This is a genomic window from Belnapia sp. (assembly GCF_059504005.1).
In genome coordinates this window covers 1-53,629 of record NZ_JCACHU010000159.1, presented here as the reverse complement: position 1 = coordinate 53,629, position 53,629 = coordinate 1, and the positions used below count along the sequence as shown (strand labels likewise).

Below are 53,629 nucleotides of genomic sequence, written 5' to 3'. Positions count from 1 at the left end.
GTAGCCGGCATCCCTGAGGTCGCCGATGCGGCGCTTCAGCTCCGCCTCGGTCGCGGTGAAGCTGCTGATGCGGATCATCTCCGCGGTGACGAAGGGCCGCTCCTCGGGCTTGATGAACATTAGGTGCCCCCGGTGGTTCTGCAGCCAGGGCGCGTCTTTCGGCTCGAAACTCCGGGCGAGCGCCACATAGCCCTCGACGGCCGCGCGGCAGCTCTCCGGGACCGGGGTGATGTTGGGCAGGCCGGAGAGCACCTCATCCGCCGCCCGGTGCAGCAGCACGGCGGCACGCGGCCCGGCCTGGACCACGGCGCGGGCGCTGTCGGCTGGCTCGCCCTCCGCCAACACGCAGCCGAGGACGAAGGCCGTCGCCTGCAGGTCGCCCCCGGCCTGGCCAGCCGCCGCCCAGGCCTGCTGCATTTCTCCCAGCATGGCGACGGCGGCCGGGACGTCGGAGAAGAAGTTGATCCACCCCGCCCCGAGCCGCGCCGTCAGCGCCCGGGCGCGTGGCCCGGCGGCGGCGAGGTGGAGGCGCATCGGCGTCCTGGTGTCGATCAGGCCGAGATCGGGGTTGAGCAGCCGGATCTTCCGCCGCTGCCCCTCGATCTCCGCCTCCACCGTCTCCTCGGCGAGGAGGGCGAGCATCACCCGGACATACTCCTCGAACTCCTTGAGCCTCATCGCGCCGAGCCCCATCGCCCGCCGCCCGGTGAAGCCCGTGCCGAGGCCCATGTCGACCCGCCCAGGCGCCAGCTTGTTCAGCGAGGCGAAGGCATTGGCCGTGACCGGCGCGATGCGGTTGGAGGGGATCAGCACCCCGGTGCCGAGCCGGATGCGGCTGGTCTTCACCGCCGCCGCGCCCATGGCGACGAAGGGGTCGGCGCTCAGCATCTGCGTGTCGTAGAACCAGGCGGAGCGGAAGCCGAGCTCCTCCGCCCGCTGCGCCAGCAGCCAGCTTTCGGCGTCCGTCGCCATGGCGATGCCGAATTCCATGCGCCCGCTCCCCCCGCTGTTTCGGGCAGGGAAGCGCGGCGGCCGGGCGGGGGCAAGCTTCCCAGGCCTGCCGCTGCCGCTATGGTGGCGGCGTGATCGCCTTCCTCGCCCTCTGCCTGCCGATCTTCGCCGTCATCGGGGTCGGGTGGGCGGCGGCGTGGCGCGGGACGATCTCGCCCGCCATGGTCGATGCGGTCGGCCATTTCTCCTTCCACTTCGCCCTGCCGGCGCTGCTGCTGCGGCTGATGGCGGCCCAGCCGCTCGGCCGCAGCTTCGACCCGGGCTTCTTCCTCGGCTATCTCGGTGCCTGCCTGGCCGTCTTCGCCCTGGTGATGGCGGCCGCCCTGCCCTTCCGCCGCCGCGCCCCCGCGGCGGCGATCGGCGCGGCGGCGGCCATGGGCAATGTCGGCTATCTCGGCCCGCCGCTCTTGCTGCCGCTGCTCGGCGAGCGCGGGGCGGGGCCGATCGCCATGTCGATCATGTCCGAGGTGGCGGTGGTGCTGGCGCTCGGCTCGGTGCTGATGGCGCCGGGCGCGGGCTTCCGCACCCTCGGGCGCGTCGGGCGCATCCTCATCCGTAACCCGGTGCTGCTGGCGATCGGTGGCGGGGCGCTGCTCGGCGCGGCGGCCATCCCGCTGCCGGGCGCGGTGGAGCGCTTCCTCGGCTTCCTCGGCGGGGCGGCGGGGCCGACGGCGCTCTTCGCCCTCGGCGGCACCCTCGCCCGGCTGCGCATCGACCGGCGGCTGCTGGCGGTGGCGAGCGGGGCAGTGGCGGCGAAGCTGCTGCTCTACCCGCTGCTGGTCTGGCTGGTGCTGGGCCAGGCGCTGGGCCTCGCCCCGATCTGGGTGCAGTCCGGCGTGCTGCTCGCGGCGATGCCGACCGCGACCAACGCCTTCGTCCTCGCCCAGCGCAACCAGGCGGCGACGGAGGAGGTCTCGGCCGTCGTGCTCTTCTCGACGGTGATCGCCACCCTCGCCTTCCCGGCGACCGCTTGGCTGATGGCGCCGCCAGTGCCCGGGCCCTGACTACCGGATCGGCGGCGCGTACATCAGCCCGCCGCGGGTCCAGAGGTCGTTCAGCCCGCGCCGCAACCCGATCGGGCTGCCCATGCCGAGGTTGCGCTCGAAGATCTCGCCGTAATTCCCTGCCGCCTTGATCGCCCAGTAGGCCCAGCGCCGGTCCAGCCCCATCAGCGGCCCATGGTCGCCGACGAGGCCGAGCAGGCGGCGCACCTCCGGATTCTGGCTGTCGAGGAAACGGTCGATATTGGCCTGGGTGATGCCGAGCTCCTCCGCCGTCAGCAGGGCGAAGAAGGTCCAGCGGACGATGTCGAACCACTGGTCGTCGCCATGGCGAACCACCGGTGAATGCGGCTCCTTGCTGATGATCTCGGGGAGGATTACGTGCTCCTCCGGGTTCGGGAATGAGGCGCGCAGCCCGGCGAGCTGGCTCGCATCCGTGCTGTAGGCGTCGCACCGCCCGGCGAGGTAGCTGCGCCGCGCCTCGTCATTCTGCTCGAAGACGACGGGGCGGTAGTCGATCCGGTTGGTGCGCGCCCAGTCGGTGAGGTTGAGCTCGTTGGTGCTGCCGGCGACGACGCAGATGGAGGCGCCGCCCAGCTCCAGCGCCGATTTCAGCCCGAGCGAGGTCCGCAGCAGGAAGCCCTGGCCGTCAAAGAAGCTGACGCCGGTGAAGTTCAGCCCGTTCGCCGTGTCGCGCGACTGGGTCCAGGTGACGGTGCGGATCAGCACGTCGACCTGGCCCGATTGCAGCGCCGGCAGCCGCGCCGTGGTGGTCAGCGGCACCCAACGGATCTTGGCGGCATCGCCGAGCACCGCCCCGGCCAGCGCCCGGCAGAGGTCGTTGTCGAGGCCGCGATACTCGCCGCGGCTGTCGGGCAGGGAGAAGCCGGCGGCGCCCGTCGAGGTGCCGCAGACCAGGAGGTCCCGCTGCCGCACCGCGGACAGCGTCGGCCCGGCGCTCTGAGGCTGCGCCTCGGCGAGGAGAGGGGCAAGGCCGGCCAGCAGGGCGGCGGCGCGCAGCAGGGCTTTCATCCATCATCTCCCGGTGATGGCGGGCATGATGGGCAACGAATGGGCCCAAGGCTAGGCTTGGGCCCATAGCCATGCACCGACGCCATCTTCTTCTCGCCGCCGCCCTGCCCTTCCAGGTCACGGAGGGCGAGCACCTGCATCTCAGCGGCCGCGTCCTCGGCTGGACCATCCTGCGCGACCGCGCCCCCAGCCGCGAGGCGCCGGAGACGGGGATGGTGCTGATCCGCGTGCAGCGCCCGGTGCCGCCGGCGCGCCGCCCCGGCCATCTGGCAGCGATGCTGCGCGCCTTCCGCCCCTTCCACTTCGGCGCCCTCCCGGCGGAGGAGCGCGTGCAGCTTGCCGGCCTGCCCGGCGCCGCCATCGAGACCGAGGCCATGGGCATCGGCAGCCGGCAGGCGGTGATGGTCCGCGCCGTCTGCCTCTACGGGCAGGAGCGGAGCTTCCTGCTGATCGCCTCGGCGCCCGTGGCGGAATGGGCCGCGCTCCGGCCCGACATGCTGCGGGTGATGGAGGGTTTCCGCCCCGGCTGAGGGGGGCCCATTGCGTCTCCCGCCGGCAGGCGCAAGGCTGTCGGCCAAGGATCGGGAGAGAAACGCGGCGATGCTCAACACAAGGCGGGAATTCCTGGCGGCCTGCGGCGTGCTGGCCGGGGCCGGTGCGGCCCGGGCGCAGTCGGGGCCGGTGCTGCGGCTCGGCATCCTCGGTGATTTGTCCGGGCCCTATCGCGACCTCTCCGGCCTCGGCACAATGGCCTGCGTGCGCCAGGCGATCGCGGATGCCGGCCTGCCGGTCTCCGTCGAGGTGCTGCATGCCGACCACCAGCACAAGCCCGATGTCGGCGCCGCCATCGCCCGGCAGTGGTACGACCGCGACGGGGTGGATGCGATCCTTGAGGTGAACAACTCGGCCATCGCCCTCGCCGTCGCCGACCTGGCGCGGGAGAAGGACAAGGTCTTCCTCGCCACCGGCCCGGCGACCGCCGACCTGCACGGCCCGCGCTGCAGCCCGAACCACGTCCATTGGACCTACGACACCTGGATGCTGGCCCATGGCGCCGGCACCGCGGCGGTCCGCGCCGGGGGCGACAGCTGGTTCTTCCTCACCGCCGATTACGCCTTCGGCCACGCGCTGCAGCGCGACACGGCACGCGCCGTCGAGGCGGCCGGGGGCCGCGTGCTCGGCCAGTCGCGCTATCCCTTTCCGCAGACAGCCGACTACTCCTCCTTCCTCCTGCAGGCCCAGGCCTCGCGCGCCAAGGTGCTCGGCCTCGCCAATGCCGGGACGGACACCGTCAATTGCGTGAAGCAGGCGCATGAATTCGGCCTGACGCGACGGATGAAGCTGGTCGGTCTGCTCTGCCTGCTTGGCGATGTCCGCGCCATGGGGGCCGAGGCGGCGCAGGGCCTGCTGCTGACCGAGCCCTTCTATTGGGACCTCAACGACCGTACCCGCGCCTTCACCCGGCGAGTGCTGCCGAAGATGCCGACGAACATCTACCCGAGCACCAACCATGCCGGCGCCTATTCGGCCGTCATCCACTACCTGAAGGCCGCTGCCGACATGGGCCTAAAGGAGGCCAAGGCCTCCGGCCGTGCCGCCATCGAGCGCATGAAGGCGATGCCGACCGACGACGACTGCCTCGGCCCCGGCCGGGTGCGGGAGGACGGCCGCAAGATCCACCCTGTCTATCTCTTCGAGGTGAAGGCGCCCGCCGAGGTGCGGACCGAATGGGACCTCTACCGCCTCGCCGGCACCATCGAGGCGGAGCAGGCGATGCGGCCGCTCGCCGATGGCGGCTGCCCGCTGGTCCGCAGTTAGATGCCGGTGGCGGGGAGCACCGGGTCGATCCTCGGCCTCGACCATGTGGCGGTGGCGGTGCCCCGGCTCGATGCCGCGATCGCCACCTACGAGGTGCTGTTCGAGCAACCCGCCGCCACGCGTGGCGAGGGCTGGGCGCGCTTCGAGCTGGCCAATGCGGCGCTGGTGCTGACCGAGGGGCGGACGGGCCTTGCCTTCGCCGTGGCGGAGCCGGAGGGCGCCCTCCGCCTGCTTGAGCGCCGCGGCCTGCCCGCCATGCCGGAACGGCAAGAGGCGCCGATCCCGCTCGATCCCGCCGCCGCCCGTGGCCTGCACCTCATGCTGGCCGCGGCGCGGGCGGGCGGAGGCCTGGCCTCCGCCATCCGGCTCGACCACGCCGTCATCCGCAGCACCGACCCGGAGCGGACGCTCGCCCTGTTCGGCGGCCGGCTGGGGCTCGAGCTCCGGCTCGACCGCAGCAATCCGGATTGGGGAATGCGGCTGCTCTTCTTCCGCTGCGGCGAGCTGGTGATCGAGGTCTCGCACGCGCTGGCGGATGGGATCGGCGAGGGGCCGGACAGTCTCTGGGGCCTCACCTGGCGCGTGCCGGACGTCGGCGCATGCCATGCGCGGCTGGAGGCGGCGGGCCTCCCCGTCTCGCCGCTGCGGACGGGGCGGAAGCCGGGCACGCGCATCTTCACCCTCCGCGGCGATGCGGCGGGGCTGGCGACCGCCTTCATCGGGGCCTGAGGCCCGGGGGATTCCATCCCATCCGGCTTTGCCCTAGCCTCCGTCGCCTCACCGCGAGCATGAGGAAACGTCACATGGACCGCAGGGCCATCCTGGGCGGCATCGCCGTCGCGACGGCAGTCGGCGCCACGCAAGAGGCCGCCGCCCAGGATGGCGGCAAGACCTATGTGCTGGTGCATGGCGCCTATGGCGGCGGCTGGATCTGGCGCGATGTTGCCAACGGGCTGCGCCGCATGGGCCATGCCGTCATCACCCCGACCCAGACCGGCCTCGGCGACCGCAGCCACCTGATGGCACGGCAGATCACCGTGGAGACGCATATCCAGGACGTCGCCAATGCCATCGAGACGGAGGAGCTGCGCGACATCATCCTCGTCGGCCATTCCTACGGCGGCATGGCGGTGACCGGCGTCGCCGACCGCATGACGGACCGCATCCGCCACGTCGTCTATCTCGATGCGCTGATCCCGGAGGATGGCGACACCGCCTTCACCATCCTGCCCACCGGCATGGCGGACCAGCGCCGGCAGGTGGCGCGCGAGCAGGGCGGCGGCGTCTCGCTCCCCGTGCCGGGGCCCGACGCCTTCCCGATCCCGGCCGGGCCGGGCAAGGACTGGTTCCTGCGCCGGTTGCGGCCGCACCCGATCGGCACCTATGAGAGCCCGGTGGAGCTCATGAAGCCCGCCGGCGCCGGCCTGCCGGTGACCTATGTGGCCTATACCAACCCCGCCCTCGCCTCGATCGAGCCGAGCCGGCAGCGGGCGCGGGCCAAGCCGGGCTGGACCTACCGCGAGCTGCCCGTGCCGCACGACGTCGAGATCCCGACGCCTGAGAAGGTCGTCGAGCTGCTCGCCGGCATCGGCTAGGGCCCTAGACGCCCTCGGGCTCGAACCAGATGGTCGGGCTCACGAATTCCTCCTGCGCCGCGACGGTGAGCAGCTCGCGCGAGCCGGCTTCCATCGTCCGCCGCAGCAGCCCGTGGATGGAGGAGGCGGCGGCGGCCATCGCGCCCGCCGCCTCGCCGCGCAGCCGGTGGAAGAGGAAGAGCGCCGCGATCGCATCCCCGGCCCCGTTGAAGGCCTGGGCGAGCCGCGGGGTCCTGAGCCGCCAGAACCGCCCGCCCTCGCCCACCAGCAGGTCGACGGCATCCGCCGGCGTCTCCTCGGTGCGGAGGCTCGTCACCATGACGCAGCGCGGCCCGCGGGCCTGCAGCGCCGTGACTGCCGCCTTCGCCGCTGCCAGCGTGCGGACCGCGCCGCCGGTGAGCCATTCCAGCTCGAACTGGTTCGGCGTGGCGAGGTCGGCGAGCGGCAGGGCGCGGTCGCGCAGCAGCTCGGCGATGCCCGGGCGGACATAGACGCGGCCATCGTCGCCGATCACCGGGTCGCAGCAATAGAGTGCCGCCGGATTGGCCGCCTTCACCCGGCCGACCGCATCGAGCACCGCCTCCCCCGTCTCCGCATCGCCGATATAGCCGGAGAGCACGGCATCGCAGGCGGGGAGGACGCCGCGCTCCTCGATGCCCTGGACGCAGTCGCGGATCAGGCTCGCCGGGAAGACCGAGCCGCGGAACGCGCCATGCCCCGGATGGTTCGAGAACTGCACCGTGTTGATCGCCCAGACCTCCGCCCCCAGCCGCTGCAGCGGAAAGGCGGCGCTGGCATTGCCGACATGGCCATAGGCCACCCAGGACTGGATCGAAAGGATGTTCACACGAGGATGCTAGGCCATCCCCGGCAGCGCGGAAACCGCCCGCCGCCCCCTTCCCTCCCGCGCCGCGGCCCGGCATGCTCGCGCATCGAACCCGGGACACACCGGGCGTCCCTGGGAGAGGATCCGTCCGCCATGACCGAGGCCGTCACCCGCCGCACCGCCATGCTCGGCGCCGGCGCCACCGCCGGAAGCCTGCTCTTCGCTGGCCGCGGCGCGAAGGCGCAAGGCAAGCCGAGCGAGCTGCGGATCGGCATCACGACCTTCCTTTCCGGCTCGGCCAGCGTCTTCGGCGTGCCGGCGAAGCAGGCGGGGGAGCTGCTCTTCGAGGAGCTGAATAAGGCAGGCGGCATCGGCGGCGTGCCCGTGCGGCCGATCTTCGTCGACGAGGCGCCGGGGACGGACCACCTCGTCGGTGAATACCGCCGCCTCATCCAGAACGAGGGCGTGCAGCTCATCTTTGCCTCCATCTCCTCCGGCTCCTGCCTCGCCTGCACGCCGCTCTCGGACGAGATGAAGAAGACGACGATCCTCTGGGATTGCGGTACCCAGCGCATCTTCGAGGAAGGTCCGCACCCCTATGCCTTCCGCACCCAGGGCTACGGCACGCCGGAGGTGCTGGCGCCGCTGCTCTATCTCCTGAAGCACAAGCCGGACTTCCGGACGCTGGCGGTGATCAACCAGGATTACGCCTGGGGCCGCGACAGCTGGGAGCTGTGGAAGACGGCGATGGACGTCCTCAAGCCCGGCGTCCGGGTGGTGGCGGAGATGTTCCCCCGCTTCGGCGCCACCGACTACAGCACGGAGGTGACGCGGCTGCTCGCGGCGCGGCCCGACGTGATCCTCTCGACCAGTTGGGGCGGTGACCTCGTCACCCTCGTCCGGCAAGCCGCCGAGCGGCGGCTCTTCGACCGCTCGACCTTCGTGCTGCCGGTCAGCGAACCCTCCCTGCCAACCCTCGGCCGCACCATGCCGGCCGGGCATATCATCGGCACCCGCGGCGACCACTGGAACAACCACCCTTCGCCCAAGGACCCGGCGCGGCTGAAGCGCTTCGTCGATGCCTACCGGGCGAAGTACAACGAGTACCCGATCTATCCCTGCCACCACATGGCGCAGGCCATCTCGGCCACGCAGGCGGCCTATGCCAAGGCCATCGCGGCCAAGGGCGGCGGCTGGCCGAATGACCAGGAGCTGGCGGCGGCCTTCCGTGGCCTCACCTTCGACACGCCGACCTCCAGCATAGCGTTGCGCGAGGACGGCCAGGGGCTGGAGGACCAGATCGTCGGCCTCAGCAGCTTCAACCAGACCTATCCCTTCGCGGTGCCGAAGGACATGATCCTCTTCCCCGCCGCCATGGTCTCGACGCCGGTCGGGCAGAAGAGCGTCGACTGGCTGAAGACGCTGACGCCCGAATTCCTCGCCAAGATCCCGGCGCCGATCGCCGGGTGATGGGGGACTGGCTCGCCGAGAACAGCCTGCTCCTCGGCCTCGCGCTGCTGGATGGCCTCGCCAATGCGGCGCTGGTCTTCATGGTGGCCGTCGGACTGAACCTCGTCTTCGGCGTGCTGCGCATCGTCAACGTCGCCCATGGCAGCCTCTTCGCCATCGGCGCCTATACGGCGGCCTCGATCGGCCTGTTCTTCGCGGCGCAGGGCCTGCCCGCCTGGGCGGGCTATGCGGCGCTCGTGCTGGCGGCGGTTGCGGTCGGCGCCGTGCTCGGCCCGCTGATCGAGCGGCTGCTGCTGCGCCGCATCTACGGGCATGAAGATGTGCTGCAGCTCCTCGTCACCTTCGCCCTCTTCATGATCCTCGAGGATGTGCAGAAGCTGGTCTGGGGCGTGCAGCCGGTCTCGCAGGATGCGCCGCTGAAATTCCTCGGCACCGTCGACATCCCCTTCGGCGAGGATGTCATCCCCTTCACCGCCTACCAGCTCTTCGTCATCCCCGGGATCGCGCTGGCGACGCTGATCGGCCTCGCCTGGTTCCTGCGGCGGACGCTGACCGGCCGCGTCATCGTCGCGGTGACGACGGACAAGGAGGCGGCGACGGCCATGGGCATCGACGCCGCGCGGATCACCCTGCTGACCTTCAGCTTCGGCGCGGGGCTGGCGGCGCTCGGCGGGGCGCTCGCCTCGCCGACCACGGCGCTGGTGCCGGGCATCGGGGCGCAGACCATCGTGCTGTCCTTCGCCGTGGTGGCGACGGCCGGGCTCGGCCAGATCGAGGGCGCGGCGCTGACCGCGCTGCTGATCGGCCTCGGCCGCAGCATCGCCGTCTACTTCGCTCCGGAATTCGAGGTGGTGGTGCCCTATCTCATCATGGTGGCGGTGCTGCTGGTCCGGCCGCAGGGGCTTTTCGGCGTGATCGAGACAAGGCGGGTATGAGGCGCGAGAGCCTGCTCGCCGCGCTCGGCGCCGCTGGCCTCGTCGCCTGCGCCTGGGCGGTGCCCTGGCTGAAATTCGTCCTCACCATCGCGCTCGCCAAGGGCATCGCCGTGCTCGGCATCCTGCTGCTGCTGCGGGCGGGGCAGGTGAGCTTCGGCCATTCGATGTTCCTGGCGCTCGGGGCCTATGCCGTCGCCTTCCTCGCTCCCTCGGAGAACGAGGTGCTGCTGCTGCTGCCGGCGGCGGCGCTGATCGCAACCGTGGTCGGCCTCGTCATCGGCCTCTTCCTGGTGCGCTACCGCGACATCTTCTTCGGCATGCTGAACCTGGCCTTCGCCATGGTGCTCTACTCGCTGCTGGAGAAGCTCTATGCCCTCACCAAGGGGACGGACGGCATCCGCGTCGCCGCCCTCAGCTTCGCCGGCACGGAGCCGGAGCGCGGCACGCAGGAATGGATCGTCTTCGGCATCGCGCTCGGGCTTGCCATCCTCTTCGGGCTGCTGGTCCGGTCCTACCTCGCCTCGCCGATGGGGCGGGCGCTCGCGGGCATCAAGACGCGGGAGACGCGGCTGGAATTCATGGGCGTGCCGGCGCGCCGCGTCCTGCTCTTCGCCTATGTGCTCTCGGCCTTGATGGGCGGCGTGGGCGGCGCGCTCATCGCCATGACGACGCGCCACGTCACGCCGCAGATCGCCTACTGGACCTCCTCGGGCGAGCTGGTCTTCATCGCCATCCTCGGCGGGGCGGGGAGCGCGCTCGGCCCTTTCCTCGGCTCGGTGGCCTTCGAGCTGGTCCGGGTCTACGCCGCGGCGGCCGTCGCCGAGGCCTGGCAGATGATCCTCGGCGCGGTGCTGCTGCTCGTCATCCTCTTCGCCCCGGGCGGCGTCTGGGGCCTGCTGTCGCGGCGGTGGCGGACATGAGCGAGGTGCTTCTTTCCGCGAAGGGCCTCCGCCTCGCCTTCGGCGGCGTCAAGGCGGCGGACGGCATCGACCTCGATGTCCGGCATGGCGAGTTCCTTGCCATCATCGGGCCGAACGGCGCCGGCAAGACCACCTTCATCAACATGACGACCGGCTATCTCCGCCCCCAGGCCGGGCGGATCGAGTTCGACGGCAGGCCGATCCTCGGCCTCTCGCCGCGTGCCATCGTCAAGCGCGGCGTCGGCCGCAGCTTCCAGCTGCCCCAGCTCTTCTCCGAGCATACGGTGCTCGAGAATGCTGCACTCGCCATCGCCGCGCGGCGGGGGATCTGGTCCCCCCTCACTCCTCTGCTCCGCCCGCGCTGGCGCGACGAGGCGATGGACCTGCTGGACCGCTTCGGCCTCCGCGCCGTGGCCTCGTCCCGGGCCGATGCGCTGAACGAGGGCGCCCGCAAGCTGGCCGACATCGCCATGGCCGTCGCGCTCGAGCCGAGCCTGCTGCTGATGGACGAGCCCACCAGTGGCGTCGCCGCGGCCGAGAAGATGGCGATCGTCGAGACGCTGGTCCGGGTGCTGCGCAGCACCGGCGTCACCGCCGTCTTCGTCGAGCACGACATGGACGTGGTCGCCCGCTTCGCCGACCGCGTGGCGGTGTGGAGCCAGGGCCGCATCGCCGCCCTCGGCCCGCCCGGCGAGGTGCTGGCGGACCCGAAGGTGCGGCGCGAGGTGATCGGGATCGCGGCCGATGCTTGAGCTTTCCGGCGTCTCCGCCGACATCGCCGGCATCCCCGTCCTGCGCGGCGTCTCGCTGGCGGTCCCGCCCGGCGGCCGCGTGGCGCTGATCGGCCGCAACGGTGCCGGCAAGACGACGACCCTTCGCACCCTGATGGGCCTGGTGCCCGCCCGCGCAGGCCGCATCGCCATCGATGGGCAGGAGGTGACCGCGGTGCCGGCCCATCACCGCGCCCGCCTCGGCATCGGCTATGCGCCGGAGGAGCGGCGGCTCTTCGGCAGTTTCTCGGTGCGGGAGAACATGCTGCTGCCGGCCCAGGTGCTCCGCCTGCCCGCGGCCGAGACGGCGCGGCGGCTGGAGGCGGTCTTCACCCTCCTGCCGGAACTGCGCGACCTCGCGCCGCGCCGCGCCGCGGGCCTCTCGGGCGGCCAGGGGAAGATGGTGGCGCTCGGCCGGGCGCTGATGGTCGGCACCCGGGCGGTGCTGCTGGACGAGCCCTTCCAGGGCCTCGCCCCGGCGCTTGCCCTCCGCTACGCCGAGGCGCTGGCCCGGCTGCGCCAGGCCCTGCCCGATGTCGCCATCCTCATCACCGAGAGCAATCCGGAGCTGCTGCGGTCCCTCGTACAGGCGACCTTTGTGATCGAGCGCGGGGAAATGGCGCCGGCATGAGGCCCTCCCCATATACTGCCCCATGGTCCTGAAACACGCGGCCCTGGCGCTGTCGCTGCTGGTCGGCCTGGCGGGATGCGCCAGCCGGAGCACCACCTCCCTGCCCAATCCCGAGGTCGTTGCCGCGCATGAATGGGAGCACGGGCCGCCCTGGGGCCCGGAGCAGCTTCCCTGGGTGTCGCCGCCGGAGACCTATGCCTATTACGACCCCTATCCCTGGGCCTGGGGTGGCCCCGCGGTCGGCCTTGGGATCGGCATCCGCCGCGGCTACTGGTGGGGCGGCCATCGGGGCCACTACCGCGGGGGGCATTTCGGCCGTGGCGGCTTCCACCGGGGTTTCCCTGGAGGCTTCCATGGCGGCGGACATTTCCGCGGCGGGCGGCATGGGCGGCGATGAGGTTGCGCCGTCCCTCGCCTTCCCTTATACGCCCCGCTTCCCGCGGCCGGTCGGTATCGGCTGCGCCCCCTTCCGCGAGCGCGCCATGAAGCCCGATATCCATCCCGACTACCACGACATCACCATCGTCATGACCGATGGGACCACCTATACGACGCGGTCCTGCTACGGGAAGGAAGGCGATACCATCCGCCTCGACATCGATCCGAAGTCGCACCCGGCCTGGACCGGCGTGCAGCGCGTGATGGATACCGGCGGCCAAGTCGCCAAGTTCAACAAGAAATTCGCCGGCATCGGCGCCCGCAAGAAGTAGTCCGCGCCGCTTCGGGACCTGCGCTTTCCGGCAACGCTGCCCCCTTGAACGGGGGGGCGGCGTTTGCTAATTTCAGCGTTGTCAGGGGCGCCCGAATGGGGCTTCTGGCGCGGTTCACCGCCATCCGCGGCGCCCGGACGGGGCCGATGGGGGCAGGAGCCGCCGGCTCAACCAGGACCTTGCTTCCCTCAAGGAGGTTCCGCGTATGAACACCCTCGATTTCGCCCCGCTGCTCCGCACCGCCATCGGCTTCGACCGGCTGGCCCGCACGCTCGAGACCGCGCGTGCCTCGCAGGATCCGCAGGGCTATCCCCCGTACAACATCGAGAAGCTCGGTGAGGACAGCTACGTCCTGACCATGGCCGTCGCCGGCTTCGGCCCGGACGACCTCGAGATCGTGGCACGGGACAATGTGCTGACCGTCGCCGGCCGCGCCCCGCAGGCCGAGGAAGGCCGCAGCTACCTGCATCGCGGCATCGCCGGCCGCGCCTTCGAGCGCCGCTTCGCACTGGCCGACCATATCGTGGTCGATGGCGCGAATCTCGAGCATGGCCTGCTCCAGCTCTCGCTGAAGCGCGTGGTGCCCGAGGCGCTGAAGCCCCGCCGCATCCCGGTGCAGCCCGGCCGCCCGGTGATCACGAACGAGGGCAGCCAGGATCAGGCGCCGCAGGCCCAGGCTGCCTAACTCAGGCAGACAGGCTCTGACCGGCCGGCGGGGGCGACCCCGCCGGCTTTTTTGCTACTCAGGCTTCCTAAAGAAGGCATCCGCCGCGCTGCGATGCGCCTGCCGCGCCGCGATGGCGGCCTCCGCCCTGGCGATCTCGGCCTGCAATTCGGCGATGTAGCGTTGCAGCTCCGCCACATCCCAGCGGTCCAGCACCGCCGGGGCGAAGCGCCTGGCGGCGGGGCGGGGGGTTTCCTCCTCGATCATGCGGCACCTCATGTTACCGGCGGGCTTTGACCCCGCCCGATGCCGCCTCTATATGCCACGCCAAGCCGCAGTGAAGGGCCCCGCCCCGACGGCACTGCTCTGATAGGTTCGTTCCATGACCCAGCCGCTGATGCCGAAGGCCACCGCCGTGTGGCTGATCGACAAGACCTCCCTGACCTTCGAACAGGTCGCCGATTTCGTGGGCATGCATCCGCTGGAAGTTCAGGCGATCGCCGATGGCGAGGTCGCCCAGGGCATCATCGGCTACGACCCGGTGTTGAACGGCCAGCTCAGCCGCGAGGAGATTGCCCGTTGCGAGGCCGATCCCGCGCTCCGGCTTCAGATCCAGTCCTCCAGCCTCCCGGTGCCGAAGGCCCGCGGCAAGGGTGCCCGCTACACCCCGGTATCCAAGCGCAACGACCGGCCGGACGGCATCGCCTGGCTGATCCGGCATCATCCCCAGCTCTCCGATACCGCCATCGGCAAGCTGCTCGGCACCACCAAGGACACCATCGCCAAGGTGCGCGACCGGACGCATTGGAACAGCGCCAACATCAAGCCGCGGGACCCGGTGATCCTCGGCCTCTGCACCCAGTCGGACCTGAATGCCGCGCTGATCGCCGCCGGCGAGCGCCCGGGCGCAGTGCCGCCCCCGCTGGCGGACACCGCCGAGGATTCGGCGGCCTGAGGCGGCGCGGCCGGCGCGATCCGGCCGCGCCCAGGGCGGCCTAGTTGGTCCGTCGCAGCTTCTCGATCTCTTCCTTCAACCGCAGCTTCTCCCGCTTGAGCCGCGCCAGCTCCAGCTCATCCGGTCGGGGCCGGGCGCCCTGAGCGCCGATCTCCCGCTCCAGGATGGCATGCTTGTCTTCGAGGGACCGGAGCCGTGGCGAAGTCATCATGCGGACATCTCCTTTTCCGTCCTGTGCCGCGCCGGAGCGCAGCAGCGACGTATCGCCCGCTGTTGCGCCCGCGCCAGGGCATGGTAATGGCCTCCGCGCCCGGATTGCACCTTTTCCTTCACCGTCCAGCCACGAGCCTGCACGCCGATGCTCGATGACCGAGAGAGCCTGTTGCGACGCCTGCACGAGATGCGCAGCGAGCATCGCGACCTCGACACAGTCATCGCCCGGTTGTCGGACAGCCTGACGGACCAGCTCCAGGTCCAGCGCCTCAAGAAGCGCAAGCTGAAGCTGAAGGACGAGATCGCCTGGCTGGAAAGCCGGCTGCTGCCCGATATCAGCGCATGAGCGCCTCCCTTGGTCCCCTGGTCGGCGTCATCATGGGCAGCCGCTCCGATTGGGAGACGATGCGCCATGCCGCCGAGGTGCTGGAGAAGCTCGGCATCCCGCACGAGACGCGGGTCGTCTCCGCCCATCGCACGCCGGAGCGCCTGCACGGCTACGCCACCGAGGCGCGCGGGCGGGGGCTCAAGGTGATCATCGCCGGGGCCGGCGGGGCGGCGCACCTGCCGGGCATGGCAGCGGCGATGACGCCCCTGCCCGTGCTCGGCGTTCCGGTGGAAAGCCACAGTTTGAAGGGCATGGACAGCCTCCTCTCCATCGTCCAGATGCCGGGCGGCATCCCGGTCGGGACGCTCGCCATCGGCCGCGCGGGCGCCATCAATGCCGGTCTGATGGCCGCCGCCATCCTCGCCCTCTCCGACCCGGACCTCGCCGGCCGGCTCGATGCCTGGCGCGCGGCGCAGACCGAGGGCGTTCCGGAGGAGCCGGCATGAGCGCGCCGCTGTCCCCCGGCAGCACCATCGGCATCCTCGGCGGCGGCCAGCTCGGGCGGATGTCGGCCATGGCGGCCGCACGGCTCGGCTATCGCTGCCATGTCTATGCGCCCGAGGCGGAGAGCCCTGGGATGCAGGTGGCTGCCGCCGCCACGATCGCCCCCTATGAGGATGCGGCCGCCCTCGCGCGTTTCGCCGCCGCGGTCGATGTCGTCACCTTCGAGTTCGAGAACGTCCCGGCCGGGACCCTGGCCGCCCTCGCCCCCCTCGCCCCCTGCCGGCCCGGCGTCGAGGTCCTGCGCATCTGCCAGGACCGGCTCGCTGAGAAGGCCTTCCTCGAGCGCGCCGGCGTCCCCGTCGCGCCCTGGCGCGCGGTGGAGGACGAGGCGGGGCTCGCCGCCGCCATCGCCGGGATCGGCCTGCCCGCGGTGCTGAAGACCACCCGGCTGGGCTATGACGGCCGTGGCCAGGCGGTGATCCGCCGGCCGGAGGACGCCGCTGCCGCCTTCGCCCGGCTGGCGCCGAAGCCGCTGATCCTCGAGGCCTTCGTTCCCTTCGTCGCCGAGGTCTCGGCCATCGCCGCCCGCGGCGCGGATGGCGCGATGGCGGTCTATGACGCCGTCGAGAATCGGCACCGCGACCACATCCTCGACCTCAGCTTCGCTCCCGCCCGTCTTGCCATCGCCGACGCGGCGCGGGGCCATGCCCTGCGCGTGGCCGAGTCGCTCGGGCTGGTGGGGGTGCTGGCGCTGGAGCTGTTCGTGCTGCCGGACGGCCGCCTGCTCGGCAACGAGATCGCCCCGCGGCCGCATAATTCCGGGCACTGGACCATGGATGGCTGCGCCGCGAGCCAGTTCGAGCAGCATGTGCGGGCCGTTGCCGGCCTGCCGCTCGCATCGCCCGCACGGCATCACGATGTCGTCATGAAAAACCTGGTCGGCCCAGACGGCCTGGCACGCTGGCCCGGCCTGCTGCGGAATCCCGAGGTCGTGCCGCACTGGTACGGCAAGTCCGAGGCTCGTCCGGGCCGGAAATTGGGCCATGCCAACAGGTTGCTGCCACTCGGCAGCCTTTCCACCTTGGAGGATTCCACGGCTCTTCTGGGGCTGTGATGTATTTGCCATCCCCGGCTGTTGCGTCCCTGCCACATCGATCCGGAATTGGTCCGGGACCCGATGCAGGTTCGGGCTGGTGGTGCTAGGTTCCTCAAACGCAGCGCTGGCGCCGCCTCAACTCCGCGGTAGGCGTCGCGACGCAAGCGTTTTGTGAATCGAGGAGAGATTTCGATGACCCTCAGGAAGGCCCTCCTGGCCGCGACGGTGCTGGCGCTGCCGGTTGCCGCGCAGGCGCAGCCGGTTTCCGGGCTCTATATCGGGGCCGGCGGTGGTCTGAACTTCCACCAGGTGTCGGACAACAACGGCTTCAAGACGAAGTTCGACGATGTCGGCGCGGTTGGCCTCGTGGCCATCGGCTGGGGCTTCGGCAACGGCCTCCGTGCCGAGCTCGAAGGCAGCTACCGCAGCAACGACATCCGCCGCATCTCCGGCGGTGGGCTGGTCGGCACCAGCGGCTACCTGCGCAACTACGCCGCGATGGCGAACGTCGTCTATGACTTCAACCTCGGCCTGCCGGTGACGCCGTATCTCGGCGTGGGCGTCGGCTATGGCTGGGTGGATGTCGACAAGGCGAACCTCGCCGGCCCGGGCGGCAGCCGCTACCGGATCGAGGACACGGACGGCCGCTTCGCCTATCAGGGCATCGCCGGCGCCGCCTTCGCCCTGCCGGTTCCGGGCCTCGCCCTCACCGCCGAGTACCGCTTCTACGGCACGCTGGAGCCGTCGCTGAACGTCGACCGCACCACGGTCGTCGGCCCGGCCGTCGGCAACTACAAGCCGACCAACTACAACCACAGTGCGCTGATCGGCATCCGCTACGCCTTCAACGCGCCGGTTGCCCCGCCGCCGGTCGTGGCCGCCCCGCCGGTTGCCCCGGCGCCGACGGTCGCCCGCACCTACCTGGTCTTCTTCGACTGGGATCGTGCGGACCTGACCGACCGCGCCCGGCAGATCATTTCCGAGGCCGCCGGCGCCGCCCGCAGCGTGCAGTCCACCCGCATCGAAGTGGCCGGCCATGCCGACCGTTCGGGCACCCCGCAGTACAACCAGCGCCTGTCGCAGCGCCGCGCCGATGCGGTCGCGGCCGAGCTGGTTCGCCAGGGCGTGAGCCGCAACGAGATCATGGTCACCGCCTTCGGCGAGAGCCGCCCGCTGGTCCCGACCGCGGATGGCGTGCGCGAGCCGCAGAACCGCCGCGTCGAGATCGTGCTGCGCTAAGCGGCACCTTCTCCACCGGAGACAGGAAGGGGCGCCCTCGGGCGCCCCTTTTTCGTTCATCTTGATTGGATTGTACGCTAGCGCGCAAGACGACCTTGTTTCTGGTATCCGCGCGCAACCAGATTGTGCCTTCTGTGCCACATCTGTGCTGGTCGCGTTTTCGGCACTGAACCATCCCCCAAATATTTTCTTCAAGCGAGGGAACGCACCCCGCGTCCGAACCGATGGCCGGTCCCCGACGGGGTGTGTCTCTTGCGTGGAGCGCATACTGATGAGTCTAAAAAGGGCACTGCTGGCCACCGCCCTGGTATCGGCGCCCCTGCTGGCCTCGCTTGGCACGGCGAGCGCCCAGCCGGTGAGCGGCCTATACATTGGCGTCGGCGCCGGCGCTAACTGGGTAAGCAACCCTGAGCGCTTCGAACCAGCTTCCGAGGGCATTGTTCTCGGCGGCACGCGGAACACTGTTGGCAAGGCTAATTTCAACACCGGATGGGCCGGCGTCCTCAGCCTGGGTTGGGGTTTCGGCAACGGGTTTCGGGCCGAGATCGAAGGCAATTACCGCGAGAACGAGGTTGACAGCCTCCGCGGCTTCGGCCTCGCGCCCCTCGCTCGGACCGGCGGCTTCCAGCGCTCCTATGGCGTGATGGCGAACGTCTTCTACGACTTCGACTTCGCCAATTTTGGCCTCGGACAGAGCATCGTCCAGCCCTATATCGGTATCGGTGCCGGCTATGCCCTGACCGAGTACCACAACATCCGCGGAGTCAGCGCCGGAACTGGCCTGGTACTGCACGCGGACGATGCGCAGAGCATCGGGGATGGCAGCTTCGCCTTCCAGGGCATCTTCGGCCTTGCCACGCCCTTGACTTGGCTCGGCGTTACCGGCCTGACCCTGACCGCCGAGTACCGCTTCTTCGGCTTGTTGGAAAGCGAGGTGAAGGGCTCGATTCGGGACGGGGCGAACCGCATCCTGGCGAGCACCAGGCTGGAGACGGACAAGTACAATCACTCGGTCATGCTCGGCCTGCGCTACGCGCTGTTCCAGCCGCCGCCGGCCCCGCCGCCGGTCGTCTCCGCTCCGCCGCAGGCAGCGCAGGCCCCGGCCCCGGCGCGGACCTATCTGGTGTTCTTCGACTGGGATCGGGCGGACCTCACCACCCGCGCCCGCGAGATCATCAGCGAGGCGGCGCAGAACTCCCGCCGCGTGCAGGCGACGCGCATCGAGGTGGCCGGCCATGCCGACCGCTCCGGCACGCCGCAGTACAACCAGCGCCTGTCGCAGCGCCGCGCCGATGCGGTCGCGGCCGAGCTGGTTCGCCAGGGCGTGAGCCGCAACGAGATCATGGTCACCGCCTTCGGCGAGAGCCGCCCGCTGGTCCCGACCGCGGATGGCGTGCGCGAGCCGCAGAACCGCCGCGTCGAGATCGTGCTGCGCTGAGCGGCACCTTCCCTACCGGAGACAGGAAGGGGCGCCTTCGGGCGCCCCTTTTCTTTTTCGCCTAAAGGAAATCCTGCAGCATGGCGACGAGCGGCTTGTCCGCCGGCGGCATGGCATAGCCGCCCATCTTCTGCGGCTTCACCCAGGCCAGCGCCTGCCCCTCCACCGGCCGCACCGCCCCGCCCCACTTCCGGCAGAGGTAGAGCGGCATCATCAGGTGGAAGGCCTCGTAGCCATGCGAGGCGAAGGTGAAGGGCGCGAGGCAGCTCTCGCTGACATCGATGTCGAGCTCCTCCTTCAGCTCGCGGATCAGCGCGGCCTCGGGGCTCTCGCCCGGCTTCACCTTGCCGCCCGGGAATTCCCAAAGTCCGGCGAGCGGCTTGCCCTCCGGCCTCCGCGCCAGCAGCACCCGGCCATCCGGGTCGACAAGGGCAACGGCAGCGACGAGCAGCACCGGCTTCTCCGCCCGCGGCGGCTCCTCGGGCGGGGCCAGCAGCACCTCACGCTCCGCCCGGAAGAGCAGCACCGGCATCGGCCCACCGCGGGAGACGAAGGTCTGCATCGCCTCCCCAGCCGGCCGCAGCCCGACCCGCTGCAGGACGGCCGCCGAGCGCGGATTGTCCCTCAGCACGCTGGCATGGATGGATTGCAGCCCCTGCGTCCCCAGCGCCCAGCGGCAGAGCGCCGCGGCCGCCTCAGGTGCCACGCCATGCCCCCAGAATTTCCGCCCGACCCAGTAGCCGAGCTCCGCCCCCTTGCGGTCCGCATCAAGGGTGAGGGCGACGCAGCCGACTAGCCGCTCCACCTTGTCATCCTCTTCGCCGGTGATCGCCAGGTGCCAGGCCTCGCCGGCCTCGATCTGGGTCCAGGTGGAGCGGATCCACTCCTCGGCCCGCGCCAGCTCGTAGGGGTAGCGCACGCGGGCGAGGTTCTTCGCCACCTCCCAGTCATTGACCAGGCGGTGCAGCGCCGTCGCATCCTCGAGGCGAAGCGGGCGCAGGGTCAGCCGCTCCGTGCGCAGCGGCGGGAATGCGGGCGGCGATGTCACGATGGCAGCGGACCCCGGTGGCGGTTGCGGCGAAAGGCTTCGGCCAGGAGCGCCACGAAAGGGCGGGTGGTGGAGCTGAGCGGGATCGAACCGCTGACCTCGTCATTGCGAACGACGCGCTCTCCCAACTGAGCTACAGCCCCGAACCAGTCCCGCGGGCTTGGGGTCCCGCAGGGCGCGCTAGATGCCCCCGCACGGCCCTTGAGTCAAGCCCGCTTGTCCCAGGCTGGCCCCGTCATTAGGTTGCGGCCGCGTTCCTGCGGCTTCGCCCGAAATCAAGGTCATCGGCATGTTCCTGGATGTGGTGTTCTACCTGGCCGGCGCGGTGCTGGACCTGTTGTGGTGGGCGGTGATGCTCGCCGTCGTCGTGCAGTTGCTGGTCAATTTCGGCGTGCTCGACACGCGCAACCGCATCGTCTGGACAATTGCCGATTTCCTCTACCGGGTGACGGAGCCGCTCTTCGGCCGGGTGCGGCGCGTGCTGCCGAGCTTCGGCGCCGTCGACCTCTCGCCGCTGGTGGTGCTGCTGCTGATCACCGCCTGTCAGATGCTGCTCGGCGCCGTTCGCCGCTCGCTCTTCCTGAACGGGATGTATTTCTGACCGGAGCGCGGCGGGTGGGGGATCGGGCATGACGGCACGGATCATCGACGGCAAGGCGGTCGCGGAGCGGCTGCGCGCCGGCCTCGCCGAGCGCATCGCGGGGCTGCCCTTCCGCCCGGGGCTGCGCGTCGTCCGCGTCGGCGGCGACCCGGCGAGCGGCGTCTATGTCCGCAACAAGGATCGCGCCGCGCTTGCCGCCGGCTTCGACAGCGCCACCATCCACCTGCCCGCCGAGGCCAGCGAGTCGGATCTGCTCGCCCTCGTCGCCCGGCTGAACGCCGACCCGGCGGTGGACGGCATCCTCGTGCAGCTGCCCCTGCCGCCGCAGATCAGGGCCGATGCGGTCATCGCCTCGGTCGATCCGGCGAAGGATGTGGACGGCTTCCACCCGGTGAATGCCGGGCGCCTTGCCAGCCGCCAGCCCGGCCTCGTCCCCTGCACGCCGAAGGGGGTGATGCATCTGCTGCGCGAGGCGGGCGCGAGCCTGCCCGGCGCCCGCGCCGTGGTGCTCGGCCGCAGCCAGATCGTCGGCCGGCCGATGCTGCAGCTGCTGCTCGCCGCGGACTGCACCGTCACCGTCGTTCATTCCCGCACCCGGGACCTGCCGGGCGAGTGCCGGCGGGCGGAGATCCTGGTCGCCGCCGTCGGCCAAGCGGAGATGGTCCGCGGCGACTGGGTGGCGGAGGGCGCGACCGTCATCGATGTCGGCATCAATCGCGGCGCCAATGGCAAGTTGGTCGGCGATGTCGCCTTCGCCGAGGCTCTGCCGCGGGCCGCGGCCATCACCCCGGTGCCGGGCGGCGTCGGGCCGATGACCATCGCCTGCCTGCTCGAGAACACGCTGGAGGCGGCGCTGGCCCGGCGGAGCCTGCCCGCGGAGTAGCTGCCGTGGCGGGTTTCGGCCTCGGCCTGCTCTTCGTCCTGATTTGGGCCTCCGCCTTCACCGCCATCAAGGGCCTGGTGCCGGAATGGCCGCCGCTCTGGGCGCTGGCGATCCGCTTCTGCCTGGTGGCGCTGCTGCTCGGCGGTGTGCTGGCCGTGCGCGGGCTGCGCTGGCCCGGCCGGCGCGACGGGGCGCGGCTTGGGGCAATGGGGCTCTTCGGCTCCGCCGGCTACCTGGCCGGGGCCTGGCTCGCCTCGCTCACGCTGCCCTCCGGCCTGGTCGCGCTGCTCTCCTCCACTGCGCCGCTTTTCGTGGCACTCGGCGAGGTGGTCTTCCTCGGCCGCCGGGTGCAGGCGCTGGCCTGGGCGGGGCTTGGCCTCGGCTGGCTTGGCGTTGCCGTGCTCGGGGTGGGCCGGGGGGCGGTGGGGTTCGAGCTGCATGGCGTGCTGCTGGCGCTCGGCGGGGCGCTGAGCCAGGCGGCGGGGATCCTGGTCTTCGCCCCGGCGCGAGGGCGGGTCGATGCCTGGACGGCGAATGCCACTCAGGCGGCGGTCGCGGCGCTGGCGCTGATCCTGCTCGCCAGCCTGGTTGAGACCCGCCTGCCCGGCACCCCCAGCCCGATCGCGATCTTCTCCCTCGCTTATGGCGTGCTGGTGGTCGGCATCGGCGGCTATGCGCTCTACTTCACCATGCTGCGGCGCCTGCCGCCGGCGACGGCCGCGGCGCTGCAATTGCTGGCCCCGCCGGTCGCCGCGCTGCTCGGCTGGGGGCTGCTCGGCGAGGTGCTGGGCTGGACCGACGTGGCGGGCGGGCTGGTGACGCTGTCGGGCCTCGCCCTGCTGTTCCGCGCCCGTGCCCAATGAGCCTCCGTGGTTGACCGGCCAGGGAGTCCCGTCTATATGCCCTGCCTCCCGGCGGCGCCCTGGCTCCGCCGGCGGCCTCTTTTGGCCGATCCCAAAACCGAACCCTTGCCCGGGGCAGCGCCGACCCCGGCCCGTGATCCTGGCGCGACCAGTTGAGGCCGCACGATGACCTTCGCAGTGATCCGCACCGGCGGAAAGCAGTACCGGGTGACGCCGAATGCCGTGCTCACCGTCGAGAAGCTCGAGGCCGAGCCCGGCGCCACCGTCACCTTCCATGACGTGCTGGCCATCGGCGGCGAGGCCGGCCTGACCCTCGGTGCGCCCACCGTCCCCGGCGCCAGCGTCACAGCGACGGTCGAGAAGCACGCCCGCGGTGAGAAGGTGATTATCCTGAAGAAGCGCCGCCGGCAGAACAGCCGCCGCAAGCGGGGCCATCGCCAGGACCTGACGGTCCTCCGCATCGCCGACATCGCCGCGGCCTGAAGACAGAGGATAATTCTCCATGGCACATAAGAAGGCAGGCGGCTCCTCCCGCAACGGGCGCGACAGCGCCGGCAAGCGCCTCGGCGTGAAGCTGTTCGGCGGGCAGGTCGTCCGCGCCGGCAACATCATCGTCACCCAGCGCGGCACCAAGATGCTGCCGGGCCGCAATGTCGGCGTCGGCCGCACCCACTCGCTGCATGCGATGGTCGACGGCACGGTGAAGTTCGAGCGCAAGGCCGAGGGCCGCGTGCATGTGTCCGTGTTGCCGGCAGCCCAGGCGGCCGAATAAGCCTCACCGAAAGCGGTGACGCGAAGGGGGCCGCGAGGCCCCCTTTTTCGTTTTCAGGGTCCGATACCCCATGAAGTTCCTCGACGAAGCCAAGGTCTGGGTGAAGGCCGGCGACGGCGGCGACGGCGTCATCGCCTTCCGCCGCGAGAAATACATCGAATTCGGCGGGCCCGACGGCGGCAATGGCGGCCGCGGCGGCGATGTCGTGATCGAGGCGGTGGACGGCCTCAACACGCTGATCGACTACCGCTACGCCCAGCATTTCAAGGCGCGCAAGGGCGGCAACGGCGCCGGCCAGGACCGCAGCGGCGCGGGCAGCGAGGATGTGGTGCTCAAGGTCCCCCTCGGCACCCAGATCCTCGCCGAGGACAAGGAGACGCTGCTCGCCGACCTCGACACGCCCGGCGCCCGTGTGGTGATCGCCCGCGGCGGCGATGGCGGCCATGGCAATGCCCATTACAAGACCAGCACGAACCGCGCCCCACGCCGAGCCGACAAGGGCTGGCCGGGCGAGGAGAAGTGGCTTTGGCTGCGCCTCAAGCTGATCGCCGATGCCGGGCTGGTGGGCCTGCCGAATGCCGGCAAGTCGACCTTCCTTGCCGCTGTCAGTGCCGCCCGGCCGAAGATCGCCGACTACCCCTTCACCACCCTACACCCGCAGCTTGGCGTCGTTCGCCTCAACGCCTCGGAGGAGTTCGTCCTCGCCGACATCCCCGGGCTGATCGAGGGCGCGCATGAGGGCGCTGGCCTTGGCGACCGCTTCCTCGGCCATGTCGAGCGCTGCGCCGTGCTGCTGCACCTGGTCGATGGCAGCCAGCCGGACCCGGCCGGCGCCTGGCGCACCGTTCGGGAGGAGCTGGAGGGCTATGGCCACGGCCTCGCCGAGAAGCCGGAGCTGGTCGCCCTCAACAAGCTGGATGCGATGACGCCCCAGGCGCGGACAAGCCGGCTGAAGGCGCTGGAGCGCGCTGTCGGCCGCCCGGTGCTGCTGCTGTCCGGCGCGACGCGGGAGGGCGTGCCGGAGGCACTGCGGGCGCTGGCCGATGTCATCGCCAAGAAGCGGGCGGCGGAGAAGGCCTAGCGCATCGCTCGGGTCACGTGCTCCCACTCGGTCGCTGCTTGCTCCAGCGCCGCCCCGTCACCGCCAGCAGCCCGCCGAGCAGGCCGATCCCCGCCGTTGCCGGCCCGAAGCCAGCGAAGCCGTGCTGCGCGATCATCCAACTGCCGAGCGCCGCCGCGCCGAGCCAGCCGATGCTCGCCGAGGTGACGTTCAGCCCGAGCACCGTGCCACGCACATCCTCCGGCACCTCTGCCAGCGCCGCCATCAGGCTGGGCCGGGCGATGGCATTGACGAAGACATAGGCGAAGCCGAGCGCGACCGACCCCTCCAGCCCCGGCAGCCAGCCGAACAGCGCCAGCGCCAGCGCCGCCGAGCCGAACATCGCCCCGGCGAAGGTCAGCCGCCGGTTGCCGAGCCGGTCGGCCAGCTGCCCGCCCAGCACCGTGCCGAGGATGCTCCCGACCGCGAAGACCGCCAGCGGCACCACCACCTCCGCGAGCGAGAGATCGTAGCTCGATTGCAGGAAGGTCGCGAAATAGACGGCGATGAGGCCGTAGCAGATCCGCTCCGCCACCCCCATCGCCAGCAGCCGCAGCACCGGGCCGGTCAGCGCCTTGCCGCGGACGGTGCCCGCCTGGCGCTGGCCGGCCCCGCCAGGGGCAGGCCGTAGCGTCGTCGCCCAGAGGGCCAGGCCGGCCAGCAGCGCGATGCCGGCCACCACCTGGTTGACGCCCCGCCAGCCGAGCGAGGCGCCGATCCAGGCCGCCATCGGCACGCCGAGCAGCAGGGTCAGCGACTGCCCGGCCATCACCCAGCCCAGCGCCCGGCCGCGCTGCCGGTCCACGACGCGCGCCGAGGCCTCGGCCATCAGCACGCCGGTGAAGGCCCCCGCGCAGCCACCCGCGACCGCGATCCAGGCGGCGACCCAGAGGAAACTCCCGGCCCCCGCCACGCCCAGCAAGCAGAGGGCCAGCGCCACCGGGCCACCGATGAGGAAGGGCCGCCGCCCCCAGCGGTCGGACCCCGCCCCGGCCAGCACCGAGGCGATGCCCCAGGCGACGGAGGTGACGGCCATGAGGTTGCCGACCAGCGGCAGGCTCGTCGCCAGGTCGCGCGACATCTCGAGCAGGAAGGGCGCCCGCGTGGTGCCGCTCGAGGAGGCGGCGAACATGCCGAAGCAGGCGGCGGCGAGCAGCGCCCAGGGCATGGGCGGCTCGGCCGGCGACGGGCCCTCCGCCGCATCGCCCGGCGGCACGGGCCAGCGGTGGTGGGCCATGGCGTTTCCTCGGATGTCTGATGGATTTGCCGGCAAGCCTAAGCGCCCCGCCTGGAAGGGTCCAGCCGCCGGGGATAGGCTGCCCCCTCCCCTGCCCCGGATGCCCGCCTTGCCGAAACCCGCGCGCCCCGACCTGGTCGGCCTGATCGCCCTGCTCCTCATCGTCGGCGTGCTGGTCGGCGGGTACTTCCTCTTCCCCGCCATCCAGTCCGCGATGGGCTATCAGGACTGCATCGCCTCCGGCCGCATCACGGGCTGCTGAGCGTCCGCTGCACCGCCCGCCGCCAGCCGGCATAGGCCGCCTCGCGCTCCGCCTCGGCCATGGTTGGGGTGAAGCGCCGGTCGAGCTGCCAGCGTGCCGCGAACTCCGCCGGCTCCGGGCAGAGCCCCGCCTGCAGCCCGGCGAGGTAGCCCGCGCCGAGCGCCGTCGTCTCGCGGATGATCGGCCGGTCCACCGGCGCCCCGAGCACATCGGCCAGGAACTGCATCGTCCAGTCGGAGGCGACCATGCCGCCATCGACGCGCAGCACGGCGGTCGCCCCGGCGCCCATATCCGCCTGCATCGCCGCCACCAGGTCGCGCGTCTGGTAGCCGACGCTCTCCAACGCGGCGCGGGCGAAATCGGCCCGGCCCGAGGCGCGGGTCAGCCCGTGGATGCTGCCGCGCGCCTCAGCATCCCAATGCGGCACGCCAAGCCCGACGAAGGCCGGCACGAGGTAGAGCCGCCCAGCCGGATCGGACTGCGCCGCCAGCGCCCCGCTCTCCGCCGCATCGGCGATGATGCCCAAGCCGTCGCGCAGCCACTGCACCGCCGCGCCCGCGACGAAGATAGCACCCTCCAGCGCGTAGGTCCGGCGGCCGCGGAGCTGATAGGCGATGGTCGTCAGCAGCCGATGGCGCGAGGCAACCGGCGCATCGCCGGTATTGAGCAGTGCGAAGCAGCCCGTGCCATAGGTCGACTTCACCATCCCCGGTTCGAAGCAGGCCTGGCCGACGGTCGCCGCCTGCTGGTCGCCGGCGATCCCGAGCACCGGAATCGAGGCGCCGAGCAGCGTCGTCATGCCGAATTCGGTGGCGCAGTCGCGCACCTCCGGCAGCATCGCCTTCGGCACGCGGAAGAGCTCGCACATCGCCGGGTCCCAGGCGCCGGCGCGGATGTCGAAGAGCATGGTGCGCGCCGCATTGGTGGCATCCGTCGCATGCACGCGGCCATCGGTCAGCCGCCAGAGCAGGAAGCTGTCGACGGTGCCGAAGGCAAGCTCGCCCCGGTCGGCGGCGGCCCGCGCGCCGGGCACGGCATCGAGGATCCAGGCGATCTTGGTCGCCGAGAAATAGGGGTCGATCAGCAGCCCCGTCGCCGCGGCCACGGCCGGCGCATGCCCCGCCTCGCGCAGCGCCGCGCAGGTCGCGGCCGTCCGCCGGTCCTGCCAGACGACGGCGCGGTGGATCGGTCGGCCCGTGCTGCGGTTCCAGACCAGCACCGTCTCCCGCTGGTTGGCGATGCCGATGCCGGCGATCTGCGCCGGCTCCAGCCCAGCCTTGCCGAGCGCCTCCTGCATCACCGCGAGCGAGGTGTCCCAGAGATCCTCCGCCTCATGCTCCACCCAGCCGGAATGCGGGTAGTGCTGCGCGAATTCCTGCTGCGCCGAGGCGACGGGTGCCAGATCGGGCGTGCGGAAGATGATGGCGCGGGTGGAGGTGGTGCCCTGGTCGAGGGCGAGGATATGGCCTTCGGCGGGCATCGGCGTAATCCCTGCTGCATGGGTGGCGGGGGCCGAAGCCCCCGCCATTCGGATCAGCCGCGGCGCGGCGGGTTGGCCGGCCAGCTCTGGATGAGCTTGTCGTAGTCGACCGTCTCACCCTGCGGCTTCTCGTTGGCGAGCTTCCGCTGCGGTGCGACATTGCCGTCCTTCTGCGCCTGCTCGAACCAGTGCTCGGCCGTGGTCCGCGGGTTGAGCCGCGGGCCGCACTCGCCCTGCACATTGGCGCGCTGCAGCCGCTCGAGCACGCTGTCCTGCGCCGCCGCCAGCGAGTCCATCGCCGCCTGCGGCGTCTTCGCACCAGAGGAAGCGTCGCCGATATTCTGCCACCAGAGCTGCGCCAGGCGGGGATAGTCAGGGATGTTCACGCCTGTCGGCGTCCACTGCACCCGGGCCGGCGAGCGGTAGAACTCGATCAGCCCGCCGAGCTGCTTGGCGCGGTCAGTGAAGGACTGATGCCAGATGTCGCTCTCGCGGATGAAGGTGAGGCCGACATGGCTCTTCTTCAGGCTGGTCGACTTGGAAACGCAGAACTGGGCGTAGAGCCAGGCCGCGCGGCGCCGGTCGACCGGCGTCGACTTCAGCAGCGTCCAGGAGCCGGCATCCTGGTAGCCGAGCTTCATCCCCTCCTTCCAATAGGCACCCTTCGGCGAGGGGGCCATGCGCCAGCGCGGCGTGCCGTCCGGGTTCATCACCGCGAGGCCCGGCTTCACCATGTCGGCGGTGAAGGCGGTGTACCAGAACATCTGCTGGGCGATGTTGCCCTGTGACGGCACCGGGCCGCTCTCGGAGAAGGTCATGCCGGCCGCCTCGGGCGGGGCGTATTTCTTCAGCCACTCCACATACTTGGTGATGGAGTAGACCGCCGCCGGGCCATTGGTGTCGCCGCCGCGCTCGATGGAGGAGCCGGTCGGGCGGCAGCCCTCCATGCGGATGCCCCACTCGTCGACCGGCTTGCCGTTCGGGATGCCGCGGTCGCCATTGCCCGCCATGGAGAGCCAGGCATCGGTGAAGCGCCAGCCGAGCGAGGGGTCCTTCTTGCCGTAGTCCATGTGGCCGTAGACCTTGACCCCATCGATCTCCTTCACCGTGTTGGTGAAGAACTCGGCGATGTCCTCATAGGCGGACCAGTTCACCGGTACGCCGAGATCGTAGCCGAACTGCTTCTTGAAGGCCTCCTGGATCGCCGGCCGGGTGAACCAGTCGTAGCGGAACCAGTAGAGGTTGGCGAACTGCTGGTCGGGCAGCTGGTAGAGCTTGCCGTCGGGCGCGGTGCCGAAGCTGCGGCCGATGAAATCCTCGAGGTCGAGGGTCGGCAGCGTCTGGTCGCGGCCCTCACCCGCCATCCAGTCGGTCAGCGGCACCGCCTGCTGGTAGCGGAAGTGCGTGCCAATGAGGTCGCTGTCGTTCACCCAGGCGTCGTAGACGTTGCGGCCGGACTGCATCTGCGTCTGCAGCTTCTCGACCACGTCGCCTTCCTGCAGCAGGTCGTGCTTCAGGCGGATGCCGGTGATCTCGGAGAAGGCGCGCGCGAGCGTCCGGGCCTCGTACTCATGGGTGGTGATGGTCTCGGAGACGACGTTGATCTCCTGCCCGCGGAAGGGCTGCGCGGCGCGGGCGAAGAACTCCATCTCCTGCATCTGCTGCTCTTGGGTCAGCGTCGAGGGCTGGAACTCCTCGGCGACCCAGCGGCGCGCGGCGTCCACCCCCTGCGCGACCGAATGGCTCGGCCGGAGCAGCGCCGGCGCGGCGAGGACCGCGGCGCTGCCGAGCAGCCATTTCCGGCGGCCCATCGGTGTCATGGCATTCATTCGGTTTCCTCCTTGGTCAGGGCACGGCAGACCTTATGGCCGGCCGCGTTCGGTCAGGCCCAGCGGAACAGTATCGCTCCATAAACGAGCGAAAGGATACTGGCGCCCCAAAGCGGTGCATCGCCGGCCAGCGCCAGCCAGCCGAGATGGATGAAGGCGGCACCGAGCAGCGTCAGGAACAGCCGGTCCCCACGCGTCGTCGGCAGGCCGAGCATGCCGATGCGGTCCCGCTCCGGCCGCAGCGCGGCGAGCGTGGTCATCACCGTCAGCACGCAAAGCAGCAGGGCGAAGAAGAGCGCCGTCTGCCAGGTCCAGGCCATCCAAGAGAGACCCATCAGACCCGTCCCAGCGCGAAGCCGCGCGCGATGTGGTTGCGGACGAACCAGATGACGATCGCCCCTGGGATGATGGTCAGCACGCCCGCCGCCGACAGCAGTCCCCAATCCATCCCCGCTGCCGAGACGGTGCGCGTCATCGTCGCCACGATGGGCTTGGCGTTCACCGTGGTGAGCGTGCGGGCCAGCAGCAGCTCCACCCAGGAGAACATGAAGCAGAAGAAGGCCGCGACGCCGACGCCGCCCGCCACCAGCGGCAGGAAGTGGCGGATGAAGAAGGCCGGGAAGGACCAGCCGTCGATCGCTGCCATTTCGTCGATCTCCCGCGGCACCCCGGACATGAAGCCCTCAAGGATCCAGACCGCGAGCGGGATATTGAACAGGCAATGGGCCAGCGCCACCGCCCATGGCGTGTCGAACAGCCCGACCGCGCTGTAGAGCTGAAAGAATGGCAGCGCGAAGACCGCCGGCGGCGCCATCCGGTTCGACAGCAGCCAGAAGAACAGGTGCTTGTCGCCGAGGAAGCGGTAGCGGCTGAAGGCATAGGCCGCCGGCAGCGCCACCGCGAGCGAAATGACGGTGTTCAGCGCCACATAGGTGAGGCTGTTGATGTAGCCGCTGTACCAGGAGGCATCGGTGAAGATGCGCCGGTAATGCTCCAGCGTCGGGTTCTGCGGCCAGAGCGTCATCCCGGAGTTGATCTCGAGATTCGTCTTCAGGCTCATGTTCACGAGCCAGTAGATCGGCACGAGCAGGAACAGGATGTAGAGCACCAGCACCACCCGCGGCATGGCGGCGCGCAGCGCGCCGCTCCGCGCGCGGGCGCGGGTCCCGGCCAGGGCCGCCGGGGCCAGGGTCGCGCCGCTCATTGCACCGCCTCGCTCTGGCTGCGGGTCGTGGTGGCGAAGAACACCCAGCACACCGTCAGCACGATCAGGTTATAGACGATGGACATGGCCGCCGCCTTGCCGAGGTCGAACTGCCCGAGCGCGATCTTGACGAGGTCGATCGAGAGGAAGGTCGTGGCATTGCCAGGCCCCCCGCCCGTCACCACGAAAGGCTCGGTATAGATCATGAAGCTGTCCATGAATCGGAGCAGGATGGCGATGGTCAGCACGCGCTGCATCTTCGGCAGCTGGATGGCGCGGAACACCGCCCAGCTGCTGGCGCCGTCCACCTTTGCCGCCTGGTAGTAGGCGTCGGGAATGGCCCTAAGCCCCGCATAGCAGAGCAGCACGACGAGCGAGGTCCAGTGCCAGACATCCATGGCAACGACCGTCACCCAGGCCGCCAGCGGGGTCTGCGCGTAGTTGTACTCGATGCCCAGCCCGTTCACCGCCGCCCCCAGCAGGCCGATGTCGCGCCGGGCGAAGACCTGCCAGATGGTGCCGACCACATTCCAGGGGATCAGCAGCGGCAGCGCCAGCAGCACGAGCGAGGCGGCGACGCCCCAGCCCCGGCGCGGCAGGGTCAGCGCCACGCCGATGCCGAGCGGCACCTCGATCAACAGGCAGAGCGCGCTGAACAGCAGCGTCCGCCACAGCGCATCGAAGAACCGCCCGCCAAGATCGGTCGAGGGGTCGAGCAGCTCCTTGAACCAGCCGGTACCGTTCCAGAAAAACTCGTTGTTCCCGAAGCTGTCCTGTACCGAGTAGTTCACCACCGTCATCACCGGGATGAGGGCGGAGAAGGCGACCAGCGCCACTACCGGCAGCACCAGGAACCAAGCGCGGTTGTCGAGCGGCTTGGCCATCGCTCAGCCCTTCCCTTCGGCCAGGCGACCATCGGCATAGATGTGCACACGGCGGGGGTCCAGGACGAGGCGCGGCTCCGCCGGCACCGCCATCCCCTCCGGCAGGGTGGCGGCGAAGGGTACCCCATCCAGCTCCACCCGTGCGATGCGGCGGCGCCCGAGATCCTCGACGCGCCGCACCGTCACCGGCAGCCCGTCCCGCGCGATGGCGGCAAATTCCGGCCGGATGCCGAGTTCCACCTTGCCCGCCAGCGCCCCATAGCCGCGCGGCAGGCCGACCCGGTGCCCACCCGCAAGGATGGCCGTATCGCCCTCCACTGCGCAGGGCAGGAAATTCATCCCCGGCGAGCCGATAAAGTGGCCGACGAAGGTGTGCGCCGGCCGGTCGAACAACGCTTCCGGCGTGCCGACCTGCACCACCTCGCCCTCGCTCATCACCACGACCCGGTCGGCGAAGGTCAGCGCCTCGGTCTGGTCATGGGTGACGTAGATCATCGTCACCGGCACCTGGCGATGCAACTCCTTCAGCCGCGAGCGCAGCTCCCATTTCAGGTGCGGGTCGATGACGGTCAGCGGCTCATCGAATAGGATCGCGGCGACGTCGTCGCGCACCAGGCCCCGCCCGAGCGAGATCTTCTGCTTGTCGTCGGCGCCCAGGTTGCGCGCCCGCCGGTCCAGCATGGTGGTGAGGCCGAGCAGCCCCGCCACATGCTCGACGCGCACCCGCGCCACCGCCGCCGGCACGCCGCGGTTCCGCAGTGGGAAAGCCAGGTTCTCCCGCACCGTCATCGTGTCGTAGACGACGGGGAATTGGAACACCTGCGCTACGTTGCGCCGCTCGGTCGAAAGCTGCGTAACGTCGCGCCCGTCGAAGAGCACCCGTCCCTCGCGTGGCTGCAGCAGGCCGGAGACGATGTTGAGCAGCGTCGTCTTGCCGCAGCCGGAGGGGCCGAGCAGCGCATAGGCGCCGGCATCCTCCCAGACCATGTCCATCGGCTTCAGCGCATAGGCGCCACTGCCGGGATAGCCATGCGCCAGGCGCTCGAAGGCGATGCGGGCCATCAGGCAGCCTCCGCCAGGGACGCGACCGCGGCAAGCCGGCCATCGGCGCCGAAGACGAGGCAGCGCTGCGGATCGAGCCAGAGCGTCATCGCCTGCCCCGGCTCCGGCCGCTGCACGCCGGGCGTGAGCACCACCCAATCCATCCCGCCGACCGTCAGGTGCACATAGGTCTCGGAGCCGGTGACCTCGGCAACGCGCACCTCCGCCTGCAGCGGCACAGCGCCCGGCAGCGGCTCGAGCGAGACCTGGTGCGCGCGGATGCCGATGGTGCACTCCCCATCCGCCACGCCCCCGGGCGCCGGCAGCGCCGCGCCCGTGGCCAGCACCAGCCGCCCGCCCTCGGCCCTGGCCGGCGCCTCGTTCAGCGGCGGGTCGGAGAAGACGCGCGCCGTGGCGAGGTCGCCCGGCCTGCGGAACACCTCGCCCGCCCGCCCGAACTGCGTCAGGCGCCCCTCGGAAAGCGTGGCGACGAAACCGCCCAGCAGCAGCGCCTCCGCCGGCTCCGTCGTCGCATAGACGAAGACGCTGCCGGTCTCGGCGAAGAGCCTCGGCAGCTCCTCCCGCAGCTCCTCGCGCAGCTTGTAGTCGAGATTGGCCAGCGGCTCATCCATCAGCACCAGCGCGGCCCGCTTGACCAGCGCCCGCGCGATCGCCGTCCGCTGCTGCTGTCCGCCGGAGAGCTCGAGCGGCCGCCGTGCCAGATAAGGCTCCAGCCGCAGCAGCCTCGCCGCCTCGCGCACCCGCCCCTCGATCTCCGCCCGCTTCAGCCCGGCAACGCGCAGCGGCGAGGCGATGTTCTCGAAGACGGAGAGCGTCGGGTAATTGATGAACTGCTGATAGACCATGGCAACGCTGCGCCGCCGCACCGGCTGGCCGGTCACGTCGCGGCCCTCGGCAAGAAGCCGCCCTGCGCTGGGCCGGTCGAGCCCCGCAAGCAGCCGCAGCAGCGTCGTCTTGCCCGCGCCCGTCGGGCCAAGCAGCACGTTGGGCAGACCCGGCTGCAATTCCAGCGTCACGGGATGCAGCACCGCCTCCCCGGCGGAGGACAGCGCCAGGCCTTCCGCCAGCACCGTCATTCCGCTGCCCTCCCGGCCGTCGCCCGCACCGCCTCCATGTACTCCGCGAGCGCCGCCTGTCCCGCCCGGTCGATGCGGAGGCCGAGCTTGCTCCGTCGCCACAGCACATCGGCCGGCGCGCGGGCCCATTCCTCGCGCATCTGCCAGTCGACCTCGCGCGCCGTCAACCCGGCGCCGAAATGCGGGCCGAGATCCTCCATGCTGCGCGCATCGCCCAGCATCCTCGCCGCCCGCGTGCCATATTGCCGGACGAGCCGCCGCGCCAGCTTAGCCTCGAGGAATGGGTAGTCGCGCAGCAGGGCCTCGACCAGCGCCGGCGCGCCATCCCAGGGAAAATCCCCGCCCGGCAGCGTCGCCTTCGCGGTCCAGCCCGGCTTCAGCCCGGGAAAATGCGGCGCCAGCTTCGCCATCGCCGCCTCGGCGAGGCGCCGGTAGGTGGTGATCTTGCCGCCGAAGACGCTCAGCAGCGGCGCCCCGCCTTCCGCCTCGTCGATCTTGAGGACGTAGTCACGCGTCGCCTCCTGCGCCTTCGAGGCACCGTCGTCATAGAGCGGCCGCACGCCGGAATAGCTCCAGACCACGTCGGCGGGCGTGACGGGTTGGCGGAAATACTCGCTCACCGCCCGGCAAAGATAGGCGGTCTCCCCCTCGGAGATGGCGGCCGTCGCCGGGTCGCCCTCGAATTCCTCATCGGTCGTGCCGATGAGCATGAAGTCTTCCTCGTAGGGGATGGAGAAGCAGATCCGCCCATCGGGATTCTGGAAGATGTAGCACCGGTCGTGCTCGTAGAGCTTCCGGGTGACGATGTGGCTGCCCTTCACCATCCGGACGCGCGCCGGCGTGTTGACGCCCGCGACGCCGCCGAGCACCGAGCCGACCCAGGGCCCCGCCGCATTCACCAGCGCCCGTGCCTGCACTTCGCTGACCGCGCCGCTCTCCTCGTCGCGTAAGATGGCGCGCCAGAGCCCGCCCTCGCGCCGGGCGGAGACCACGCGCGTGCGCGTCAGAACGGTCGCGCCATGATCCGCGGCATCCCGCGCGTTCAGCACGACGAGCCGCGCATCCTCCACCCAGCAATCGGAATACTCGAAGCCGCGCGTCAGCTCGGGCTTGAGCGGCGCCCCCACCGGGTCCTGCCGAAGGTCGACGCTGCGGGTCGGCGGCAGGATCCGCCGCCCGCCCAGATGGTCGTAGAGGAAGAGGCCCAGCCGCAACACCGGCCAGGGTCGCTGCCCCGCATTGTGCGGCAGCACGAAACGCAGCGGCCAGACGATATGCGGCGCGGCCCGCAGCAGCACCTCGCGCTCGATCAGCGCCTCGCGCACCAGGCGGAATTCCCGATATTCCAGGTAGCGCAGCCCGCCATGGATCAGCTTGGTGGAGGAGGAGGAGGTCGCGCCCGCCAGGTCGCCCTTCTCGGCCAGCGTCACGGAGAGGCCGCGGCCCACCGCGTCGCGGGCGATGCCGCAGCCGTTCACGCCCCCGCCGATGACGAGAAGATCCTGGACCTGGCTGTTGCCCATAGCTGCCACGCGACTTACCCCAGACGTCTGACCGATGTTCCCTCACCGAAATCGAAAGCGCAAGCGAAAATCTCGCGCCCTATCCGCACCTCACCGAGTTTCGCTTTCCGCCAGCTCCATGCGCGTCCCCGCCTCCCGGCAGGCCTCGGCGAAGCGGGGCGGCGGCGGCCGGTCCATCACCACCGCATGCAGCTGCCGCACATGGCCAATGCGGATCGGCGCCGAACGCTCGAATTTCCCCGCATCCGCCACCAGGATCGGCTGCCGCGCATTGCCCAGGATGGCGCGCGAGACGCGCACCTCCCGGTAGTCGTAGTCGAGCAGGCTGCCATCCTCGTCGAGGGCGGAGGCGCCGATCACGGCGAAATCCAGCTTGAACTCGGAAACGAGGTCGACCGTCGCCTCTCCCGCGATGCCGCCATCCGTCCGCCGCACCGGCCCGCCGGCGACGACGACCTCGACGCCCGGGCTCGGCAGCAGGATGGAGACCACATGGATGTTGTTGGTGACGACGAGCAGGTCGCGGTGCCGTGTGAGCGCCCGCGCCACCTCCTCCGTCGTCGTGCCGATATTGATGAAGAGGGAGGAGCCGTCCGGGATCAGCGCCGCGCAGCGCTCCGCGATCCGGCGCTTCTCGTCATGGGCCAGCGCCCGGCGCGCCTCGTAGGAGGCATTGGCGACGCCGGAGGCCAGCATCGCCCCGCCATGCTGCCGCGCCAGCAGGCCGAGGTCGCGCAGCAGGTTGAGGTCCTTGCGGATGGTCTGCGGGCTGACGGCGAAGCGCGCCGCCAACTCCTCCACCCCGACACGGCCGGCCCCGCGAGCCAGGCTGAGGATGGCCTGCTGCCGGTCCGAAAGTTCCGCATGCGTCAGGGTCGTCGTCACGCGTCAAGGATGCGCCAAACGCGCCCAAAACGAAAGCAGGATCTCCCGTGCGGGCCGACTGAGACCCCGCGCCATTCGGCGACTGGGCCGCTAGCAGCCGGTCTGCCGGGGCAGCCGCTCCACCTCCAGGCCGAAGAGCGGGCGGATCCCCGTCCCCAGCCAGTTGCCGAAGAAGGCCGCTACCATCCAGGCCCAGCCATGCAGGCTGCCCGAGGCGATCCCCGAGAAATAGGCGCCGATATTGCACCCATAGGCGAGCCGCGCCCCGTAGCCGAGCATCACCCCGCCCACCACGGCGGCCAGCGCCGAGCGCCAGGGCACCCGCCAGCCCGGCGAGAACCGCCCGGCCAGCGCCGAGGCCAGCAGCGCGCCAAGGATGATGCCGAAATCCATTACCGAGGTGACGTCGCGGAAGACGCTCCCCTCCAGCGCCGCCCGGGCCGCCGGCGCCTGCCAATAGGGCCAGCCCGCCGGATCGAGCCCGATCAGTGCCGCCGCCTTCGACCCCCAGAGGGCGAAGGCCGAGGTGATGCCCCAGGGCCGGCCCGAGAGCGCCAAGGTGGCGAAGTTCAGCAGCGCCAGCGCCACCGCCCCGGCAACCAGCGGCCAGGGCCCGCGCAGCAGCCTGGCGAGGCCCTGGTGCGGCGCATCCGGCGGCACCACCAGCCGCCCATGCCGCCGCCGCTCCAGCACCACCGTCAGCCAGGCGATGCCGGCGAAGACAGCGAGATTGGCAAGCAGCGCCGGCACCACCCCCCAGGACTGCACCAGCGAGACCGGCTCCAGATGTGGCAGCGCCGACCACCAGTGCAGATGCGCCGCCCCCAGCGCCGAGCCGGCGATGAAGGCCGCCAGCGTCAGCAGCATCCGCACCGAGCCGCCACCCACCGTATAGAGCGTGCCCGAGGCGCAGCCCCCACCCATCTGCATGCCAATGCCGAAGAGGAAGGCGCCGAAGATCACCGAGACGCCGACGGGCGAGACGAGGCCCCGCACCGGCTCGCCGAACAGGGTCCCCGCCGCAAGCGCCGGGAAGAAAAGCAGCACCGCAACGGCCAGCATCACCATCTGCGCGCGCAAGCCTGCCCCGCGCCGGTCGGCGATGAAGACCCGCCAGGCCGAAGTAAAGCCGAAGGCGGCATGGTAGAGCACCAGCCCCAGCATGGCGCCGAGCAGGAAGAGCTCCGCCTGCCTCGGGCTGACCGTCTGGGCGATGACGCCGCCGCCGAGCAGCAGTAGCGCCCCGGCGCTCAGCGCCGCCGGAACATTGATGGAGACCTGCCGCACCCCAACCGGCGCGGCCAAGCTCGTCGCGGACATGCCGCCCCCCTCCTGTCGAAATCCTCATGCCCAGATGGGAAGGGTACTGCGCCAAGCCCCATGCCGGCTGCGCATGGCTCCCCAGACCATCAACACGTCACGGATGATGGTCTGGCTCGATGCCGGCGGCGCGATCCACGCGTCCGGCCTTCGGCGATTACGCTCTATCCCAGCAGACGCTCCGGCGTGATCGGCAGCTCGCGGATCCGCCGCCCGGTCGCATGCCAGACGGCGTTGGCGATGGCCGGCGCCACGCCGCAGATCGCCACCTCCGCCAGCCCCTTCACCCCGAGCGGATTGAAGTTGCGGTCGTCATTGGGGACGAAGATCGCCTCGAGCGAGGGCACATCGGCATTCACCGGCACCAGGTATTCGGCGAGGTTGGCATTCATCACCTTGCCGAAGCGGACATCCCATTCCGCCCGCTCCTCCAGCGCCATGCCGAGCCCACCGACCATGCCGCCGATGCACTGGCTGCGCGCCGTCTTCGGGTTGATGACGCGGCCGACGTCATAGGCGCCGACCATGCGCGGCACCCGCACCGTGCCGAGCAGCTCGTCGACCCGCACCTCGACGAAGACGGCGCCGAAGGCGGCGGAGGAGTATTTCTGCGTCTCCTCCCCGGGCTGGGCCTGCGCCTCGGCCTCGATCCAGCCGAGATTGTGCTGCCGCAGCAGCTCCGCATAGGGCACGACCGGCCCGGTGCCGTCGGCCCGCGCGAGCCCGCCCTCGCGCGCCACCACCGCATCCGCCGCGAGCCCGGCGAAGGGCCCCTGCTGCGCCGCCCGCGCCAAGCCGGCCAGCTTGGTCTGCACTGCCTGGCAGGCCGCGACGACCGCATTGCCGAGGCTCGCCATGGTGATGGAGCCGCCATGCACCGGCGCATAGGGCAGGTTGGTGTCGCCCAGCTCGAAGCGCACCTGCTCGACCGTGAGGCCGAGCGTCTCCGCCGCCACCTGCGTCATCGAGGTATAGGTGCCCGGCCCCATGTCGGAGGAGGCGCTGCGCACCAGAGCCGTCCCGTTCCCCGTCAGCGCGACGGAGGCCGAGCCGCCGCTGCGGTCGGAATGGTAGATCGCGGTCGCCATGCCATAGCCGACGAGCAGGCCGCCCTCCTGCATCGAGCGCGGCGCCGGGCTGCGCCGTGACCAGCCGAAGCGCTCGGCGGCCGTCTCGTAGCAGGCGCGCAACTCCTTGCTCGACCAGGGCAGGCCCTTCTGCTGGTCGCTGTCGGCATAGTTGCGGAGGCGCAGCTCCAGCGGATCGATCCCGAGCTCCGCCGCCAGTTCGTCCATCGCCATCTCGAGGCCGAGCACGCCGGTGACGACGCCCGGCGCCCGCATCGGGCAGGGCGAGTTGGTGTCCATCTCCACCAGCCGGTAGCGGGCGCGGAGGTTGTCGCATTGATAGAGGTGGCTGGTCGGCGAGAGCGCCGTCTCGGCATATTCCTCGTAGCGACCGACCTGCTGCACCACCTCATGCTCGAGGGCGAGCAGCTTGCCCTCCTTGCTGGCGCCGAGTGTCAGGTGCTGTTCCGAATGCGGCCGGAAGCCGATCGCCATGTAGAGCTGCCGCCGCGTCAGCTCCAGCCGCACCGGCCGGCCGACGCGCTTCGCGGCCATGGCCGCCAGCGTCACATGCGGCCAGGTGCGGAGCGCCGAGCCGAAAGCGCCGCCGACGAAGGGGGAGACGACGCGGATGCGCTGCTCCGGCATGCCGAAGACATGCGCGATCTCCTTGCGGTCGTTGTCCACCCATTGCGTCTTGTCGTAGAGGGTGAGGTTCTCCCCCTCCCATTGGGCGATGGTCACATGCGGCTCGATCGCGTTGTGATGCTCGCGCGGATGGACGTAGCGCGCCTCAACGCGCACCGGGGCGCCTGCCATCGCGCCCTCGACATCGCCGCGGCCGAGCTCCGGCACGCGCCCGGCCTTGGCATTCTCCTCGCTCGGCTGCCGCCCCTGCGCGGCATCGAAGATGGTCACCGCCGGGCTCCGCGCATACTCGACGCACACGAGTTCCGCCGCATGCACCGCCTGCTCCAGCGTCTCGGCGATGACGACGGCGACCGGCTCGCCGTTGAAGCGCACCTGGTCGTCCTGCAGCACGTGCAGCTGCTCGCCCGACTGCGCATCCACCTGCGGCCGCTGGGCGATCTGCTTATAGGGCAGCCGCGGCGCATCCTCATGGGTCATGACGGCGAGCACGCCCGGCGCCGCCTCCGCCGCCGCGCGATCGATGCTGCGCACATGGCCGCGCGGGATGGTCGCCAGCACCATCGCCGCATGGGCGAGGCCGGGCAGGTCGAACTCCGCCGCATAGGTCGCATGGCCGGTGACCTTGGCCGGGCCGTCCACCCGGTTGACCGGCTGGCCGATGATCGCGTTCATGCCAGGCCTCCGAGCTCGAGGATCGCGCGTTCGACGGTATGCTGCAGCAGCGGCGCCTTGTAGGCATTACCCGGCCGCGTCGCCGCCCCTTCCGTGGCCCAGACCGCCGCCAGCCGCACCCGGTCCCGATCGAGCCGCTCGCCGAGCAGCTCCTGCTCCACGCGCAGCAGCCGCCAGGGCTTGGTGGCCACGCCGCCCGCCGCGACCCGCGCCTCGGCGACGCGCCCATCCTCGTCCAGCCGCAGCGCAACGGCGGCCGAGCAGAGTGCCCAGGCGAAGCTCGCCCGGTCCCGCACCTTCACGTAGTGCGAACGCCAGCGCATCGCATGCGCCGGGATGCGCATGGCCAGGATGACATCGCCCGGCCGCATCACCGTCTCGATCTCCGGCGTGTCGCCCGGCAGGCGGTGGAAGCCCTCCACAGGCACCCAGCGCTCCGCCCCGCCGGCGCCTTGGATCAGCACCTCCGCATCGAGGGCGATCAAGGCGACGGGAAGGTCGGAAGGCTGCACCGCGATGCAATGCTCGCTGCCGCCGAGGATGGCGTTGTGCCGGTTCTCGCCCTCCAGCGCCGAGCAGCCGCTGCCCGGCTGGCGCTTGTTGCAGGGCGTCGAGACGTCGCGGAAGTAGAGGCAGCGCGTCCGCTGCAGCAGGTTGCCGCCGAGGGTTGCCATGTGCCGCACCATGGGCGAGGCCGTGGCCGCCAGCGCCTCGGCCGCCACGGCGCAACGCTCGCGCAGCAGTGGATGGTCCGCCGCCTCCTGCAGCCTGGTCAGGGCGCCGAGCCGCAGCGCGCCATCCCGCTCCTCGCTGATGCCGGCAAGGCCGAGGCCGTTGAGATCGGCGATTTCCCGCGGCTGCAGCACATTCTCCTGCAGAAGCTGCAGCATATCCGTCCCGCCCGCGATGAAATGCGCGCCGGCGAGCGCCCGGGCAGCAGCGCCGGCGGCATCGATGACGGGGACATAGGCGAAGGGCTGCATGGCTCAGGCCTCCCGCGCCGCTGCGTCGCGCACGGCGGCGACGATATTCGTGTAGGCGCCACAGCGGCAGAGATTGCCGCTCATCTGCTCGCGGATCTCGTCGTCGGAGCCGACGCGCCCCTCGCCGATCGCGCCCACCGCCGACATGATTTGCCCCGGCGTGCAGTAGCCGCACTGGAAGGCGTCGTGCTCGACGAAGGCGGCTTGCACCGGATGCAGCTCCTCGCCCTGCGCCAGCCCCTCGATCGTCGTGACCTGCCGCCCCTGCGCCATCACCGCCAGCATCAGGCAGGCCACGACGCGCTTGCCGTCCAGCAGCACCGTGCAGGCGCCGCACTGCCCGAGCGCGCAGCCCTTCTTGGTGCCGGTGAGGTGCAACCGGTCGCGCAGCGCGTCAAGCAAGGTCGTGCGCGCATCCACCTCCGCCTGGTGTTCGACGCCATTCACATGAAGGCTCAGGGCGAGGGTCTGCAGGGGTTCGGGCATGGCGACGCTCCAGGACAACCCTGGCGACAGGGTCCGGTTGGTGCCTCGACAACGCCATGATGCGGGATCGCGTTCGTTGCCGGCACCATGCCGCCGCTGCATCACCTCATGTTACGTCACGTATCGTTTCGCATCAGCGCTGGAGCCGAAAAACAACACTTGATCGTATACAATTACTTACGTAGGCAAGCCTCGCTCACGCCCTACTGACAAGCGGGAGCACCTTTGGGTTTCAACCACGAGGGAAGAGTTACTTGGCTGACTGCGCGTCTCACGCCAGCGGCGAGGGGTATTCCGGCTGCAGAGCAGTTCGCACTGCAGCCGCCATCCTTGGTCCGCACCGCGGCAATATTGGTCGCCGGGGCATGAGCGCGGCCTGATGTTGGATCGTATCTTAATCGACCTCATTCGTTCGGGGTCCGGCCGCTCGTCGAGCCGGGTTCCGGGTGAAGGCCGGGGCAACAAGCCCGGCCGTTGACACGGGCGCCGCGAGGCGCCCGGGGGCTGCTGCAGCCCAGACGCCGTACCGACCCTATGCCGCGCATCCTGCGCGTCGAGGTGCGTCGTGCGGCATCGGCAATGGACATTGGGGACCACTCTCTATGGCTAACAATCCGCTCAGCGTGAGCTTCGACAGCGGCTTCGGCTCGCTCGGCAATGCCTGGAACGTCTCATCCCCCAGCAATGGGGAGGTGAAACTCACCGGCTCCGCGGGCCTGATGCAATGGGCCAGCGGCAAGGAAGCCGGTCATGGCTACGGCACCTACACGGTCACGGCCAAGATCACCGGCAACGAGCCCGGCCCCGCCATCCTGCTGTGGCCCGGCAACGACCAGTGGCCCGGCCAGGAAATCGACCTCGTCGAGAACGCCCATGACGGCTCCGGCCGCCAATACGGCACCGTCCACTGGAACGACAACGGCCGGGACGCCTTCAAGACCGAGATGTTCGAGGGGGTGAAGGGCGGCGTGTTCCACGATTACCAGCTGATCTGGGAACCGGGGAAGATGACCTTCAAGGTCGACGGCAAGGATATGGGTAGCATCACCTCCCATGTCCCGAAGGACTTCGACCATGGCGGGATGAACAACACGATCGGCATCCTGAACAACAACCCGGACACCTCGATCACCGTCTCGCATATCGACTTCAAGCCGCTCGGCAGCAGCGCTGCGGCCCCCGCACCCGCCCCGACGCCGGAGCCGGCCCCGGCGCCCGAGCCTGCCACCGGCAGCGGCGGCAGCAGCAGCGGTGGCTCGACCTCCGGCGGCTCCGCGTCCGGCGGCGCGGTCGACTGGAACGCGATCGCGGCGCAGATGACGGCGCATTTTAACGCTACCGGCAAGTGGGAGTTGCCCTCCGGCGACACCTCGCACAGCCCGGCTCCGGCTCCGGCCGCCCCCGCGCCTGACCAGCCGGTCGACTGGCACGCGCTGGCCGCCCAGGTCACGGCGAATTACGAAGCCACGGGCCAGTGGTTCATCTGAAGAACCCGATCGGGACGGCGCCGGCTGGCGGCACCGTACCGATGCCGGCACCCTAGGGTGCCGCGCTTTTTCAGGGCAGCCTTTGAGACCAGATCACGGGCGGAAGCGGCATCGCTTCCGCCCGATTTGCGTCAGGCCCGCTGCGACTGCGGCTCGGGCGCGAAGTCACCCTCCGTCTCCGGCACGGCCGGCTGCTCGCCCTCCCACTTGCCGACGACGGCGGTCGCCAGCGAGTTGCCGATGACGTTGGTCGCCGAGCGGCCCATGTCGAGGAACTGATCGATGCCGATGATCAGCAGCAGCCCCGCCTCCGGGATGTTGAAGGTCGCAAGCGTCGCCGCGATGACGACGAGCGAGGCCCGCGGCACGCCCGCCATGCCCTTGCTGGTCAGCATCAGCAGCAGCAGCATCGTCGCCTGCTGGCCCGCCGAAAGCTCGATGTTGTAGGCCTGCGCGATGAAGATTGTCGCAAAGGTGCAGTACATCATCGAGCCGTCGAGGTTGAAGGAGTAGCCCATCGGCAGCACGAAGCTGACGATCCGCCGGCTGACCGGGAAGCGGACGAGCTGCTCCATCATCTTCGGGTAAGCCGCCTCGCTGCTCGCCGTGCTGAAGGCGAGCAGGAAAGGCTCCCGCACCAGGCTGATCAGCTCGAAGACGCGCCGGCCGAAGAAGACGAAGCCGACGGCCGCCAGCACGCACCAGAGGATCCCCAGGCCGAGATAGAATTCGGCCACGAACTTCCCGTAGGTGACGAGGATGCCGAGGCCCTGCGTCGTGATGATCGCCGCCATGGAAGCGAAGACCGCGAGCGGCGCCAGCCCCATGATGTAGCCGGTAATCTTCAGGATCACATGCGACAGCTCCTCGGTCCAGGCGACGATCGTCTTCGCCCGCTCGCCGAGCGCCGCGCAGGCCACCCCGAAGAAGAGCGAGAAGACAACGATCTGCAGGATCTCGTTCTGCGCCATCGCCTCGAAGACCGAGCGCGGCACCAGATGCGCCACGAAATCCTTGAGCGACAGCGAGGAGGTGGCGACGCCCGATGAGGCCGCGGCATCCGGCAGCGGCAGGTTGAGGCTGGCCCCCGGCTGCAGCAGGTTCACCAGCACCAGCCCGAGCAGCAGCGATACCACCGAGGCACTGACGAACCAGAGCATCGCCTTGGCCCCGATCCGCCCGACCGCCTTGGTGTCACCCATATGCGCGACGCCGACGACGAGCGTCGAGAAGACCAGCGGCGCGATGATCATCTTGATCAGCCGCAGGAAGATGTCGGTGACGAGGGAGATGTAGCCGGAGATCGACTTGGCCGTCTCCGGATTGGGCCAGGTCTCGTGGCAGATATGCCCAACGCCGATGCCCAGCACCATGGCGATGAGGATGTAGGTCGTCAGCCGGTTGGCGCGCATGCCGGAAGGATCCTGCCCTAGGGTTGGCACCCTTCCGCAATGCCCCAGGACGCCAAGGGTTGCAGCCCGGCCGGGACCGCAACCCTCGCTGCCGCGGCCTGTGCCTAGGGGCGCCCGCCCGTCACCTCGAGGATCTGGCCGCTGATATAGTCCGATTCCGGAATGCAGAGCAGGTAGACCGAGCCCGCCGCCTCCTCCGGCCGGCCGCCGCGGCCGAGCGGGATCATCGTCTCGGCATTCTTCAGCACCTCTGGCCGGACGCCGACGGCGATCTCGCGCCCGGCGATGTCGATGGTCGCCCCGCCATGCGCCGGCGCCTCGGTGAGCCGCGTCATGATGAGGCCGAAGGCGACGGCGTTCACGTTGACCTTGTACCGGCCCCATTCCTTCGCCATCGCCTTGGTCAGGCCCATGATGCCGGCCTTGGCGGTGGAATAGTTCGCCTGCCCCGCATTGCCGTAAACGCCGGAGGTGGAACTGACATTCACCACCTTGCGGAACACCTCCCGCCCCTCGGAGGCCTCCTGCCGCGCTGCCTCGCGGATGAAGCGGGAGGCGGCGCGCATGATGCGGAAGGGCGCCGTCAGATGGACGTTGAGGATCGCCATCCACTGCTCGTCCGACATCTTCTGGATGACGTTGTCCCAGGTATAGCCAGCGTTGTTGACGATGATGTCGAGCCCGCCGAAGCCGTCGATGCCGGCCTGGACGAATCGCTCGGCGAAGCCCTCGGCCGTCACGTCGCCGTTGCAGGCGATGGCGGTGCCGCCCGCCGCGGTGATCTCGGCGACGGTCTCGGCGCCCGGCCCGTCATCCAGGTCGTTGACGACGACGCGGGCGCCCTCGCCGGCGAGCTTCAGCGCGATCTGCCGGCCGATGCCGCGGCCGGAGCCGGTGACCAGTGCGACCTTGCCTTCGAGCTTGCGGGACATGCCTTTTCCTCCTCCTGTTTGTTGGACTTTACCCGAATCGCCACTCGGCGACGCCATCCGCGGCGAGGACGGCGCAGCCGCGCGTGCCGATCGGCGTCCGCTCCCGCCGCAGCAGCAGCGCGATGGCCTCGCCATCGCCGGCGGGCACCCGCGCCAGCCCGCGCCGCCCATCCTCGTGGCGGAGGATGACGACGCCCTGTTCCGGCGCACCCTCGCGGTCGTGCAGCACGGTGAAGGTCTCGATGCGCGCCGGCCCCGCCGCCGCTTCGGCGAAGTCGGGCACCGGCCCGCGCCGCGCATCCGCCTCCGCCTGCACGCTGTACGCCTCGGCCAGGCGCGCGGGCGGCGGCCGCCGTGCCAGCACCATCGCATGATGCTTGGTGACGAACTCGCCCTGACCGTAGAGCAGCGCCGGCCGGTCCTCGCCCTGCCGCAACGCCCGCAGCATCGCCGCCGCCGCATGGGTCATGTAGTTGTTGAGCGGCGCCCCGAAGAAGGTGAGGCCGCCCGTCGTCGTCGGCACCGTCCCCGCCGGCAGGCCGAGCCGCCGCGCCGCCATCTTCGGCACGCAGGGGAAGCAGGAGTAGAGCTCGCTGGTGCCGAACCCTTCGCCTGCGATGCGCACGCAGGCATCGAGCACCGCATTCTGCGCCTGCGCCTCGTGGTAGTGGTCGCGCCGGAGGTAGTCGCGCGGCTCCACCGCCGCCGCGCCGCCCCACGGAAAAACCATCCGCTCCTCCGCCACGCCGGCTGCCCGGGCCCGCGCCAGGCTGGTCAGCAGCAGCGCGGCGCCCTGGTTCACCATCGGGTTGGCGACCTGGAGCTTGGTATAGGGATAGGCGATCGGCCGGTTCGCCGCGCCCGCCGTGGCGATCTCCGCCGCGCTGTACTCCCGCCGCAGCCAGGCGGCCGGGTTGCGCGCCGCGACGCCAGAGAAGGCGGACCACAGCGCCGCCGACGCCGCCTGCCCCTCGGCCGGGCTCTGGCCGAGATGGGCCTGCACGGCATTCTCGTAGAAGGGATAGACCGAGACGGGATCGGCGACGCCGAGCCGCACCGCCATCGGGTGCAGGTAGTCCCGACCCCGCACCCGCCGCCAGTTCGGATCGGGCTCCGTCCAGGGCAGTTCCACCCCGGCCTTCCGCGCCTGCGCCACGGCATGCGTCGCCTCGGCACCCACGACGGCCGCGACCTCGCTCTCGCCGCGGGCGATGCGCAGCGCCGCCTCATGCAGGAAGCGCACCGGGCTCTCGCCCCCGACAGGTCCGTAGACCATCCGCCGCGGCGCACCGCCGAGCCGCGCCGCCAGCGCCCCCGGCAGGTCGCCATAGGGCCAGGAGACGCTGTTGACGATGTCGAGGCCGTCGAGCGCCGCCAGCAGCCCCGGCGCCCCGGCATCCTCGCCGGCGCGACGCAACGCCTCCGCCATGAGCGCCACCGGCTCCAGCGCCAGGCGCGGCTCGGCGGGGCGGTCGACCACCTCCCCGGCGCCGACCAGCACGGGGATGCGTGCCGCCTCCTGCCCTGCCGCCATGGACCTCTCCCCGCATGGACTGGTCGGTTCCGGCCAGCTGGAACCGACCGCTTCGGCCACGAGCCCGAGCGGGGTCCCTGGGCCAGGGAAGCCGAAGCCCGCTCGCCCACAAGGGAAGCGCAGCGCCGCCACTTTGCCAACCCGCGCCTTGCGCGCCTGCCTCCGGCGCCGCTGGACGGCGCCTCGCCGCGCGCCCCATACTCGCCGCCGAAGGGCAGGAAACACCGGAATGGGCAACCGCATCGCCATCATCGGCGCCGGGGCGGTCGGCGGCTATGCCGGGGCGCATATGGCCCAGGCCGGCGAGGACGTGACCTTCGTCGACATGTGGCCGGAGAATGTGGAGGCGATGCGGGCGCGCGGCCTCCGCATCTCCCACCTGCGCGACGTACCGGAATTCACCGTCCCCGTCCGCGCCATGCACCTGACCGAGTTGCAGGGGGTGTCGAAGGAACGGCCCTTCGACATCGCCTTCATCTGCGTGAAGTCCTACGACACCGCCTGGGCCGCGCTGATGGTGAAGCAGTACCTGGCGCCGGGTGGCTTCTGCGTCTCGCTGCAGAACGGCATGAACGAGGAGACGATCGCCGGCATCCTCGGCTGGGGCCGCACGCTCGGCGCCATCGCCTCCTCCATCACGGTCGATCTCTGCGAGCCCGGCCATGTCCGCCGCGCCGCCGGCAAGTCGGGCGCCTCGCACACCGTCTTCCGCGTCGGCGAGGTGCATGGGCGGCTGACCGGGCGCGTGCAGGAGGTCGCCCGCCTCACGGCGCTGGCCGACAGCACCCAAGTGACAAGCAACCTCTGGGGCGAGCGCTGGTCGAAGCTCGTCACCAATGCGATGGCGAACGGCCTCTCGGCCTGCACCGGCCTCGTCAGCCGCGACATCCTGCTGGACGACGCGCTGCGCGCCTTCACCGCCCGCCTCGGCGCCGAGGCGATCCGCACCGGCCAGGCCCTCGGCTACAGCCTCGAAGAGGTTCATCACCTCGACCCGGAGCTGATCGCCCGCGCCGGCGAGGGCGACCCCGAGGCCCGCCGCGCCTATGACGAGCACCGCCTGGCCGAGGCCCGCAAGCCGGGCGGCGGCGCTCACCGCCCCTCCATGGGCCAGGACATGGTGAAGGGCCGCCGCACCGAGATCGAGTTCCTCAATGGCTTCATCGTCGACCGCGCGCAGGGTATCGGCCTGGCCACCCCCGCCAACGCTGCCCTGACCGACATCGTCCGGCGCGTCGAGCGCGGCGAGCTGGCGCCCGGTCCGACGCATATCCTCGATCTGCGGCTGAACTGAGGGACGGTGCCATGACCATCCTCCGCCTGCTCATCCTCGCGCTGCTGCTGGCTAGTCCGGCGGGGGCGCAGCCCTTCCCGAGCCGCCCCGTCACAATCATCGCCGCCGGCGCAGCGGGCGGGCCGACCGACACCATCACCCGCATCCTCGCCGATGCGCTGGGCCGCGCCCTGCCGCAGCCGGTGGTGGTGGAGGCGGTCGGCGGCTCCCTGGTCGGCCCGCAGCGGGCGGCCCAGGCGCGGCCGGACGGCTATACGCTGCTGGTCAACAACATCGGCTTCGCCGCCAGCGCGACGCTCTACCGCAAGCTGCCCTACGACGTGCAGGAGAGCTTCGCCCCGCTCGGCCTCGTCTCCGATGCGGCGATGACCTTCGTCGCCCGCCCCGGCTTCCCGGCCGCCGACCTCCGCGGCTACGTCGCCGCGCTCCGCGAGGGCGGGGACCGGCTGAACCTCGCCAATGCCGGCCTCGGCTCCGCCTCGCATCTCTGCGGCGTGTTGCTGCAGCAGGCGGCCGGCGCCCGGGCGACGACGGTCGCCTTCCGCGGCACCGGCCCCGCCATCGCCGAGCTGATGGCCGGCCGCCTCGACCTGCTCTGCGACCAGGCAACCAACACGGTGCCCTTCATCAAGGACAACCGCATCGCCTCCTACGCCGTCTCCAGCACCGCCCGCCTCGCCGAGCTGCCGGAGCTCCCGACCACGGCGGAGGCCGGCTTCGCCGGGCTCGTCATGACGACCTGGCACGCCATGTACGCCCCCGCCGGCACGCCGGAGGAGGTGCAGGCCACCCTCTCCGCCGCCTTGCGCTCGGCCCTGCGCGACGAGGCGCTGCGCCGCCGCTTCGCCGAGCTGGCGACCGAGCCGGCGACGGAGGAGCGCGCCACCATCGCCTTCCACCGCCGCTTCCTGGCCGAGGAGGTGGCCCGCTGGCGACCCGTCATCCAGGCCGCCGGGGCCTATGCCGACTGACCTCACCCCTGGCCTTGCCCGCCGGCGGGTGCCGCGCCCATATGCCGGGGATGGACCTCGACTTCACCGATGCCGAGCTGCATCGCTACTCCCGCCACATCCTGCTCCAGGATGTGGGCGCCATCGGCCAGGCGAAGCTGCGGGCGGCGCGGGTGCTGGTGGTGGGCGCCGGCGGGCTCGGCGCGCCGCTCGCCCTCTATCTGGCCGCGGCCGGCATCGGCACCATCGGCCTCGTCGACCATGATGCGCTGGAGCTGTCCAACCTCCAGCGCCAGGTGATCCACAGCACCGCGCGCCTCGGCCGCAACAAGGCGGAGAGCGCTGCCGAGACCTTGGCCGGCCTCAACCCGGAGGTGCGGGTCGAGACCCACCCGGTCCGCCTCGATGCCGGGAGCGCCGCGGCGCTGATCCCGCGCTACGACCTCGTCTGCGACGGCACCGATAATTTCGCTACGCGCTTCTTGCTCGGCGATGCCTGCCATCTGCTCGGCCGCCCGCTGGTCTCGGCGGCGGTGCTGCGCTTCGAGGGCCAGCTCTCGACCTTCAGGTCGCATCTCGGCGCGCCGCACCCCTGCCACCGCTGCCTCCACCCGGAGCCGCCGCCGGACGGCCTGGTTCCGAGCTGCTCCGAGGCCGGCGTCCTCGGCGCCGTCACCGGCGTCATGGGCACGCTGCAGGCGACGGAGGTGCTGAAGGAGACCCTTGGCATCGGCGAATCCATGTCCGGCCGCCTGCTGCTCTGGGACGCGCTCGACACGCGCTTCCGCACCATCCGCCTCCGCCGCGACCCGGGCTGCGCCCTCTGCGGCGAGGCGGCGACCATCCGCGACCTCGCGGCCCATGCCGCGCCCGCGCCCCTCGCCTGCACCGCCGCCTGAATGCCGAAGCCCCTCGGCATCCTGCTGATCTCCGGCGGCCATGAGCGCGCGCACTACGCCCTGGTGCTGGCCACCGGCGCCGCCGCGCTGGGGCGGGAGGTGACGCTCTTCGCCACCAATGCCGGCTGCCGCCTGCTGCTGGCCGAGGCGCCCCTGCTCGCCGACCCGCGCGAGGCGGCGGTCACCGCCCGCGGCGTCGCCGGCATCGCCCCGCTGCTCGAGGCGGCGGAGGAGCTCGGTCTCCGCCTCCTCGCCTGCGAGGCCGGCCTGCGCACCGAAGGGCTGGAGGCGGCCGCGCTCCGCCCCTCCGTCACCGTGGCCGGCATCGCCAGCTTCCTCGCCGCCATCGGCGATGGGCAGATGGCCACGCTGTAGCTTGACCTTTGCCCCCGCGGCTTGGCATCCCATCTCCGTGATGTATCTCCGCCCCACCCTCTTGCTGCCCTGCCTGGCCCTCGCCACCCATGCCGCTTGGGGGCAAAGCAGCCTCGGCCAGCAGGGCGCCCTGCCGCCGCCGCGCGCCGGCGCCACGGCCCCAGCCCCCGCCGCCCCGGCTCCGCAGCAGCCCGCGGCGGCAAGGCCCGCCCCGCCGAAGCCGCCCCAGGCCCCGGCCGCGCCCCAGGCCACCGCGCCCGCCCGCCCGGCCCAGGCTCCGCCGCAGACGGCTGCCCCCGGCCGCCCTTCCCAGGCCCCGTCTCGCCCGCCCGCCGCCCAGCAGGCCGCGCCGACGGTGCAGCCACGCCCCGGCACCACCGCGACGCGCCCGGGCACGCCATCGAACCAGGCCCAGCAACCCCGCCGCCGCAACGCCCCGGCCGCAGCCGCCGCCGGCGCCGCGGCAGGCGCGGCCGCCGTCGCCGTCGCGCCCCCCGCCCCGGCCGCCCCACCGCCCCCGCCCGCGCCGACGGTCGGCTCCGATACCGGCCGCCCGCTGCCGCGCTTCGCCGCCCTCGGCTCCAACCAGGTCAATCTCCGCGTCGGCCCCGACCTCCGCTTCCGCATCGACTGGACCTACCAGCGGAAGGACCTGCCGGTGCAGATCATCGAGGAGCATCAGGTCTGGCGCCGCATCCGCGACCCGGAAGGCACCGAGGGCTGGGTCCAGCGCCCGCTGCTCACCTCCCGCCGCACCTTCATGGTCCAGGGCGAGGAGCGGAACCTTCGCCGCCGCCCCGAGGACCAGGCCGAGGCCATTGCCCATCTCCGCCCCGGCGTCATCGGCAGCCTTCGCCGCTGCGAGGCTGGCAGCGCCTGGTGCGAGGCCCGGGTCGGCGACTACAGCGGCTGGATCAAGCGCAGCGAGATCTGGGGCGTGATGCCGGACGAGGTCATCGGCGATTGAGAATTCCGGGCCGCCGCCCTAGCCTTCCCGCATGAGCGACGCCCCTACCCCCGCGACCCATGACATCGGCGGCGCCAGCCGCTTCCGCTGCTCGGCGGTCGAGCGCGACGAGGCGCCGCCGGACGAGTTCGGCAAGCGGGTGGACGCCATCCGCCAGATCCTCGCCCAGAAGGGGCTGATGACGGTGGACGAGCTCCGGCGCGGCATCGAGAGCATCCCCGAGGCCGAGTATTTCGCTCTGACTTATTACGAGCGCTGGCTGACCTCGATCACCAAGCTCATGGTCGAGAAGGGTGTCGTTCCGGCGGAGGAGCTGCGGTGAGCGCCGCCTTCGCTCCCGGCACGCGCATCCGGGTGAAGGATGACTGGCCGGAGCGCCGCGGCCCCTGCCATATCCGCACGCCGCACTACCTGCGCGGCCGCGAGGGCGTGATCCAGGCCGTGCTCGGCGAATTCCCCAACCCGGAGGATCTCGCCTTCGCCCGCCCGGCCCCGCGGCGCCCGCTCTACCACGTCCTCTTCGACCAGCCGCCGATCTGGGCCGAGGGCGAGGCCGGCGACAGCCTCCTCGTCGAGATCTTCGAGCATTGGCTCGAACCCGCCACTCCAGCGCAGGAGGCCGCATGAGCGCCCCCGCCCGCCCCGAATCCCTCGCCCTGCTCGACAAGTTCGTGGCGGCGCTGGCCGCCCGCGGCCTCGTCACCGAGCAGGAGATCGCCGAGCGCCAGGCCAGCACCGACCGCGCCAGCCCGGAGATCGGCGCCCGCATGGTCGCCCGCGCCTGGCTCGATGAGGACTACCGCCGCCTCCTGCTCCGCGACGGCGCCGCTGCGGCGGAGCGGATGGGCGTCTCCATGGCCGGTGCCCCGCCCCTCGGCGTGCTCGAGAACCGGCCGGGCCTGCACCACCTCGTCGTCTGCACCCTCTGCAGCTGCTACCCGCGCGCCGTGCTCGGCTACCCGCCGCACTGGTACAAGTCCTTCGAGTACCGCGCCCGCGCCGTGCGCGAGCCGCGTGCCGTGCTGGCCGAATGGGGCACCGCGCTGCCGCCGGGGACGCAGATCCGCGTCGTCGACAGCACCGCCGATTACCGCTGGATGGTGCTGCCGATGCGCCCCGCCGGTACCGAGGGCTGGAGCGAGGATCAGCTCACCGCCATCGTCACGCGCGACGCGCTGGTCGGGGTTGCGCTGCCGCAGCTTCCGGTCGCCGCCGCCGCCGAATAGCCTGCCCGGGGCGTGACCGCCGAAGGGACGCCTCACGCCACCAGATGGCAGCCTGGGGCATGACCGGCGATCGCGCCGTCGCCGGCCATGCTGCGGGCGGGGAACGGGCGGGGACTAGGGCAAGGGGATGACGCCGGAGGACGGATTGCCGCAGCCGCGGCGCAGCCTGGCGATCGGCGCCATCCTCCTCTCCATCCTGGTCACGGTGCTCGACACCTCCATGATCAACGTGGCCCTGCCGGCCATCGCCCGCGACCTCGGCGTCGCCCCGGCAAGCGTCATCTGGCTCAGCAACGGCTACCAGCTCGTCGTCGTGGCGACGCTGATCTCCTTCGCCTCCCTGGCCGAGATCCTCGGCTTCCGCCGCGTCTACATGGCCGGCTTCGTGCTCTATGTCGCGGCATCCCTCGCTTGCGCCCTCGCGCCCTCCTTCCCCGCCCTGGTCGCGGCGCGGGTGGTGCAGGGCATCGGCGCCTCGGCGGTGATGGCGCTGACCGCGGGCCTCATCCGCTACACCTATCCGGGGAACCAGCTCGGCCGTGCCATCGGCTTCAACACGCTGACCGTGGCGCTGGCCGGGGCGATCGGCCCGACCCTCGGCTCGGCGATCCTCGCCCTCGGCCCCTGGCCCTGGCTCTTCGCGGTGAACGTCCCGCTCGGCCTCGCCGCCATCCTGCTCGGCGGCCTCGCCCTGCCGGAGACGCCGCGCGCCCGTCGCCGGTTCGACGTCCTGGCCGCCGGGCTGGCGGCGCTCGCCTTCGGCCTGCTCTTCCTCGGCATCGACCTGGCCTTCGCCCTGCCCTGGGCCGGCGCCCCGCTGATGGCGGGCGGCGTCGCCGCCGGCATCGCCCTGATCCGCCGCGACCTCGGGCGCCCCGCGCCGCTGCTGCCGCTCGACTTGCTGCGGCTGCCGCCGGTCGCCGTCTCCGTCCTCGCCTCGGTCTGCGCCTTCGCCGCCTGGTCGCTGAGCTTCGTCTCCCTGCCCTTTCACTTCATCGCCAGCGGGCATGAGCAGGCGGCGACCGGCTTCATGATGACGCCCTGGCCGGTCGCGCTCGCCATCGCCGCGCCGCTCGCCGGCCGCCTCTCCGACCGGCTGCCGACCGCGCTTCTCTGCATGGCGGGCGGCGGCACCCTCGCTGTCGCCCTGGCGCTGCTGATCGCCCTTCCCGGCACCGCGCCGGTGGTGGTGCTCGGCCTGGCGGTCGGGCTGGGGGGCTTCGGCTTCGGCTTCTTCCAGACGCCCAACAACCGCACCATGCTCTCCGCTGCGCCCAAGGCCCGCAGCGGCGGGGCGGGCGGCATGCAGGCGACCGCGCGGCTGCTGGGCCAGACCATCGGCACGACGCTGACGGCCCTCGTCTTCCAGGCCGGCGGCGGGCCGAAGCTGGCGATGGGCGCCGGCGCCTGCTTCGCCTTTGCCGCCGCCGGCATCAGCCTGTTGCGGCGGAGGAGCTAGTGTTCTGACCGAGACAGAGGATTCCCTATTCGGTTGGGATGTGCGATCCGG

General features: G+C 71.1%; 59 protein-coding genes and 1 tRNA gene (1 of these 60 cut by a window edge). 36 read left to right on the top strand and 24 right to left on the bottom strand.

The window, feature by feature from the left end; translation table 11 throughout:
• On the bottom strand, positions 1–990 hold the 5' portion of the coding sequence (locus AC5JJ1_RS25020; RefSeq protein WP_495787837.1) for an LLM class flavin-dependent oxidoreductase. 81 nt of this gene lie to the left of the window's left edge; only the first 990 of its 1,071 coding nucleotides appear in the window; it begins with the start codon at positions 988–990; its stop codon lies off the left edge, out of view.
• 92 nt (positions 991–1,082) lie between these two features.
• On the opposite strand from AC5JJ1_RS25020, the gene AC5JJ1_RS25015 reads away from it, so the two are divergent.
• Positions 1,083–2,015: an AEC family transporter gene (locus AC5JJ1_RS25015; protein ID WP_495787836.1), complete on the top strand. Its 933-nt coding sequence runs from the start codon at positions 1,083–1,085 to the stop codon at positions 2,013–2,015.
• Here AC5JJ1_RS25015 and AC5JJ1_RS25010 read toward each other — a convergent pair whose 3' ends face one another.
• Positions 2,016–3,044 carry an amino acid ABC transporter substrate-binding protein gene (locus AC5JJ1_RS25010; RefSeq protein WP_495787835.1) on the bottom strand — a complete coding sequence of 343 codons (1,029 nt, stop codon included), beginning with the start codon at positions 3,042–3,044 and terminating at the stop codon, positions 2,016–2,018. It abuts the gene before it with no gap.
• Between the two features lie 71 nt (positions 3,045–3,115).
• Here AC5JJ1_RS25010 and AC5JJ1_RS25005 point away from each other — a divergent pair, with 71 nt between their 5' ends.
• From AC5JJ1_RS25005 to AC5JJ1_RS24990, 4 genes are all read left to right on the top strand, one after another.
• Entirely contained in the window at positions 3,116–3,574 is a 459-nt protein-coding gene (locus tag AC5JJ1_RS25005) for a hypothetical protein (protein ID WP_495787834.1), read from the top strand.
• Between the two features lie 70 nt (positions 3,575–3,644).
• A complete protein-coding gene (locus AC5JJ1_RS25000) occupies positions 3,645–4,862 on the top strand; it encodes an ABC transporter substrate-binding protein (RefSeq protein WP_495787833.1) in 1,218 nt (405 codons plus the stop codon).
• The gene (locus AC5JJ1_RS24995) at positions 4,863–5,591 is read left to right on the top strand and encodes a VOC family protein (RefSeq protein WP_495787832.1); all 729 of its coding nucleotides are present in this window, start codon (positions 4,863–4,865) and stop codon (positions 5,589–5,591) included.
• A 74-nt stretch (positions 5,592–5,665) separates the two neighbouring features.
• Entirely contained in the window at positions 5,666–6,457 is a 792-nt protein-coding gene (locus AC5JJ1_RS24990) for an alpha/beta hydrolase (protein ID WP_495787831.1), read from the top strand.
• Positions 6,458–6,461: 4 nt separating this feature from the next.
• Here the strand turns inward: AC5JJ1_RS24990 and pdxY are convergent, their stop codons facing one another.
• A complete protein-coding gene (pdxY, locus tag AC5JJ1_RS24985; protein WP_495787830.1) occupies positions 6,462–7,304 on the bottom strand; it encodes a pyridoxal kinase PdxY in 843 nt (280 codons plus the stop codon).
• A 132-nt stretch (positions 7,305–7,436) separates the two neighbouring features.
• Here pdxY and AC5JJ1_RS24980 point away from each other — a divergent pair, with 132 nt between their 5' ends.
• From AC5JJ1_RS24980 to AC5JJ1_RS24945, 8 genes are all read left to right on the top strand, one after another.
• The gene (locus AC5JJ1_RS24980) at positions 7,437–8,753 is read left to right on the top strand and encodes an ABC transporter substrate-binding protein (RefSeq protein ID WP_495787829.1); all 1,317 of its coding nucleotides are present in this window, start codon (positions 7,437–7,439) and stop codon (positions 8,751–8,753) included.
• Entirely contained in the window at positions 8,753–9,688 is a 936-nt protein-coding gene (locus tag AC5JJ1_RS24975; protein WP_495787828.1) for a branched-chain amino acid ABC transporter permease, read from the top strand. Before AC5JJ1_RS24980 ends, AC5JJ1_RS24975 begins: the two co-directional genes overlap by 1 nt.
• Positions 9,685–10,608 carry a branched-chain amino acid ABC transporter permease gene (locus tag AC5JJ1_RS24970; RefSeq protein WP_495787827.1) on the top strand — a complete coding sequence of 308 codons (924 nt, stop codon included), beginning with the start codon at positions 9,685–9,687 and terminating at the stop codon, positions 10,606–10,608. Before AC5JJ1_RS24975 ends, AC5JJ1_RS24970 begins: the two co-directional genes overlap by 4 nt.
• Positions 10,605–11,360, top strand: coding sequence for an ABC transporter ATP-binding protein (locus tag AC5JJ1_RS24965; RefSeq protein WP_495787826.1), 756 nt, complete (start codon positions 10,605–10,607; stop codon positions 11,358–11,360). The genes AC5JJ1_RS24970 and AC5JJ1_RS24965 overlap by 4 nt, the downstream gene beginning before the upstream one ends.
• A complete protein-coding gene (locus tag AC5JJ1_RS24960) occupies positions 11,353–12,009 on the top strand; it encodes an ABC transporter ATP-binding protein (protein WP_495787825.1) in 657 nt (218 codons plus the stop codon). The genes AC5JJ1_RS24965 and AC5JJ1_RS24960 overlap by 8 nt, the downstream gene beginning before the upstream one ends.
• 22 nt (positions 12,010–12,031) lie before the next feature.
• Positions 12,032–12,406, top strand: a complete 375-nt coding sequence (locus tag AC5JJ1_RS24955; protein ID WP_495787824.1) for a hypothetical protein — start codon at positions 12,032–12,034, stop codon at positions 12,404–12,406.
• 85 nt (positions 12,407–12,491) lie between these two features.
• Positions 12,492–12,719, top strand: coding sequence for a 50S ribosomal protein L31 (gene rpmE, locus AC5JJ1_RS24950; protein WP_043339039.1), 228 nt, complete (start codon positions 12,492–12,494; stop codon positions 12,717–12,719).
• A gap of 205 nt (positions 12,720–12,924) precedes the next feature.
• Positions 12,925–13,404, top strand: a complete 480-nt coding sequence (locus AC5JJ1_RS24945; RefSeq protein WP_495787823.1) for an Hsp20 family protein — start codon at positions 12,925–12,927, stop codon at positions 13,402–13,404.
• A gap of 54 nt (positions 13,405–13,458) precedes the next feature.
• On the opposite strand, the gene AC5JJ1_RS24940 is transcribed toward AC5JJ1_RS24945, so the two are convergent.
• Positions 13,459–13,650 (bottom strand): DUF1192 family protein, encoded by a 192-nt coding sequence (locus AC5JJ1_RS24940; RefSeq protein WP_495787822.1) that lies wholly within the window; start codon positions 13,648–13,650, stop codon positions 13,459–13,461.
• Positions 13,651–13,765: 115 nt separating this feature from the next.
• On the opposite strand from AC5JJ1_RS24940, the gene AC5JJ1_RS24935 reads away from it, so the two are divergent.
• Positions 13,766–14,338: a DUF1013 domain-containing protein gene (locus tag AC5JJ1_RS24935; protein WP_495787821.1), complete on the top strand. Its 573-nt coding sequence runs from the start codon at positions 13,766–13,768 to the stop codon at positions 14,336–14,338.
• Positions 14,339–14,378: 40 nt separating this feature from the next.
• On the opposite strand, the gene AC5JJ1_RS24930 is transcribed toward AC5JJ1_RS24935, so the two are convergent.
• The gene (locus tag AC5JJ1_RS24930; RefSeq protein WP_495787820.1) at positions 14,379–14,549 is read right to left on the bottom strand and encodes a YdcH family protein; all 171 of its coding nucleotides are present in this window, start codon (positions 14,547–14,549) and stop codon (positions 14,379–14,381) included.
• A gap of 147 nt (positions 14,550–14,696) precedes the next feature.
• On the opposite strand from AC5JJ1_RS24930, the gene AC5JJ1_RS24925 reads away from it, so the two are divergent.
• The 5 genes from AC5JJ1_RS24925 to AC5JJ1_RS24905 all read left to right on the top strand — a co-directional run bounded on the left by AC5JJ1_RS24925 (position 14,697) and on the right by AC5JJ1_RS24905 (position 19,156).
• Positions 14,697–14,897, top strand: a complete 201-nt coding sequence (locus tag AC5JJ1_RS24925) for a YdcH family protein (protein WP_495787819.1) — start codon at positions 14,697–14,699, stop codon at positions 14,895–14,897.
• Entirely contained in the window at positions 14,894–15,385 is a 492-nt protein-coding gene (gene purE / locus AC5JJ1_RS24920) for a 5-(carboxyamino)imidazole ribonucleotide mutase (protein ID WP_495787818.1), read from the top strand. Before AC5JJ1_RS24925 ends, purE begins: the two co-directional genes overlap by 4 nt.
• The gene (locus tag AC5JJ1_RS24915) at positions 15,382–16,497 is read left to right on the top strand and encodes a 5-(carboxyamino)imidazole ribonucleotide synthase (RefSeq protein ID WP_495787817.1); all 1,116 of its coding nucleotides are present in this window, start codon (positions 15,382–15,384) and stop codon (positions 16,495–16,497) included. The genes purE and AC5JJ1_RS24915 overlap by 4 nt, the downstream gene beginning before the upstream one ends.
• A 174-nt stretch (positions 16,498–16,671) precedes the next feature.
• Positions 16,672–17,718 (top strand): OmpA family protein, encoded by a 1,047-nt coding sequence (locus AC5JJ1_RS24910; protein WP_495787816.1) that lies wholly within the window; start codon positions 16,672–16,674, stop codon positions 17,716–17,718.
• Between the two features lie 271 nt (positions 17,719–17,989).
• Positions 17,990–19,156 (top strand): OmpA family protein, encoded by a 1,167-nt coding sequence (locus AC5JJ1_RS24905; RefSeq protein ID WP_495787815.1) that lies wholly within the window; start codon positions 17,990–17,992, stop codon positions 19,154–19,156.
• A 61-nt stretch (positions 19,157–19,217) separates the two neighbouring features.
• On the opposite strand, the gene AC5JJ1_RS24900 is transcribed toward AC5JJ1_RS24905, so the two are convergent.
• On the bottom strand, positions 19,218–20,204 hold the full coding sequence (locus AC5JJ1_RS24900; protein WP_495787814.1) for a bifunctional GNAT family N-acetyltransferase/(deoxy)nucleoside triphosphate pyrophosphohydrolase: 987 nt from the start codon (positions 20,202–20,204) through the stop codon (positions 19,218–19,220).
• A 67-nt stretch (positions 20,205–20,271) separates the two neighbouring features.
• A tRNA-Ala gene (locus AC5JJ1_RS24895) sits at positions 20,272–20,347 on the bottom strand.
• A gap of 146 nt (positions 20,348–20,493) precedes the next feature.
• Here AC5JJ1_RS24895 and AC5JJ1_RS24890 point away from each other — a divergent pair.
• From AC5JJ1_RS24890 to obgE, 6 genes are all read left to right on the top strand, one after another.
• Positions 20,494–20,805, top strand: coding sequence for a YggT family protein (locus AC5JJ1_RS24890; protein WP_495787813.1), 312 nt, complete (start codon positions 20,494–20,496; stop codon positions 20,803–20,805).
• 28 nt (positions 20,806–20,833) lie between these two features.
• Positions 20,834–21,688 carry a bifunctional methylenetetrahydrofolate dehydrogenase/methenyltetrahydrofolate cyclohydrolase FolD gene (gene folD, locus AC5JJ1_RS24885; protein WP_495787812.1) on the top strand — a complete coding sequence of 285 codons (855 nt, stop codon included), beginning with the start codon at positions 20,834–20,836 and terminating at the stop codon, positions 21,686–21,688.
• Between the two features lie 5 nt (positions 21,689–21,693).
• Positions 21,694–22,551, top strand: a complete 858-nt coding sequence (locus AC5JJ1_RS24880; RefSeq protein WP_495787811.1) for a DMT family transporter — start codon at positions 21,694–21,696, stop codon at positions 22,549–22,551.
• A gap of 165 nt (positions 22,552–22,716) precedes the next feature.
• Positions 22,717–23,034, top strand: coding sequence for a 50S ribosomal protein L21 (rplU, locus tag AC5JJ1_RS24875; protein WP_495748227.1), 318 nt, complete (start codon positions 22,717–22,719; stop codon positions 23,032–23,034).
• A gap of 19 nt (positions 23,035–23,053) precedes the next feature.
• Complete coding sequence (rpmA, locus tag AC5JJ1_RS24870; RefSeq protein WP_495787810.1) at positions 23,054–23,323, top strand: 50S ribosomal protein L27; 270 nt, start codon at positions 23,054–23,056, stop codon at positions 23,321–23,323.
• 70 nt (positions 23,324–23,393) lie between these two features.
• Positions 23,394–24,404 (top strand): GTPase ObgE, encoded by a 1,011-nt coding sequence (obgE, locus tag AC5JJ1_RS24865; protein WP_495787809.1) that lies wholly within the window; start codon positions 23,394–23,396, stop codon positions 24,402–24,404.
• A gap of 13 nt (positions 24,405–24,417) precedes the next feature.
• On the opposite strand, the gene AC5JJ1_RS24860 is transcribed toward obgE, so the two are convergent.
• Positions 24,418–25,659 (bottom strand): MFS transporter, encoded by a 1,242-nt coding sequence (locus AC5JJ1_RS24860; RefSeq protein WP_495787808.1) that lies wholly within the window; start codon positions 25,657–25,659, stop codon positions 24,418–24,420.
• A 109-nt stretch (positions 25,660–25,768) separates the two neighbouring features.
• Here AC5JJ1_RS24860 and AC5JJ1_RS24855 point away from each other — a divergent pair, with 109 nt between their 5' ends.
• The gene (locus AC5JJ1_RS24855) at positions 25,769–25,921 is read left to right on the top strand and encodes a hypothetical protein (RefSeq protein ID WP_495787807.1); all 153 of its coding nucleotides are present in this window, start codon (positions 25,769–25,771) and stop codon (positions 25,919–25,921) included.
• On the opposite strand, the gene glpK is transcribed toward AC5JJ1_RS24855, so the two are convergent.
• From glpK to AC5JJ1_RS24790, 13 genes are all read right to left on the bottom strand, one after another.
• Complete coding sequence (glpK, locus tag AC5JJ1_RS24850) at positions 25,908–27,401, bottom strand: glycerol kinase GlpK (protein ID WP_495787806.1); 1,494 nt, start codon at positions 27,399–27,401, stop codon at positions 25,908–25,910. The two genes, AC5JJ1_RS24855 and glpK, sit on opposite strands and share 14 nt — an antisense overlap.
• Positions 27,402–27,454: 53 nt before the next feature.
• Positions 27,455–29,230, bottom strand: a complete 1,776-nt coding sequence (locus AC5JJ1_RS24845) for an ABC transporter substrate-binding protein (protein WP_495787805.1) — start codon at positions 29,228–29,230, stop codon at positions 27,455–27,457.
• Between the two features lie 53 nt (positions 29,231–29,283).
• Positions 29,284–29,565 carry a DUF2160 domain-containing protein gene (locus AC5JJ1_RS24840; RefSeq protein ID WP_495787804.1) on the bottom strand — a complete coding sequence of 94 codons (282 nt, stop codon included), beginning with the start codon at positions 29,563–29,565 and terminating at the stop codon, positions 29,284–29,286.
• On the bottom strand, positions 29,565–30,434 hold the full coding sequence (locus AC5JJ1_RS24835; RefSeq protein WP_495787803.1) for a carbohydrate ABC transporter permease: 870 nt from the start codon (positions 30,432–30,434) through the stop codon (positions 29,565–29,567). Before AC5JJ1_RS24835 ends, AC5JJ1_RS24840 begins: the two co-directional genes overlap by 1 nt.
• On the bottom strand, positions 30,431–31,318 hold the full coding sequence (locus tag AC5JJ1_RS24830) for a carbohydrate ABC transporter permease (RefSeq protein ID WP_495787802.1): 888 nt from the start codon (positions 31,316–31,318) through the stop codon (positions 30,431–30,433). Before AC5JJ1_RS24830 ends, AC5JJ1_RS24835 begins: the two co-directional genes overlap by 4 nt.
• 3 nt (positions 31,319–31,321) lie before the next feature.
• The gene (locus tag AC5JJ1_RS24825; protein ID WP_495787801.1) at positions 31,322–32,380 is read right to left on the bottom strand and encodes an ABC transporter ATP-binding protein; all 1,059 of its coding nucleotides are present in this window, start codon (positions 32,378–32,380) and stop codon (positions 31,322–31,324) included.
• Complete coding sequence (locus AC5JJ1_RS24820; RefSeq protein ID WP_495787800.1) at positions 32,380–33,456, bottom strand: ABC transporter ATP-binding protein; 1,077 nt, start codon at positions 33,454–33,456, stop codon at positions 32,380–32,382. The genes AC5JJ1_RS24825 and AC5JJ1_RS24820 overlap by 1 nt, the downstream gene beginning before the upstream one ends.
• Positions 33,453–34,979: a glycerol-3-phosphate dehydrogenase gene (glpD, locus tag AC5JJ1_RS24815; RefSeq protein WP_495787799.1), complete on the bottom strand. Its 1,527-nt coding sequence runs from the start codon at positions 34,977–34,979 to the stop codon at positions 33,453–33,455. The genes AC5JJ1_RS24820 and glpD overlap by 4 nt, the downstream gene beginning before the upstream one ends.
• Positions 34,980–35,069: 90 nt before the next feature.
• Entirely contained in the window at positions 35,070–35,864 is a 795-nt protein-coding gene (locus AC5JJ1_RS24810; RefSeq protein WP_495787798.1) for a DeoR/GlpR family DNA-binding transcription regulator, read from the bottom strand.
• Positions 35,865–35,954: 90 nt separating this feature from the next.
• Positions 35,955–37,184 (bottom strand): YeeE/YedE family protein, encoded by a 1,230-nt coding sequence (locus tag AC5JJ1_RS24805; RefSeq protein WP_495787797.1) that lies wholly within the window; start codon positions 37,182–37,184, stop codon positions 35,955–35,957.
• A gap of 164 nt (positions 37,185–37,348) precedes the next feature.
• A complete protein-coding gene (locus AC5JJ1_RS24800; protein WP_495787796.1) occupies positions 37,349–39,574 on the bottom strand; it encodes a xanthine dehydrogenase family protein molybdopterin-binding subunit in 2,226 nt (741 codons plus the stop codon).
• The gene (locus tag AC5JJ1_RS24795; protein WP_495787795.1) at positions 39,571–40,557 is read right to left on the bottom strand and encodes an FAD binding domain-containing protein; all 987 of its coding nucleotides are present in this window, start codon (positions 40,555–40,557) and stop codon (positions 39,571–39,573) included. Before AC5JJ1_RS24795 ends, AC5JJ1_RS24800 begins: the two co-directional genes overlap by 4 nt.
• A 3-nt stretch (positions 40,558–40,560) precedes the next feature.
• Positions 40,561–41,043, bottom strand: coding sequence for a (2Fe-2S)-binding protein (locus AC5JJ1_RS24790; RefSeq protein ID WP_495787794.1), 483 nt, complete (start codon positions 41,041–41,043; stop codon positions 40,561–40,563).
• A gap of 623 nt (positions 41,044–41,666) precedes the next feature.
• Here AC5JJ1_RS24790 and AC5JJ1_RS24785 point away from each other — a divergent pair.
• Complete coding sequence (locus tag AC5JJ1_RS24785; protein ID WP_495787793.1) at positions 41,667–42,530, top strand: family 16 glycosylhydrolase; 864 nt, start codon at positions 41,667–41,669, stop codon at positions 42,528–42,530.
• Positions 42,531–42,661: 131 nt separating this feature from the next.
• Here AC5JJ1_RS24785 and AC5JJ1_RS24780 read toward each other — a convergent pair whose 3' ends face one another.
• From AC5JJ1_RS24780 to AC5JJ1_RS24770, 3 genes are all read right to left on the bottom strand, one after another.
• Positions 42,662–43,942: a dicarboxylate/amino acid:cation symporter gene (locus AC5JJ1_RS24780; RefSeq protein WP_495787792.1), complete on the bottom strand. Its 1,281-nt coding sequence runs from the start codon at positions 43,940–43,942 to the stop codon at positions 42,662–42,664.
• Positions 43,943–44,046: 104 nt separating this feature from the next.
• Positions 44,047–44,874 carry an SDR family NAD(P)-dependent oxidoreductase gene (locus AC5JJ1_RS24775; RefSeq protein WP_495787791.1) on the bottom strand — a complete coding sequence of 276 codons (828 nt, stop codon included), beginning with the start codon at positions 44,872–44,874 and terminating at the stop codon, positions 44,047–44,049.
• Between the two features lie 28 nt (positions 44,875–44,902).
• Positions 44,903–46,408, bottom strand: a complete 1,506-nt coding sequence (locus AC5JJ1_RS24770; protein ID WP_495787790.1) for an acetyl-CoA acetyltransferase — start codon at positions 46,406–46,408, stop codon at positions 44,903–44,905.
• A 229-nt stretch (positions 46,409–46,637) separates the two neighbouring features.
• Here AC5JJ1_RS24770 and AC5JJ1_RS24765 point away from each other — a divergent pair, with 229 nt between their 5' ends.
• The 9 genes from AC5JJ1_RS24765 (at position 46,638) to AC5JJ1_RS24725 (ending at position 53,578) form a co-directional block, all read left to right on the top strand.
• Positions 46,638–47,702, top strand: coding sequence for a ketopantoate reductase family protein (locus AC5JJ1_RS24765; protein WP_495787789.1), 1,065 nt, complete (start codon positions 46,638–46,640; stop codon positions 47,700–47,702).
• An 11-nt stretch (positions 47,703–47,713) separates the two neighbouring features.
• Complete coding sequence (locus AC5JJ1_RS24760; RefSeq protein WP_495787788.1) at positions 47,714–48,673, top strand: tripartite tricarboxylate transporter substrate-binding protein; 960 nt, start codon at positions 47,714–47,716, stop codon at positions 48,671–48,673.
• 50 nt (positions 48,674–48,723) lie between these two features.
• Positions 48,724–49,551 carry a HesA/MoeB/ThiF family protein gene (locus tag AC5JJ1_RS24755; RefSeq protein ID WP_495787787.1) on the top strand — a complete coding sequence of 276 codons (828 nt, stop codon included), beginning with the start codon at positions 48,724–48,726 and terminating at the stop codon, positions 49,549–49,551.
• Entirely contained in the window at positions 49,552–49,926 is a 375-nt protein-coding gene (locus tag AC5JJ1_RS24750; protein WP_495787786.1) for a DsrE family protein, read from the top strand.
• 40 nt (positions 49,927–49,966) lie between these two features.
• Positions 49,967–50,893, top strand: a complete 927-nt coding sequence (locus AC5JJ1_RS24745) for an SH3 domain-containing protein (RefSeq protein WP_495787785.1) — start codon at positions 49,967–49,969, stop codon at positions 50,891–50,893.
• 31 nt (positions 50,894–50,924) lie between these two features.
• The gene (locus AC5JJ1_RS24740; RefSeq protein WP_495787784.1) at positions 50,925–51,215 is read left to right on the top strand and encodes a nitrile hydratase; all 291 of its coding nucleotides are present in this window, start codon (positions 50,925–50,927) and stop codon (positions 51,213–51,215) included.
• Positions 51,212–51,520: an SH3-like domain-containing protein gene (locus AC5JJ1_RS24735; RefSeq protein ID WP_495787783.1), complete on the top strand. Its 309-nt coding sequence runs from the start codon at positions 51,212–51,214 to the stop codon at positions 51,518–51,520. The genes AC5JJ1_RS24740 and AC5JJ1_RS24735 overlap by 4 nt, the downstream gene beginning before the upstream one ends.
• A complete protein-coding gene (locus AC5JJ1_RS24730) occupies positions 51,517–52,119 on the top strand; it encodes a nitrile hydratase subunit alpha (RefSeq protein WP_495787782.1) in 603 nt (200 codons plus the stop codon). Before AC5JJ1_RS24735 ends, AC5JJ1_RS24730 begins: the two co-directional genes overlap by 4 nt.
• Before the next feature lie 127 nt (positions 52,120–52,246).
• On the top strand, positions 52,247–53,578 hold the full coding sequence (locus tag AC5JJ1_RS24725) for an MFS transporter (RefSeq protein ID WP_495787781.1): 1,332 nt from the start codon (positions 52,247–52,249) through the stop codon (positions 53,576–53,578).
• Positions 53,579–53,629 lie beyond the last annotated feature (51 nt).

Coding starts and splice junctions, on each gene's coding strand:
- AC5JJ1_RS24980 (WP_495787829.1), top strand. CDS start 7,437: ATGACCGAGGCCGTCACCCGCCGCACCGCCATGCTCGGCGCCGGCGCC.
- AC5JJ1_RS24835 (WP_495787803.1), bottom strand. CDS start 30,434: ATGAGCGGCGCGACCCTGGCCCCGGCGGCCCTGGCCGGGACCCGCGCC.
- AC5JJ1_RS24795 (WP_495787795.1), bottom strand. CDS start 40,557: ATGCAGCCCTTCGCCTATGTCCCCGTCATCGATGCCGCCGGCGCTGCT.
- AC5JJ1_RS24825 (WP_495787801.1), bottom strand. CDS start 32,380: ATGGCCCGCATCGCCTTCGAGCGCCTGGCGCATGGCTATCCCGGCAGT.
- AC5JJ1_RS24725 (WP_495787781.1), top strand. CDS start 52,247: ATGACGCCGGAGGACGGATTGCCGCAGCCGCGGCGCAGCCTGGCGATC.
- AC5JJ1_RS25010 (WP_495787835.1), bottom strand. CDS start 3,044: ATGAAAGCCCTGCTGCGCGCCGCCGCCCTGCTGGCCGGCCTTGCCCCT.
- AC5JJ1_RS24975 (WP_495787828.1), top strand. CDS start 8,753: ATGGGGGACTGGCTCGCCGAGAACAGCCTGCTCCTCGGCCTCGCGCTG.
- AC5JJ1_RS24730 (WP_495787782.1), top strand. CDS start 51,517: ATGAGCGCCCCCGCCCGCCCCGAATCCCTCGCCCTGCTCGACAAGTTC.
- AC5JJ1_RS24860 (WP_495787808.1), bottom strand. CDS start 25,659: ATGGCCCACCACCGCTGGCCCGTGCCGCCGGGCGATGCGGCGGAGGGC.
- AC5JJ1_RS24755 (WP_495787787.1), top strand. CDS start 48,724: ATGGACCTCGACTTCACCGATGCCGAGCTGCATCGCTACTCCCGCCAC.
- AC5JJ1_RS24945 (WP_495787823.1), top strand. CDS start 12,925: ATGAACACCCTCGATTTCGCCCCGCTGCTCCGCACCGCCATCGGCTTC.
- AC5JJ1_RS24970 (WP_495787827.1), top strand. CDS start 9,685: ATGAGGCGCGAGAGCCTGCTCGCCGCGCTCGGCGCCGCTGGCCTCGTC.
- AC5JJ1_RS25005 (WP_495787834.1), top strand. CDS start 3,116: ATGCACCGACGCCATCTTCTTCTCGCCGCCGCCCTGCCCTTCCAGGTC.
- AC5JJ1_RS24750 (WP_495787786.1), top strand. CDS start 49,552: ATGCCGAAGCCCCTCGGCATCCTGCTGATCTCCGGCGGCCATGAGCGC.
- folD (WP_495787812.1), top strand. CDS start 20,834: ATGACGGCACGGATCATCGACGGCAAGGCGGTCGCGGAGCGGCTGCGC.
- AC5JJ1_RS24740 (WP_495787784.1), top strand. CDS start 50,925: ATGAGCGACGCCCCTACCCCCGCGACCCATGACATCGGCGGCGCCAGC.
- AC5JJ1_RS24925 (WP_495787819.1), top strand. CDS start 14,697: ATGCTCGATGACCGAGAGAGCCTGTTGCGACGCCTGCACGAGATGCGC.
- AC5JJ1_RS24805 (WP_495787797.1), bottom strand. CDS start 37,184: ATGTCCGCGACGAGCTTGGCCGCGCCGGTTGGGGTGCGGCAGGTCTCC.
- AC5JJ1_RS24760 (WP_495787788.1), top strand. CDS start 47,714: ATGACCATCCTCCGCCTGCTCATCCTCGCGCTGCTGCTGGCTAGTCCG.
- AC5JJ1_RS24995 (WP_495787832.1), top strand. CDS start 4,863: ATGCCGGTGGCGGGGAGCACCGGGTCGATCCTCGGCCTCGACCATGTG.
- rplU (WP_495748227.1), top strand. CDS start 22,717: ATGACCTTCGCAGTGATCCGCACCGGCGGAAAGCAGTACCGGGTGACG.
- AC5JJ1_RS24940 (WP_495787822.1), bottom strand. CDS start 13,650: ATGATCGAGGAGGAAACCCCCCGCCCCGCCGCCAGGCGCTTCGCCCCG.
- AC5JJ1_RS24840 (WP_495787804.1), bottom strand. CDS start 29,565: ATGGGTCTCTCTTGGATGGCCTGGACCTGGCAGACGGCGCTCTTCTTC.
- AC5JJ1_RS24745 (WP_495787785.1), top strand. CDS start 49,967: ATGTATCTCCGCCCCACCCTCTTGCTGCCCTGCCTGGCCCTCGCCACC.
- AC5JJ1_RS24790 (WP_495787794.1), bottom strand. CDS start 41,043: ATGCCCGAACCCCTGCAGACCCTCGCCCTGAGCCTTCATGTGAATGGC.
- AC5JJ1_RS24965 (WP_495787826.1), top strand. CDS start 10,605: ATGAGCGAGGTGCTTCTTTCCGCGAAGGGCCTCCGCCTCGCCTTCGGC.
- AC5JJ1_RS24930 (WP_495787820.1), bottom strand. CDS start 14,549: ATGATGACTTCGCCACGGCTCCGGTCCCTCGAAGACAAGCATGCCATC.
- AC5JJ1_RS24960 (WP_495787825.1), top strand. CDS start 11,353: ATGCTTGAGCTTTCCGGCGTCTCCGCCGACATCGCCGGCATCCCCGTC.
- AC5JJ1_RS24775 (WP_495787791.1), bottom strand. CDS start 44,874: ATGTCCCGCAAGCTCGAAGGCAAGGTCGCACTGGTCACCGGCTCCGGC.
- AC5JJ1_RS24990 (WP_495787831.1), top strand. CDS start 5,666: ATGGACCGCAGGGCCATCCTGGGCGGCATCGCCGTCGCGACGGCAGTC.
- AC5JJ1_RS24770 (WP_495787790.1), bottom strand. CDS start 46,408: ATGGCGGCAGGGCAGGAGGCGGCACGCATCCCCGTGCTGGTCGGCGCC.
- AC5JJ1_RS24890 (WP_495787813.1), top strand. CDS start 20,494: ATGTTCCTGGATGTGGTGTTCTACCTGGCCGGCGCGGTGCTGGACCTG.
- AC5JJ1_RS24955 (WP_495787824.1), top strand. CDS start 12,032: ATGGTCCTGAAACACGCGGCCCTGGCGCTGTCGCTGCTGGTCGGCCTG.
- AC5JJ1_RS25000 (WP_495787833.1), top strand. CDS start 3,645: ATGCTCAACACAAGGCGGGAATTCCTGGCGGCCTGCGGCGTGCTGGCC.
- AC5JJ1_RS24820 (WP_495787800.1), bottom strand. CDS start 33,456: ATGACGGTGCTGGCGGAAGGCCTGGCGCTGTCCTCCGCCGGGGAGGCG.
- AC5JJ1_RS24830 (WP_495787802.1), bottom strand. CDS start 31,318: ATGGCCAAGCCGCTCGACAACCGCGCTTGGTTCCTGGTGCTGCCGGTA.
- obgE (WP_495787809.1), top strand. CDS start 23,394: ATGAAGTTCCTCGACGAAGCCAAGGTCTGGGTGAAGGCCGGCGACGGC.
- rpmA (WP_495787810.1), top strand. CDS start 23,054: ATGGCACATAAGAAGGCAGGCGGCTCCTCCCGCAACGGGCGCGACAGC.
- glpD (WP_495787799.1), bottom strand. CDS start 34,979: ATGGGCAACAGCCAGGTCCAGGATCTTCTCGTCATCGGCGGGGGCGTG.
- AC5JJ1_RS24915 (WP_495787817.1), top strand. CDS start 15,382: ATGAGCGCGCCGCTGTCCCCCGGCAGCACCATCGGCATCCTCGGCGGC.
- rpmE (WP_043339039.1), top strand. CDS start 12,492: ATGAAGCCCGATATCCATCCCGACTACCACGACATCACCATCGTCATG.
- purE (WP_495787818.1), top strand. CDS start 14,894: ATGAGCGCCTCCCTTGGTCCCCTGGTCGGCGTCATCATGGGCAGCCGC.
- AC5JJ1_RS24845 (WP_495787805.1), bottom strand. CDS start 29,230: ATGAATGCCATGACACCGATGGGCCGCCGGAAATGGCTGCTCGGCAGC.
- AC5JJ1_RS24765 (WP_495787789.1), top strand. CDS start 46,638: ATGGGCAACCGCATCGCCATCATCGGCGCCGGGGCGGTCGGCGGCTAT.
- AC5JJ1_RS24910 (WP_495787816.1), top strand. CDS start 16,672: ATGACCCTCAGGAAGGCCCTCCTGGCCGCGACGGTGCTGGCGCTGCCG.
- AC5JJ1_RS24905 (WP_495787815.1), top strand. CDS start 17,990: ATGAGTCTAAAAAGGGCACTGCTGGCCACCGCCCTGGTATCGGCGCCC.
- AC5JJ1_RS24935 (WP_495787821.1), top strand. CDS start 13,766: ATGACCCAGCCGCTGATGCCGAAGGCCACCGCCGTGTGGCTGATCGAC.
- AC5JJ1_RS24780 (WP_495787792.1), bottom strand. CDS start 43,942: ATGCGCGCCAACCGGCTGACGACCTACATCCTCATCGCCATGGTGCTG.
- AC5JJ1_RS24800 (WP_495787796.1), bottom strand. CDS start 39,574: ATGAACGCGATCATCGGCCAGCCGGTCAACCGGGTGGACGGCCCGGCC.
- glpK (WP_495787806.1), bottom strand. CDS start 27,401: ATGCCCGCCGAAGGCCATATCCTCGCCCTCGACCAGGGCACCACCTCC.